The 56,004-nt window shown below is 59.2% G+C and carries 53 protein-coding genes, 3 tRNA genes, 3 rRNA genes and 1 pseudogene (1 of these 60 only partly in view); 14 read left to right on the top strand and 46 right to left on the bottom strand.

Features of this window, described 5'->3' with window-relative positions; translation table 11 throughout:
* Nucleotides 1–27 precede the first annotated feature (27 nt).
* Nucleotides 28–1,212, top strand: coding sequence for a cyanate transporter (locus QMK50_RS20855; protein WP_095171698.1), 1,185 nt, complete (start codon nt 28–30; stop codon nt 1,210–1,212).
* A 102-nt stretch (nt 1,213–1,314) separates the two neighbouring features.
* Nucleotides 1,315–2,250: a LysR family transcriptional regulator gene (locus tag QMK50_RS20850; protein ID WP_320333857.1), complete on the top strand. Its 936-nt coding sequence runs from the start codon at nt 1,315–1,317 to the stop codon at nt 2,248–2,250.
* Nucleotides 2,251–2,265: 15 nt separating this feature from the next.
* On the opposite strand, the gene QMK50_RS20845 is transcribed toward QMK50_RS20850, so the two are convergent.
* The 9 genes from QMK50_RS20845 to QMK50_RS20805 form a co-directional block, all read right to left on the bottom strand.
* A complete protein-coding gene (locus tag QMK50_RS20845) occupies nt 2,266–2,631 on the bottom strand; it encodes a 5-carboxymethyl-2-hydroxymuconate Delta-isomerase (protein ID WP_095171702.1) in 366 nt (121 codons plus the stop codon).
* Nucleotides 2,632–2,708: 77 nt separating this feature from the next.
* Complete coding sequence (locus tag QMK50_RS20840) at nt 2,709–3,629, bottom strand: LysR substrate-binding domain-containing protein (RefSeq protein WP_095171704.1); 921 nt, start codon at nt 3,627–3,629, stop codon at nt 2,709–2,711.
* A gap of 157 nt (nt 3,630–3,786) precedes the next feature.
* Complete coding sequence (locus QMK50_RS20835) at nt 3,787–4,968, bottom strand: pyridoxal phosphate-dependent aminotransferase (RefSeq protein WP_095171706.1); 1,182 nt, start codon at nt 4,966–4,968, stop codon at nt 3,787–3,789.
* A gap of 49 nt (nt 4,969–5,017) precedes the next feature.
* Nucleotides 5,018–5,707, bottom strand: coding sequence for an ABC transporter permease (locus QMK50_RS20830; protein WP_095171708.1), 690 nt, complete (start codon nt 5,705–5,707; stop codon nt 5,018–5,020).
* Nucleotides 5,708–5,719: 12 nt separating this feature from the next.
* Nucleotides 5,720–6,433, bottom strand: coding sequence for an ABC transporter permease (locus QMK50_RS20825; protein WP_095171710.1), 714 nt, complete (start codon nt 6,431–6,433; stop codon nt 5,720–5,722).
* Nucleotides 6,434–6,469: 36 nt separating this feature from the next.
* Complete coding sequence (locus QMK50_RS20820; protein ID WP_095171712.1) at nt 6,470–7,246, bottom strand: transporter substrate-binding domain-containing protein; 777 nt, start codon at nt 7,244–7,246, stop codon at nt 6,470–6,472.
* A gap of 52 nt (nt 7,247–7,298) precedes the next feature.
* Nucleotides 7,299–8,114, bottom strand: coding sequence for an ABC transporter ATP-binding protein (locus tag QMK50_RS20815; protein ID WP_269467580.1), 816 nt, complete (start codon nt 8,112–8,114; stop codon nt 7,299–7,301).
* Between the two features lie 49 nt (nt 8,115–8,163).
* Complete coding sequence (locus tag QMK50_RS20810) at nt 8,164–9,747, bottom strand: amidohydrolase (RefSeq protein ID WP_159994271.1); 1,584 nt, start codon at nt 9,745–9,747, stop codon at nt 8,164–8,166.
* A gap of 34 nt (nt 9,748–9,781) precedes the next feature.
* The gene (locus tag QMK50_RS20805) at nt 9,782–11,383 is read right to left on the bottom strand and encodes a 5-guanidino-2-oxopentanoate decarboxylase (RefSeq protein WP_159994269.1); all 1,602 of its coding nucleotides are present in this window, start codon (nt 11,381–11,383) and stop codon (nt 9,782–9,784) included.
* A 249-nt stretch (nt 11,384–11,632) separates the two neighbouring features.
* Between QMK50_RS20805 and QMK50_RS20800 the strand changes: the two genes are divergently transcribed.
* Nucleotides 11,633–12,751, top strand: coding sequence for a M14 family metallopeptidase (locus tag QMK50_RS20800; RefSeq protein WP_320333856.1), 1,119 nt, complete (start codon nt 11,633–11,635; stop codon nt 12,749–12,751).
* Between the two features lie 200 nt (nt 12,752–12,951).
* Here QMK50_RS20800 and QMK50_RS20795 read toward each other — a convergent pair whose 3' ends face one another.
* From QMK50_RS20795 to QMK50_RS20750, 10 genes and pseudogenes are all read right to left on the bottom strand, one after another.
* A complete protein-coding gene (locus QMK50_RS20795; RefSeq protein WP_320333855.1) occupies nt 12,952–13,959 on the bottom strand; it encodes a serine/threonine-protein kinase in 1,008 nt (335 codons plus the stop codon).
* Nucleotides 13,956–14,681, bottom strand: coding sequence for a PP2C family protein-serine/threonine phosphatase (locus tag QMK50_RS20790; protein ID WP_159998746.1), 726 nt, complete (start codon nt 14,679–14,681; stop codon nt 13,956–13,958). The genes QMK50_RS20795 and QMK50_RS20790 overlap by 4 nt, the downstream gene beginning before the upstream one ends.
* A gap of 2 nt (nt 14,682–14,683) precedes the next feature.
* A complete protein-coding gene (gene tssM, locus QMK50_RS20785) occupies nt 14,684–18,211 on the bottom strand; it encodes a type VI secretion system membrane subunit TssM (protein WP_320333854.1) in 3,528 nt (1,175 codons plus the stop codon).
* Between the two features lie 13 nt (nt 18,212–18,224).
* The gene (icmH, locus tag QMK50_RS20780; RefSeq protein ID WP_095171722.1) at nt 18,225–19,100 is read right to left on the bottom strand and encodes a type IVB secretion system protein IcmH/DotU; all 876 of its coding nucleotides are present in this window, start codon (nt 19,098–19,100) and stop codon (nt 18,225–18,227) included.
* 5 nt (nt 19,101–19,105) lie between these two features.
* Complete coding sequence (gene tssK, locus QMK50_RS20775; protein ID WP_320333853.1) at nt 19,106–20,437, bottom strand: type VI secretion system baseplate subunit TssK; 1,332 nt, start codon at nt 20,435–20,437, stop codon at nt 19,106–19,108.
* A 2-nt stretch (nt 20,438–20,439) separates the two neighbouring features.
* Nucleotides 20,440–20,940 (bottom strand): type VI secretion system lipoprotein TssJ, encoded by a 501-nt coding sequence (tssJ, locus tag QMK50_RS20770; RefSeq protein ID WP_320333852.1) that lies wholly within the window; start codon nt 20,938–20,940, stop codon nt 20,440–20,442.
* Nucleotides 20,941–20,945: 5 nt separating this feature from the next.
* Nucleotides 20,946–22,142 (bottom strand): type VI secretion system-associated FHA domain protein TagH, encoded by a 1,197-nt coding sequence (gene tagH, locus QMK50_RS20765; RefSeq protein WP_320333851.1) that lies wholly within the window; start codon nt 22,140–22,142, stop codon nt 20,946–20,948.
* Between the two features lie 17 nt (nt 22,143–22,159).
* A complete protein-coding gene (locus QMK50_RS20760; RefSeq protein ID WP_159994257.1) occupies nt 22,160–22,300 on the bottom strand; it encodes a type VI secretion protein in 141 nt (46 codons plus the stop codon).
* Nucleotides 22,301–22,387: 87 nt separating this feature from the next.
* Entirely contained in the window at nt 22,388–22,585 is a 198-nt protein-coding gene (locus QMK50_RS20755; RefSeq protein ID WP_320334534.1) for a helix-turn-helix domain-containing protein, read from the bottom strand.
* A gap of 201 nt (nt 22,586–22,786) precedes the next feature.
* Nucleotides 22,787–23,515: pseudogene (locus tag QMK50_RS20750) on the bottom strand (AAA family ATPase); the annotation flags it as partial.
* A gap of 3 nt (nt 23,516–23,518) precedes the next feature.
* On the opposite strand from QMK50_RS20750, the gene QMK50_RS20745 reads away from it, so the two are divergent.
* Nucleotides 23,519–24,526, top strand: coding sequence for a hypothetical protein (locus QMK50_RS20745; protein ID WP_320333850.1), 1,008 nt, complete (start codon nt 23,519–23,521; stop codon nt 24,524–24,526).
* A 54-nt stretch (nt 24,527–24,580) separates the two neighbouring features.
* On the opposite strand, the gene QMK50_RS20740 is transcribed toward QMK50_RS20745, so the two are convergent.
* The gene (locus tag QMK50_RS20740; RefSeq protein ID WP_320333849.1) at nt 24,581–25,573 is read right to left on the bottom strand and encodes a formylglycine-generating enzyme family protein; all 993 of its coding nucleotides are present in this window, start codon (nt 25,571–25,573) and stop codon (nt 24,581–24,583) included.
* Between the two features lie 337 nt (nt 25,574–25,910).
* On the opposite strand from QMK50_RS20740, the gene QMK50_RS20735 reads away from it, so the two are divergent.
* The gene (locus QMK50_RS20735) at nt 25,911–26,351 is read left to right on the top strand and encodes a hypothetical protein (RefSeq protein ID WP_320333848.1); all 441 of its coding nucleotides are present in this window, start codon (nt 25,911–25,913) and stop codon (nt 26,349–26,351) included.
* 92 nt (nt 26,352–26,443) lie between these two features.
* On the opposite strand, the gene QMK50_RS20730 is transcribed toward QMK50_RS20735, so the two are convergent.
* Nucleotides 26,444–27,445 carry a formylglycine-generating enzyme family protein gene (locus QMK50_RS20730; RefSeq protein WP_320333847.1) on the bottom strand — a complete coding sequence of 334 codons (1,002 nt, stop codon included), beginning with the start codon at nt 27,443–27,445 and terminating at the stop codon, nt 26,444–26,446.
* Between the two features lie 116 nt (nt 27,446–27,561).
* Here QMK50_RS20730 and QMK50_RS20725 point away from each other — a divergent pair, with 116 nt between their 5' ends.
* Together QMK50_RS20725 and QMK50_RS20720 are read left to right on the top strand one after the other, a co-directional pair.
* Nucleotides 27,562–27,717 carry a hypothetical protein gene (locus tag QMK50_RS20725; RefSeq protein ID WP_320333846.1) on the top strand — a complete coding sequence of 52 codons (156 nt, stop codon included), beginning with the start codon at nt 27,562–27,564 and terminating at the stop codon, nt 27,715–27,717.
* A gap of 350 nt (nt 27,718–28,067) precedes the next feature.
* Entirely contained in the window at nt 28,068–28,265 is a 198-nt protein-coding gene (locus QMK50_RS20720; protein ID WP_320333845.1) for a hypothetical protein, read from the top strand.
* A gap of 52 nt (nt 28,266–28,317) precedes the next feature.
* On the opposite strand, the gene QMK50_RS20715 is transcribed toward QMK50_RS20720, so the two are convergent.
* From QMK50_RS20715 to dapA, 8 genes are all read right to left on the bottom strand, one after another.
* Nucleotides 28,318–28,683, bottom strand: coding sequence for a formylglycine-generating enzyme family protein (locus QMK50_RS20715; RefSeq protein ID WP_320333844.1), 366 nt, complete (start codon nt 28,681–28,683; stop codon nt 28,318–28,320).
* Complete coding sequence (locus QMK50_RS20710) at nt 28,683–29,318, bottom strand: formylglycine-generating enzyme family protein (RefSeq protein WP_320333843.1); 636 nt, start codon at nt 29,316–29,318, stop codon at nt 28,683–28,685. The genes QMK50_RS20715 and QMK50_RS20710 overlap by 1 nt, the downstream gene beginning before the upstream one ends.
* Before the next feature lie 582 nt (nt 29,319–29,900).
* Nucleotides 29,901–30,254, bottom strand: a complete 354-nt coding sequence (locus tag QMK50_RS20705; protein WP_320333842.1) for an inovirus-type Gp2 protein — start codon at nt 30,252–30,254, stop codon at nt 29,901–29,903.
* A gap of 405 nt (nt 30,255–30,659) precedes the next feature.
* Nucleotides 30,660–30,749: transfer RNA gene (locus QMK50_RS20700), tRNA-Ser, on the bottom strand.
* Between the two features lie 83 nt (nt 30,750–30,832).
* Entirely contained in the window at nt 30,833–31,546 is a 714-nt protein-coding gene (gene purC / locus QMK50_RS20695) for a phosphoribosylaminoimidazolesuccinocarboxamide synthase (RefSeq protein WP_095171833.1), read from the bottom strand.
* 28 nt (nt 31,547–31,574) lie between these two features.
* The gene (locus tag QMK50_RS20690) at nt 31,575–32,333 is read right to left on the bottom strand and encodes an MBL fold metallo-hydrolase (protein ID WP_320333841.1); all 759 of its coding nucleotides are present in this window, start codon (nt 32,331–32,333) and stop codon (nt 31,575–31,577) included.
* A 4-nt stretch (nt 32,334–32,337) separates the two neighbouring features.
* Complete coding sequence (gene bamC / locus QMK50_RS20685) at nt 32,338–33,453, bottom strand: outer membrane protein assembly factor BamC (RefSeq protein ID WP_095171830.1); 1,116 nt, start codon at nt 33,451–33,453, stop codon at nt 32,338–32,340.
* A 17-nt stretch (nt 33,454–33,470) separates the two neighbouring features.
* Nucleotides 33,471–34,349 (bottom strand): 4-hydroxy-tetrahydrodipicolinate synthase, encoded by an 879-nt coding sequence (gene dapA, locus QMK50_RS20680; RefSeq protein ID WP_095171828.1) that lies wholly within the window; start codon nt 34,347–34,349, stop codon nt 33,471–33,473.
* A gap of 328 nt (nt 34,350–34,677) precedes the next feature.
* On the opposite strand from dapA, the gene QMK50_RS20675 reads away from it, so the two are divergent.
* Both QMK50_RS20675 and QMK50_RS20670 read left to right on the top strand, forming a co-directional pair.
* A complete protein-coding gene (locus QMK50_RS20675) occupies nt 34,678–35,238 on the top strand; it encodes a glycine cleavage system protein R (protein WP_095080353.1) in 561 nt (186 codons plus the stop codon).
* A gap of 11 nt (nt 35,239–35,249) precedes the next feature.
* A complete protein-coding gene (locus tag QMK50_RS20670; protein WP_159994233.1) occupies nt 35,250–35,723 on the top strand; it encodes a peroxiredoxin in 474 nt (157 codons plus the stop codon).
* 83 nt (nt 35,724–35,806) lie between these two features.
* Here QMK50_RS20670 and QMK50_RS20665 read toward each other — a convergent pair whose 3' ends face one another.
* Nucleotides 35,807–36,877 (bottom strand): AI-2E family transporter, encoded by a 1,071-nt coding sequence (locus tag QMK50_RS20665; RefSeq protein WP_095171823.1) that lies wholly within the window; start codon nt 36,875–36,877, stop codon nt 35,807–35,809.
* 27 nt (nt 36,878–36,904) lie between these two features.
* Nucleotides 36,905–37,144 (bottom strand): sulfurtransferase TusA family protein, encoded by a 240-nt coding sequence (locus QMK50_RS20660; protein ID WP_320333840.1) that lies wholly within the window; start codon nt 37,142–37,144, stop codon nt 36,905–36,907.
* A 97-nt stretch (nt 37,145–37,241) separates the two neighbouring features.
* On the opposite strand from QMK50_RS20660, the gene QMK50_RS20655 reads away from it, so the two are divergent.
* Nucleotides 37,242–38,675, top strand: coding sequence for a M48 family metalloprotease (locus QMK50_RS20655; RefSeq protein ID WP_095171820.1), 1,434 nt, complete (start codon nt 37,242–37,244; stop codon nt 38,673–38,675).
* A 71-nt stretch (nt 38,676–38,746) separates the two neighbouring features.
* Here the strand turns inward: QMK50_RS20655 and flgE are convergent, their stop codons facing one another.
* The 6 genes from flgE to QMK50_RS20625 form a co-directional block, all read right to left on the bottom strand.
* Complete coding sequence (gene flgE / locus QMK50_RS20650; protein ID WP_095171818.1) at nt 38,747–40,096, bottom strand: flagellar hook protein FlgE; 1,350 nt, start codon at nt 40,094–40,096, stop codon at nt 38,747–38,749.
* A gap of 31 nt (nt 40,097–40,127) precedes the next feature.
* The gene (flgD, locus tag QMK50_RS20645; RefSeq protein ID WP_320333839.1) at nt 40,128–40,853 is read right to left on the bottom strand and encodes a flagellar hook assembly protein FlgD; all 726 of its coding nucleotides are present in this window, start codon (nt 40,851–40,853) and stop codon (nt 40,128–40,130) included.
* Between the two features lie 15 nt (nt 40,854–40,868).
* The gene (flgC, locus tag QMK50_RS20640; RefSeq protein WP_095171815.1) at nt 40,869–41,312 is read right to left on the bottom strand and encodes a flagellar basal body rod protein FlgC; all 444 of its coding nucleotides are present in this window, start codon (nt 41,310–41,312) and stop codon (nt 40,869–40,871) included.
* Nucleotides 41,313–41,315: 3 nt separating this feature from the next.
* Nucleotides 41,316–41,723, bottom strand: coding sequence for a flagellar basal body rod protein FlgB (gene flgB / locus QMK50_RS20635; protein WP_095171814.1), 408 nt, complete (start codon nt 41,721–41,723; stop codon nt 41,316–41,318).
* A 253-nt stretch (nt 41,724–41,976) separates the two neighbouring features.
* Complete coding sequence (cheR, locus tag QMK50_RS20630; RefSeq protein ID WP_320333838.1) at nt 41,977–42,804, bottom strand: protein-glutamate O-methyltransferase CheR; 828 nt, start codon at nt 42,802–42,804, stop codon at nt 41,977–41,979.
* Between the two features lie 46 nt (nt 42,805–42,850).
* Nucleotides 42,851–43,783, bottom strand: a complete 933-nt coding sequence (locus tag QMK50_RS20625) for a chemotaxis protein CheV (RefSeq protein ID WP_095171810.1) — start codon at nt 43,781–43,783, stop codon at nt 42,851–42,853.
* A gap of 81 nt (nt 43,784–43,864) precedes the next feature.
* Here QMK50_RS20625 and flgA point away from each other — a divergent pair, with 81 nt between their 5' ends.
* The 4 genes from flgA (at nt 43,865) to QMK50_RS20605 (ending at nt 46,462) form a co-directional block, all read left to right on the top strand.
* Nucleotides 43,865–44,626, top strand: coding sequence for a flagellar basal body P-ring formation chaperone FlgA (flgA, locus tag QMK50_RS20620; protein WP_095171808.1), 762 nt, complete (start codon nt 43,865–43,867; stop codon nt 44,624–44,626).
* 152 nt (nt 44,627–44,778) lie between these two features.
* The gene (flgM, locus tag QMK50_RS20615; protein ID WP_159994227.1) at nt 44,779–45,102 is read left to right on the top strand and encodes a flagellar biosynthesis anti-sigma factor FlgM; all 324 of its coding nucleotides are present in this window, start codon (nt 44,779–44,781) and stop codon (nt 45,100–45,102) included.
* 50 nt (nt 45,103–45,152) lie between these two features.
* Nucleotides 45,153–45,620 (top strand): flagella synthesis protein FlgN, encoded by a 468-nt coding sequence (locus QMK50_RS20610; protein ID WP_095171806.1) that lies wholly within the window; start codon nt 45,153–45,155, stop codon nt 45,618–45,620.
* 95 nt (nt 45,621–45,715) lie between these two features.
* Nucleotides 45,716–46,462 (top strand): flagellar brake protein, encoded by a 747-nt coding sequence (locus QMK50_RS20605; RefSeq protein ID WP_159994225.1) that lies wholly within the window; start codon nt 45,716–45,718, stop codon nt 46,460–46,462.
* Between the two features lie 62 nt (nt 46,463–46,524).
* On the opposite strand, the gene QMK50_RS20600 is transcribed toward QMK50_RS20605, so the two are convergent.
* The 9 genes from QMK50_RS20600 to QMK50_RS20560 form a co-directional block, all read right to left on the bottom strand.
* On the bottom strand, nt 46,525–47,907 hold the full coding sequence (locus QMK50_RS20600) for an MFS transporter (RefSeq protein WP_095171803.1): 1,383 nt from the start codon (nt 47,905–47,907) through the stop codon (nt 46,525–46,527).
* Nucleotides 47,908–47,978: 71 nt separating this feature from the next.
* The gene (locus tag QMK50_RS20595; RefSeq protein ID WP_320334533.1) at nt 47,979–49,220 is read right to left on the bottom strand and encodes a glutamine synthetase family protein; all 1,242 of its coding nucleotides are present in this window, start codon (nt 49,218–49,220) and stop codon (nt 47,979–47,981) included.
* A 231-nt stretch (nt 49,221–49,451) separates the two neighbouring features.
* The gene (locus QMK50_RS20590; protein WP_095171800.1) at nt 49,452–50,144 is read right to left on the bottom strand and encodes a sensor histidine kinase; all 693 of its coding nucleotides are present in this window, start codon (nt 50,142–50,144) and stop codon (nt 49,452–49,454) included.
* A complete protein-coding gene (locus tag QMK50_RS20585) occupies nt 50,141–51,745 on the bottom strand; it encodes a tetratricopeptide repeat-containing response regulator (protein ID WP_095171798.1) in 1,605 nt (534 codons plus the stop codon). Before QMK50_RS20585 ends, QMK50_RS20590 begins: the two co-directional genes overlap by 4 nt.
* 241 nt (nt 51,746–51,986) lie before the next feature.
* A 5S ribosomal RNA gene (gene rrf / locus QMK50_RS20580) occupies nt 51,987–52,102 on the bottom strand.
* Nucleotides 52,103–52,285: 183 nt separating this feature from the next.
* A 23S ribosomal RNA gene (locus tag QMK50_RS20575) occupies nt 52,286–55,176 on the bottom strand.
* Between the two features lie 246 nt (nt 55,177–55,422).
* A tRNA-Ala gene (locus tag QMK50_RS20570) sits at nt 55,423–55,498 on the bottom strand.
* Nucleotides 55,499–55,528: 30 nt separating this feature from the next.
* Nucleotides 55,529–55,605: transfer RNA gene (locus tag QMK50_RS20565), tRNA-Ile, on the bottom strand.
* A gap of 82 nt (nt 55,606–55,687) precedes the next feature.
* A 16S ribosomal RNA gene (locus QMK50_RS20560) occupies nt 55,688–56,004 on the bottom strand (it continues 1,220 nt past the right edge of the window).
* The 16S, 23S and 5S rRNA genes sit together here with 2 tRNA genes alongside, the layout of an rRNA operon.

Below are 56,004 nucleotides of genomic sequence, written 5' to 3'. Positions count from 1 at the left end.
CCAGCCCTAGCCCCCCAAGGTCCGATTATGCAAACCGTACGCGCCACCTCCCGCCCCGCCATCTGGCTGATGCTAGCCGTCGTTCTCGTCGCCCTGAACCTACGCCCGTCCATGGCCGCCATCGGCCCGCTACTGACCGGCATCCGCAGCGACATCCCCCTGAGCTTCAGCCTCGCCGCCCTGCTCACCATGCTGCCGGTCATGGCCATGGGGCTGGCGATGTTCTTCGGCATGCGCATCAGCCGCCACCTGGGCGAACACCGCACCGTGGTCCTGTCGCTGCTGATCATCGGCCTGGCCACCGCCTCCCGGTTATTCCTCGACTCGGCCGCCGAACTGATCTTCAGCGCCGTCCTGGCCGGCATCGGCATCGCCCTGATCCAGGCACTGCTGCCGGCCCTGATCAAATCCCGCTTCAGCGATAACGTCTCGCTGTTCATGGGCCTGTATGTCACCTCGATCATGGCCGGCGCTGCCATTGCCGCCTCATTCGCGCCTCTGGTGATGATCAACACCGGCAGTTGGCGCATCGGCCTGGCGATCTGGGCGGCACTGGCGGTTGTCGCCTTGCTGTTCTGGTACGCCCAACGTTCGGCCATCGCTCCCCAGGCCAACCCAACCGTCAACAACACGTCCTTTGCCGGTAATCCCCGCGCCTGGTTGCTGGCCATCTTCTTTGGCCTGGGCACGGCGTCCTATACCTGCGTGCTGGCATGGCTGGCGCCCTACTACGTGGAGAAAGGCTGGAGTGAACAGAGTGCCGGCCTGGTGCTGGGGTTTCTCACTGCCATGGAAGTGATCTCCGGCCTGCTGACCCCGGCCCTGGCCAACCGCAGCCGCGACAAACGCCTGGTGCTGATGGTGTTGCTGGGCCTGATCGTCGCCGGTTTCTGCGGGCTGATCCTCAGCCCAGAGTCCCTGAGCCTGCTCTGGCCTTGCCTGTTGGGGTTGGGCATCGGCGGGTTGTTTCCAATGAGCCTGATCGTCTCGCTGGACCACCTCGACCACCCGCAGCGCGCCGGCGGCCTGACGGCCTTCGTGCAAGGCATCGGCTACCTGATTGCCGGGGTTTCGCCGCTGATTGCCGGGATGATCCGCGATCAACTAGGCAGTTTCGAATGGGCCTGGTGGGCCCTGACCGCGGTGGTGCTGGTGATGATGCTGATGGTCCTGCGCTTCGACCCACGCCACTATGCCAGGCACATCGACTGAGCAGCCGAGTCTGCGGCGCATGGTCCTGAGCCGCGCCTTCCGTTAGCATCCCTGGTCCAGGCGTGTGCGCAACCTGCACACGCCGCTGAACGGACGTTATGGATGCTCAACAGTAACTTGCTGCGCAAGCTCGATATGCAGGACCTGATGGTGTTCATCGCGGTGTATGAACAGTGCAATGTCAGCGGCGTATCCGACGCCTTGTGCGTCAGCCAGTCCACCGTGAGTTATTGCCTGAAGAAACTGCGCACCAGTTTCGAGGACGAGTTGTTCATCAACACCCGGACCGGCATGCGCGCGACGGACAGGGCCAGCAGCATGTACCCCCATGTGCTGCAGATCATCGAGAGCATCAACCTGTGCCATGCCGGGGTCCAGGCGTTCGACCCGACTCGGCGGGCCGTGACCTTCAACCTCTGCGCCCCGGAGTACTTCGAACAGTTGGTCCTGCCGCGCCTGCTGCGACGCTTCGCCCAGGTCGACCTGCCGGTGACCATCAATGTGCACAAACTCGAAAGTGAGATTCCCGCCGAAGAACTGCGCGACGGCCGCATCGATCTGGTGATCGGCTTCGGCCCTAATTTTCATCAGCACCACAGTGACTTCAAGTCCCAGGTTTTGCTCACCGATGACCTGGTGTGCGTGGTCGACCAGCACGCCCCGCACCCTACGCCGCGCTTCAGCCTGCAGGATTTCGCCCAGCGCCGGCATGTCTTTCCCACGCCCTGGACTTCCAGCACCAACATGGTCGATGGTTGGCTTGCTCAGCAGGCCCACAAACGGCAGGTTGTCGCCCGCGCCAACAGCTACAGTGCGGCGCTGAAGTTGATTGTCGGCACCGATTACCTGCTGGCCATGCCGCGGCGTATCCAGCAGTTGCTGGCCAGCGAACCCGGGTTCAGCCATTACGAGGCGCCCCAGGGTCTGCCGAGGTTCAGCCTGGACATGCTGTGGAGCGAGGCCAGCGACCTGGACAGCGCCAACACCTGGCTGCGCGAGCAGGTGATCGAGGCCTGTGTCGCGCAACCGCTGGAGTGAAGGGTGCGGCGGGTCTCAGCGACCGATGGCGGTCTTGGTGTAGGACTCGCGGTCAATGTCCAGGACTTCGACGGACAGTTGCACCTCGACCCCGGCCGGCCATTCGCACAGGTCCTGCAGGACCGCCAGCAGGCTATCGGACAATTGCTTCTTGATCGCCGGTGAACGGCCACTGAGTATCGCCAGGCGCAACGCCACGAAGCCCCGCTCGCCCATGCCGGTACCTACACGGAATGCGCCTACCTGCATGGCCCGACTCTTGATGTCGAACTCATCGGCAAACTGCCCGGAACCGGCCAGCGCGTGGTTGAAACGCAGCAGCGCCACGTCCGCGTTGAGCCCTGGCAGGTTGTCGGTGTATTCCATGTGCAGGTGAGGCATTGCAGTGCTCCTTGGGTTAACCATAAAAGTGCCTACGTATAGCACAGACCGCTCCTACCGCCCTCTGCGACATTGGCCTAGATCTGCGGCGCCCCGCGGTCGCTCATGAAGGCTTCCAGGCGCGAGCGCAACCAACGCTCGGCCGGGTCGGTGTCGACATGGCTGAGCCAGACCATGGACAGGTCCAGGGTCGGGGTGTGGAACGGGAACGGCTCCTTGAACAATTGCCCCGAGGCAGCCATGGCTGCGGCGGTGTAGTCCGGCAGGCTGGCGATCAAGTCGGTGCCCGCCAACAAGGCCGGCAAGGCACTGTATTGCGGCACCGATAACACCACCTGGCGGGTGCGGCCGATCTCGGCCAGCCACTCATCGGCAAAGCCGCTGACGTTGGCGGTGTGCGAGACCAGCACATGGGGCCGGGCGCAGTATTCGTCGAGGGTCAGCGGCGTGTCCGAGGCATCGGCACGCAGGATGCTGGGCTGGATGTGGCGCAACAACTTGCGCTTGGCATTGGCCGGCAGGCCACGGGTCTGGCTGATGCCGACGGTGATATCGCCTGACGCCAGCAAGTCGGGAATCCGCCAGTAGTCAACATGCTGCACCACGAACACCACCTGCGGCGCTTCCTGGCGCAAGGCGCGCAACAACGGTGGCAGCAGGCCGAACTCGACGTCATCGGACAGGCCGATGCGAAAGGTCATGGTGCTGCTGGCGGGATCGAACTCGCGGGTCAGGCTCAGGGCCGAAGACAAGGCGTCGAGCGCCGGAGACAGATGCTGGATCAGCTCTTCGGCCCGCGCCGTAGGCTCCATGCGATGACCGACCCGGATAAACAGCGGGTCGTTGAGCATGACTCGCAGGCGATTGAGTGCCGAGCTGATTGTGGGCTGGCCGAGAAACAGCTTTTCCGCCGCGCGTGTCACGTTGCGTTCGAGCATCAGCGTTTCAAACACCACCATCAGGTTGATGTCGGCCTTGCGCAGTTCATTGCGATTCATCTACCGCCCCCAGTCCCCAAGACTGGCGACAGTTTAGGAAGCCGTGGGGAGTGCCGTCCATCGACATCGACGATTGATTGCACACCCGTGGGCAAACATCCGCTAGCCAACACCCGGCGGCCCGCTCACTCGGGGCGCCGGGTGCCATGAGCCACAGTCAGTTGCGGGCTTGAAGCCCTTCGATAAAGCCGGCGATACGCCCACAGGCGTCGCTCAACGCGGCATCGGAGACGGTGAAGGAGATCCGCACGAAACCGGCGGTGCTGGCCCCAAAGGCGCTGGCATCGAGTACCGAGACACCCGTGGCGCGGAACAGCTGCCAGGCGAAGTCGGTGCTCGACAGGCCGGTATCCCGCACATCCACCAGCATGAACATGCCGGCCTCGGGCACCTTGCACTTGAGCAGCGGCACGTTGCGCAACCCGGCGACCACCAGATCACGCCGACGGCGATACAACTCGCGCGCCTGGCCGACCACCTGCTCATCCAGCTCCAGCGCCTTCAACGCGGCGGCCTGGATGAAGCCCGGCAAGCCATACAGCATGCACAACAGCAGGTTATCCAGATGGCCGATCAGTTCCTGTGGCCCGACCACCCAGCCGACCCGCCAACCGGTCATGGCATGGGACTTGGACAGGCTGTTGAGCACCACGGTGCGTTCGCCCATGCCTTCCAGGGTCGCCACGCTCTGGTGCGCACGATCGTAGGTGAGCTGGCCGTAGACCTCGTCACTGATCACCCACAGGTTGTGCCGCTGGGCCACCAGGGCCACCGCTTCCAGTTCCTCGCGGGTGTAGACGTTGCCGGTGGGGTTGTTGGGCGTGGCCAGGGCGATGCCGCGAGTCTTGTCGGTCACCACCGCCTCGATGGCGGCCAGGGTCAAGCGGAAATCGTTTTCCGCCGGTTGGGCAATCGGCACCAGGCGGGCACCGCTGGCCTGGATGCTGGCCTCGTAGGTCAGGTACATCGGCGCCGGCACTAGCACCTCATCGCCGGTTTCGAACAGGCACATGGCGGTGGCGTACAAACCATTCTGCGCTCCAGCCACCAGGGCCACGTTGGCGGCGGACACCGGCTGGCCGAGCAAGGCCGTCTGCTTGGCGGCAATCGCCTCGCGCAGGGCCGGGCGGCCGATCACGTGGCAGTAGTGGGTGTCGCCTTCGTTCAGGGCCTGGATCGCAGCCGCGCAGATCTCGTCGGCGGTGGCGAAGTCCGGATCGCCGATACTCAGGACGATGGCATCTTCACCCCGGGCCTGGGCATCACACGCGGCGTAGTGAATGTCCCAGGCGCTGACCGTCTCACCGCTGATGCGCTGGACCATGGACGAATATTTCATGAAAAACTCCTTGTGAGCCCTCGGGCCGACGTATCAACACAGCGTGAAGTCAGGCCTGTCGTTGGGGCGTTTTGCCGATACGGGCAAAGCCTTGTTCGATCAAGATCGCCAGAATGATGTAAATCACCGCCACCACCAGCAGCGGCTCATAGACTCGCAACGTTTGCGCACGCACCAGGTTGGCCGCACCGAGCAAGTCGGTGACCGCAACGGTTGAGGCCAGCGCCGTGGCCTTGAGCAGCATCACGCTCTCCCCTGCCAGGGTCGGGCGCAGCATCTGCAAGGCACGCGGCATCCATACTCGCCGCAGCACCAGCCAGGGCCGCATGCCATAGGCCCGCCCCGCTTCCAGCTCGCCACGCGGTACTGCGCGCAAACCACCGCGCAGCACTTCGCCGACATACGCCGAAACGCTCAGGGTCAGGGCAAACGCAACGTACCAGAAACCTTCACGCAAGTACGGCCAGAACATGCTGCCGCGAATCAACGGGAAGGTAGCGAACAGGCTACCCACGCCGTAGTAAAGCACGTAGATCTGCACCAGCAAGGGCGTGCCACGCAGGACGCTGGTGTAGAACCGCAGGCCGTTGGCCAGGAAACGGTTCTTCGATAGGCGCCCCAGGGCCACGCCAACCGCCATCAGGAACCCGAAGAAACCCGAGATCAGCAACAGCTGCAGGGTCAGCCCTGCACCCTTGACCAACTCGTTGTAAAAACTGCTCAACCACTGAAAGTCCATGCCTGCCCTTCCCTATGAGTGCCGTGGCATCCAGCGTTCGAAGCGAACTTCGACCTGCCGGAACACCGAACTGGAAACCAGCGTGATCAGGTAATAGAACGCCGCGACCGCGAGGTAAAACAGCAAGTAGTGTTTGGTCGAGGCCGCAGCCTGGCGCCCGGCAGTCAGCAGTTCGCTGTAGCCGACTACGCTGATCAGCGCGCTTTCCTTGACCAGCACCAGCCACAGGTTGGACAGGCCGGCGATGGCGAACGGCAGCATGCTCGGCAGGATTACCCGGCGCACCAGCATCAAGCGATTGATGCCATAGGAGCGCGCGGCTTCGATCTGGCCGTGTGGAATCGATTCGATCGCCCCGCGGATGATCTCCCCCGAGTACGCGCCCTGCACAATGCCCAGCACCACCACGGCGGCCATGAACCCGTTGATCTCGACACTCGGTTGACCGAGCGCCGCCATCGTCAGGTTGATCAGGTCGGCACCGGCGTAATACAGCAGCAGGATCAGCAACAGCTCCGGCACTGCGCGGTACAGCGTGGTGTAGCAATTGGCGCAGACCACCATCCAGCGTGGTCCCTTGAGTTTGACCATGGCCACGATCAGACCGATAGACAGACCCAGGACAAAGGCGCCCAGGGAAATACCCAGGGTTTTCACCATGCCCTGCGCCAGGGCCTGGAGCCAACCGTCGGCAAAAAACAGCCGGGAAATTTCAGAAACAGTCATGAGCACACCTTCGCTGGGTTTGCTTGAGGTACCGGCTTACTCGAGGGCCGAGATGTCGGTCTTGAAATAGCGCTCACGGATTTTTTCGTAGCTGCCGTCGGTTCGCAGCGATTGCAGGGCCACGTTCAGACGCTCACGCAGGGCATCGTTGCCCTTGCGCACGCCCGCACCCACGCCGTCACCGAACAAGGGGTCGAGCGGAGCCACGCCCTTGCTCGCGAGCATGGCGTTGTCTGGCAGTTCGAGCAGCGGCTCGACCACCAACTGGTCGGCCAGCATGATGTCGACACGTCCGCTGCGCAGGTCGGCGAGGAGGTCGTCCTGGTCGTTGTAGTAACGGATGGTCGAGTCCTCGGCGTAGTACTTCTTGACGAAGGCGGCGTGGGTGGTGGAACCCTGCACGCCGATGATCTTGCCCTTGAGGCCGGCCGGGGTCGGGTCCAGTTCCAGGTTGCGCTCGCCGATCCACAGGGCGCGGGTGAAGAAGTACGGCTGGGTGAAGTCGATCACCTGTTGACGCTCGGGGGTGATCGACAGGGAGTTGAGCACCACGTCGACCTGCTGCGATTTGAGCGCCGGGATCAGACCGTCCCAGGACATTTCATTGAGGCTGCATTCGGCCTGCATGCGGGCGCAGACGGCGGTGATCATCTCCGGCTCGAAGCCGCTCCAATCGCCCTTGCCGCTCTTGAACGAGAACGGCGGATAGGGTTCCAGGGCGATGCCGAACACCAGTTTGTCCGCGGCCATCGCGCTGCTCGCGATGCCGGCCAGCAAGCAGGCTTGCAGGGTAACCAACAGAGTTTTTTTCATGCAGGGTGCCTCTTTCAGGTTGTTGTTATCGAGGTTGAAAAAACCGACGCGATTACCCGCGGTTGTCCTGGGCCATGACAAATTGCCGGCAGCGTTCGCTGCGCGGATCCAGCAGTACCTGTTGGGGCGGACCTTCTTCCTCGACCCGGCCCTGGTGCAGATAAATCACCTTGCTCGACACATCCCGGGCAAAGGCCATTTCGTGGGTCACCAGAATCATCGTGCGGCCTTCCTCGGCGATGCCCTGGATCACCCGCAACACTTCGCCCACCAGCTCCGGGTCGAGGGCCGAGGTCGGCTCATCGAACAGCATCACTTGCGGGCGCATGGCCAAGGCCCGGGCGATGGCCACGCGCTGTTGCTGGCCGCCCGACAGAAACGCCGGGTAGGCATTGCGCTTGTCGATCAAGCCGACTTTTTCCAGCAGTTGCTCGGCGTGGGCGGTGGCTTCCTTGCGGTCCTCTCCGAGCACATAGACCGGGGCTTCGATGACGTTCTCCAGCACTGTGCGGTGCGGCCACAGGTTGAAGCTCTGGAACACCATGCTCAGGCGGGTGCGCAGGCGCTCGACCTGACGCGGATCAGCGACCTGCGCGACCCCATGGCGTCCAGTCTTCAGGCGTACTTCTTCGCCATTGATGCGCAGGCTGCCGCTGCAGGGAATTTCCAGCAGGTTGATGCAGCGCAGCAGCGTGCTCTTGCCCGAGCCGCTGGAGCCGATCAGCGAGACCACTTCGCCCTCCTTGGCGCGCATCGAAATGCCCTTGAGGACGTGGTGGTCGGCGTAGCTTTTGTGCAGGTCGTCGATGGCGACGACCGAGGTGTCCGCTGCCGGCTGCGGGATGTTCACGTTGGTGAGTGCTTGCACGTCTGGCTCCTCGAATACGGGGGGTTGCGGTACGCAGGGCTGCGGGGCATTACTCGTCCTCGCGCGCCGGAATCCACCACTCCTCACCGCGTACGGTGGTGATGTACTCCGGCCAGCGGAAACGGTGCGGCGCCTGGAAGTCGGCGGGCAACAGGGGCGCCTGCCAATGCTCGCCACCGATGCCACCGCCGGTGCGCTGGTTGAACTCGGCCTTGGCCGCCGCCAGCAGGTCGTCGTTGCAGAACAGGTCGAGCAAGGTGCTGGCGATGGTTTTGGCCGCCACGTCGATCATCGGGTCGATGGTCTGCGGGATGCCGCCCAGGGCGTTGGAGACCCAGTCCGGGTAGACATGGCCGGCGGGCGCAGAGAGCATCGGCCGCGCGACGAGCAGGCGCACGGTCGGGCAATGCCAGGTGTATTCGGGGTAGTCGTCGGAGGTCAGGTACTTCTGCCAGGCCGGCATTTGCAGGCGCATCTGGCGTTCGCACTCCTGCGGCTCGATCAATTGTTCGATGGCTGGCAGGAAGGGTTCGGCCATCGGTTCCAGGCCCAGGTTGCGCTGGATGTCGCGGGCGATCTCGCAGGCTTCCAGGCCCCATTGCGGCGCACCGATGGCGGCCAGGTTGTCGTAGGTGGCCTGGGCCAGCACATGGTTGGCCAGGCCGCCACGGGACTTGCACACCCAGGTCTTTTTCCATTGGCAACCGGTGGCCATCGCCGCGGCGGCAGCGTTGTTGTCCATCACCGAGGAAATGGTTTCGGCCTGCTCGATCGAGTCGCAACGCAGCAGGTACTGGATCTGCGACAGGTGCGGCGGCAGGTTGTCGGCGGTGGCCTGGCCGGCAGTGAGGATGGCTTCGTTGTAGCTCCACAGGCCAGTGAACGGCAGGGTCGAACGGCGCAGGCTTTCATTGAGGTTGTAGAAGTGCATCAGCGCATCGTTGGCCCCCGGCGCGCGGGCTGCCAGGTGGTTCTGCGGGATGGGGCTGTAGCGGTCGGCGGCGATCCAGTTCTGCGGGTCTTCGCAGGTGAAGCTGTAGATGTAGGCGTAGGCGATTCCGCAATGGGTATCCCAGGTGGTGGTGTTGTTCAGCGGCAGCATGTAGGTGGGGTGAAAACTGATGGCCGCATCCAGGTTGTCGTAGTAACCCTTGGCGGCATGCACCGGCTTGGAGGCGCGCAGCTTTTCTGCCGGCTCGCCGAAGAAGCGGATGGTGCCCTGGATGCCAAACTCGAGCATCGCCGCCTTGGCCGCCAGCACCCCACCCAGGGCACTGATGCCGAGTGCCGAATGCGGGTCGGTGTGCCCGGGGGCAAACCGCGACAGGCCGTCACGCGGCATCTTGCGGGTGGTCGCGGCCTGGCAATTGCCAGGGACCGCGTCGTATTCGGCATAGGTCGCCAACACTGGGCCATTGCCGTTGCTGAAGGTGGCGCAGAAGGCGGTCGGCATGCCGCCACTGCCCTCCTCCACGGTGAAACCTTCCTTGCGCAGCAGCTCTACATACCAGGCGCAGGACTTGTACTCGCGAAACGCCGGTTCCGCGTAGTGCCAGATGATCTGGTGCCAATCGGACAACTGCTGGCGGTGCTGGTCGATCCATTTACGGGCAAATCTTTTCTGCAATTCCATGCGGCTCTCTCCCACAGATTCGGCGAATTGATGCTCAGGCAGACAGGAAGGCTGCGGCGTCCAGTTCCAGCAGGACCGGCTGGCGGGTGTCGGCCAGGCGGATCAGCGCTTCGCGCAACTGCTCGCGGCTACTAACGGACTGGTGCTGGACGTGGCAGGACTTGGCCAGCGCGGCGAAGTCCGGCGGCAGGATGTCGACGCCCAGTGGCGGGATCTCGCGGGCGGTCATGTAGTCGCGGATCTCGGCGTAGCAGTGGTTGTTCCACAGCACCACGATCACCCCTGCCTCGGCCTCACGCGCGGCGATCAACTCGGCGCTGGAGAACTGCACCCCGCCATCCCCCACCACTGCCAGTACCGGGCGCTCGGGCATCGCCAGCTTGGCGCCGATCGCCGCCGGCAAGCCGTAGCCCAAGGTGCCGAAACCGGTGCCGGCGTTGAACCAGCTGTTGGCTTGCGGCGCCCGGTAGCCGAGCGCGCCCTGATACACCGGCTGGGTCGAATCGCCGACCACAATCGGCGCTGGCAGGCTGTCGCGCAGGGTGTCGAGCATCTGCTGCATGACGTTTTGCTTGGGGCTCCAGCTCGCCCGCTCGGCGGCATTGACCCGCGCCACGCCAAGGCCGGCCCAGTCACTGGCGGGGCGCTCGGGCACGGCGCTCAAGAGTGCCTGCAGACCTTGCCCGGCGTCCCCCAGCAAACCGACATCGGCACGGGCTGCGCCGAGAATCTGCAGTGGGTCGATGTCGAGGCGAATCAGCGGTGCATTCAAGACCAGCGGCCCGAGGCCAAAGAAGTCGTAGTCGGTCTCGCCCAGTTCGGTGCCGACCGCCAGGACCACGTCGGCCTCGGCAAACAGCGCCCGGCCATGGGCCGACGACTGCACGCCATCGAGCAGCAACGGATGTTCCGGCGCCAGCAGGCCACGGGCATTGGTGGTCAGGGCCACGGGGGCCTGCAGCCGCTCGGCCAGCGCTTGCAGCAACGGGCCGGCACGCCGGGCGCCGCCACCCGCGAGGATCAACGGCTTACGCGCGGCGGCCAGCAGTTGCACCGCTGCGTCGATATTCACTGCGGCCGGGGCCGGGGCTTGCGGCAAGGTGCGCGGGCGCAGGTCGAGGCCATCGGCCGGCATCTCCAGCACGTCGAGGGGGATTTCGATATGCACCGGCCGTGGCCGCGCGCAACTGAACAGCGCAAAGGCACGGGCCAGCACTTCCGGCAATTCCTGTGGGCGCTGCAGGGTATGGCTGAAGGCGCAGACCCCGGAGACGACGGCGCGCTGGTCGGGCATTTCATGCAGATAGCCATGGCCCAGGCGCTGGTGTTCGCGGCGGCTGGTGGTGGAGATCACCAGCATCGGCACTGAGTCGGCGTAGGCCTGGCCCATGGCGGTGAGGATGTTGGTCATGCCGGGGCCGGTGATGATGAAGCACACCCCGGGCTTGCCGCTGGCGCGGGCATAACCGTCGGCCATGAACCCGGCGCCCTGCTCGTGCCGTGGGCTGATGTGGCGCAGCGAACTGCCGTGCAATCCGCGATACAGCTCGACCGTGTGCACGCCGGGAATGCCGAACACCGACTCCACGCCGTAGCCTTCGAGTAACTGGACGAGCGCCTGGGCACAACTGGTCATGCGAGCACCTCTGTATTGTTATGGTTATGTCAGGCATGCGCGGCCTGATTCGAGGGCTCTAGTATTGGTGACAAAACAATTACATCAATCGAAATAAATTTGCGTCTTTGTCCAATTTAATTGAACAGATCGACCGTCGATGAGGGGGCGAAAGGATCATATTGCTCACCAGTGATGGGCAAATTATTCGATTGTGGGGGTTGGGCATTTTCATAAAGATGCTGCGACGGCCTCCATAAGGAAGACAACATGCACGTCCGGCACCAGCCCCTCTTGACCCGCAATCCCTGCACCCAGCGCCAGCTGATCAGCCTGCATTACGGTCAGCCCGGGGGCGCCGGCAAGGTGTACCTGCAAGCCAGCCTGCACGCCGACGAGTTGCCCGGCATGCTCGCGCTGCATCATTTGCGTTTGCTGCTGGACGAGGCCGAGGCCCGTGGCGAGATCCTCGGGGAAATCGTGCTGGTGCCGATCGCCAACCCGATCGGCCTGGAACAGACGCTGATGCACGATGCCATGGGCCGTTTTGACTTCAACAGTGGCGAGAACTTCAACCGGCGTTACCCGGATCTGGCGCAGATGATCCAGGCGCAGCTTGGTGATGAGCTCAACGACGATCCGCAACACAACCTGCAACTGATTCGCCGCGCCATGGCCGCGGCCTTGCACGGGATGCTGCCGGGCAGCGAGCTCGACTCCCTGCGCCAGGCGCAATTGCTGCTGGCCCACGACGCCGACTTCGTCCTCGACCTGCATTGCGACGCCCAGGCGGTGGTCCACCTGTACGGCGAAACGCCTTATCAGGCCCAACTCGAACCCCTGGCCCGCTACATTGGTGCCCAGGCCACCCTGCTGGCCAGCGGCACCGGTGCCGGCTCGTTCGACGAAGCCTGCGGCCAACCCTGGTGGCGCCTGGCGCAACAGTTCGCCGACCGCTTCCCGATTCCCTCCGGTTGCGTCGCCGCCACCGTCGAGCTGCGGGGCGAAGCGCAAGTCGAGCACCCACTGGCCAGCCAGGACGCCGCCGCGCTCTACGCCTTCCTGCAACACCGCGGCCTGCTCGCCGGCACCGCGCCGCCGCTACCCGCCCTGCTCCAGCCCATCACCCCTTTCGACGGCTCCCTGACCCTACGCGCCCCGTGCGCCGGGCTGGTGGTGTTCCTGCACAGCCCGGGAGCCTGGATCGAGCGCGAGCAACCGGTGGTCCACATCATTGACCCCATCAGCGGCACGACCCAGGTGGTGTGCAGCACCACAAGCGGAGTGATGTACATGCGCAGCGCCATCCGCTTTGCCGCGGCGGGAGTGGAGCTGTGCAAGGTGGCGGGAGCGGTGCCGTTGGCGGGTGGGGTGGTGGTTTCGGCGTGATGAGGTGCGTGGTGTGTTTGAGATCGTTGCTCGGTCCTACAATGCGTTGGCAGGCTGTGCCAGGAGGCTTCGCGGTCGGGTCAGGCGGGCCAGGGGTTTGAATCGCCCCGTGAAGTCTTGGAGTTCTACCGAGACCTGACGGAACGCTCGGGTTATGAGCTGGAAACCGAAGCTCGACAAGGAAGTAATGCATCACGTAGTCATCCGTTACGCCAATGCATCAAGCGTTGCAGCCAAGACGAAGTGACAGCGAAAGCGTCACGCAATTGTTTGGCAGTGATCGTTCGGTCCGCCACATCGAAAGCCAATGCCGTTCGCAGGGCTGGCCAGCAGTGTTTCGGTAAGTGATGAGGTGTACGCAACTCGCGCTCCAGATGCTCATTGCGTGCCCGGGTCGAGGGCAAACGACGGAACGGGGGCTTGCCTTCCGCCAATTCGTAGATCACACAAGCCACGCCGTACACGTCGGCACTGGCCGACAGCGCTTGGCCGTCGAGCAATTCTGGCGCGGCGTAGCCCGGCGTCCAGCCATTGAAGCGCTCGCGACTCAAGTGCGGCAGGCCGGGCAGGATGCCCTTCTCCGCTTGACCGAGACCGAAGTCAAACAGGCGAACGCCTTCTTCGCTGAGCATCACGTTGCTTGGCTTCATATCACCATGCAACACGCCGCGAGCATGGGAGTAGGCCAGTGCATCGAGCAGCGGCAGCACGATGTCGCGTAATTCCTCCCACGGCAGGCCTTGGGGGCGCTCGCAGAGTAAGTTATCCAGGGTCAATCCACGCATGAACTCCATGGTGACGAAGGCACGCTGGCAGTCAGTGTCCACCTCAAAAGTGTGCAAACGCAGCACGTTGTCGTGCCGCAGGCGCCGGGTCAGGGCGAACTCGTTGTAGAGCAACGCACTGGCGTCCGGCGACTCGGAAAATTCTTCGCTGAGAACTTTCAGCGCGACGTAAGGGTCGGGTTCGCCGAACTGTTCGCTCAGCAAGTCTCGTGCACGGTAAACCGCGCCCATGCCACCGGCACCGAGCAAGCGCTCGATGCGGTAACGGCCTGCCAGCACATCGGGTATTTCACCAATGGTAGCCCTGGTTGGCGCTAGCACGGCTTCAGCCTTGTACGACTTGGCGAACGCAAAGTAGGTCAGGTTGCTGTCCTGCGCCTCGCTCTCCAGCAGGTCGTCGATCGGTCGCATGTGTTCAGTCATTGCCGGATCACTACAGCTGTCAGGTTGTCTCGGGCCGAGCCACGCAGTGCGCCGTTAAACAAACGATCCAGCGCAACCTGCGGCGCGGTCAGGCTCAAGGCGTCGCCGAGTGCATCGCTGCCGAGTCCTTGGTACAGGCCATCGCTGCAGAGCAAGAACGCATCGCCGGGACAGATCTCAAGCTCCAGCACATCCAGGGTCAATTGCTCCGCAGCCCCGACCGCTCGGGTCAAGGCATATGCGGCAGGATGGGCCTTGGCCTGTTCGACGCTCATTTGCTGTTCGTCGATCAGTTGTTGTTGCAGTGAATGGTCCTTGGAGAGCTGATACAAACGCTGGCCGCGCCACAGGTAGCAACGGCTATCGCCGGCCCAGATACAGGCCGCACGATTGCCTTCCACCAGCAACGCCACCACGGTGCTGCCTATGATGCTGTCGTGGCGCCCGGCGGTGACGGTCAACTCCTGACCCAAACGACGGTTGAGCCAGTGCAGGCACTGGCGAATGCCTTTGAGTCGTTCGTCGAAATCATCCTGCACTGGCAGTTCCGCCAGGCTGGCGACGATCAACTGGCTGGCGATATCGCCCCGCTGATGACCGCCCATGCCGTCCGCAACCACCCACAACCCCTGCTGTGGGGCGTCCAGAAAAGCATCTTCGTTGCGCGCCCGAACCTTGCCGGCATCGGTGCGTGCTGCGCTGCGCCAGGGGCCGGCCACCAGCGTCAAAGCTGCACCGGCATGCGGAAGGTACGCAGCACGCCCATGTCGAACGGATTTGGCGTGCGCTGGCTGGTCAGCAAGTAGTTGGCGCGCAGGCCTCCTACGTCAGCCTTGAGCACCAGTACGTCACGGCCGGTCAGGTATTCGGTCTGCATCAAATCAAACAGACGGAACAACGACCAAGGGCCGGTGTTCTTCTCGATACCCAGCGGGCGGCCGACCATTTTGTCGAGCACCAGGCTGGTACGCCCGTCTTCAGCGTCGGTTGGCCATTTGAACGACACCGGTACTATCGGGCCATGACGGTATTCGATGGTCTTGTCGCCAAACTTGAACTCGGAACGGCTGACAGCCGGGTCGAGGGTGTAAGGCTCCAGTTTGAACTGCACCTGAGGTTCGGCTGGGTTATCGGCGAAGAAGCTCTGGCGGATCACGAGCGCGGCGGCCATCTGATCAAGGTAGACCTTGGAGATCGGTAGACTGTGACCATCGACACTGCGCATGCGGTAGTTACCCGGATCACCGCTGACAAACGGACGCAGGTAGCTGTCGAAGAAGCGGTCGACAATCCCCCGGGCCTTGAAAAACTCGCGGAAATCGCTGATCGCTACGTCGCTGGCGCTGTGGGCGCTGAACGGATAGCGCTTGCTGATCGCCTTGCCGTAGAAGCTATACAGTTCACTCTGATAGCGCTGATTCAGATATCGATAAGAATCGCTGAGTACCAGACGCCAGGTGTCTTCAGCCAATACGTTGAACCACACACTCACCGGGCGCGGCAGACGGCCCGACGCATTGCGCAAGTTGCTCAGCGCATCACGCTGGCCACCCATACGGGTCTTGGCCATTTCGAACGCGGCTTGCTCTGGTGAACTGGCACGAGCCAGGCTGGCCATCTGCATTTGCAGGTCATTGAGGGCGGTCAGGGCCGGGATCAGGTCAGCGGTTGGGCCGTTGTTGTCATCCAGCAAGCGGTGCAGCGACTCAAAGCGACTTTGCAGGGACTTCTTCGCGGTGTCCGGCAATTTTTTCACCAAGGTGTCAGCCGCCTTGCCGGCCGCGGTGACCGCTAGTTTTCCGAGCTTACCGCCCTTATCTGCCAGTTTCCCTGCCGCATCGGCGGCGTCATCTACCGTGTCAGCGACCACTGGGAATCGGGTGTTTTCACGCACTTCCACTAGCAGTTGCAGGATCGGCGAGTTGGCAGATGTCAGGCCCGCCAATTGCTCGGCGCCGTCACTAAAGTCGTTGATGGCCGGCAGCGCGATCCGGCCCACCGCCTCACCCCAGTAGTTGGCGTAGTCACGAAAATAAAGCTGCTCGAGTTCGACCATCAGGCGACGTAAGTCCATACCACTGATACTCGAGCCTTCACCCAGTACCCAGTTGTCACTCAGGATATCGGTAACCAGCATCGAGCCCTTAACCGAAAAATACTGCTGATAGCCCTGTTGGGTGTAGAACCCCGGGATCACGTAATCGGTGCCAACAAACAGCGGCCCCTGTGGGCCAAGATGTTGGCTCAAACGGTATTCCGGCAGGTTACGGGCCTGCTCGCGCAGCATCCGATATACCACGTTAGCCAGGGACTCACTGCGTAAAACCTGACGCGCCTGAGCCACCAACTGATCATTAAGCGGATAGATAAACGGCTGTTGTAGCAAGCGCTCGAAGTGGCTGTTCAAGCCGTTTTGCACAGTGGTGTTGCCGGTGTATCGCTGGGACCATTCGGTGGCAACCCAGTCCTTGAGCCATGGCCCGTCGCGGCGATCCTTCATATTCAACATCAGGTACGCACGCAGGCTATTGAGCAGGCGTTCGCGGTCCTTCATATTGGCGCGAATCTGCCCTTCTAGCAGGGTCGCGACCCGTGGTAATAGCTGTCCTTCAAGCTCACGTTCATAGGCAGTCTTAACCATCGGATTAACGTCTTCACCTTGATACAGACCTCCACGCTCGTAGTAACCCACATCGCCTTTTTTTGGGAACACCTGAGTAGCCGCGTAGCGGGTGTCGAGGGTCTTGAGCACCGCCATGGAGTCATCACGGGTGGTGAGGGTCGAGCTCTGTTGGCTCCAGGTTTGTGCCAGGTTACGCAGGCTTTCCAGGCGCTCGTAGTTCGCGGAGAAACCGCCCGCCCAGAGCATGCCCAATAGCGTCAGTGCGGCCAGTGCGCCCACGTACAGTGCACGCTGGCCCCAGTGGATGCGGCTGCGTTCGCGTTTGTCCAGGCCTGCAAGATCGGCCTCAGGGAAAATTACCCGACTGAGTAAATGGTGGATGAAGCGCGAATGGCCACTGCGCAGCGTCGGCAAAACGCCGGCGTTCATGCCCAGGTTGGCACCGATACCTGCGGTGGTTGCGTCCATTTCCTCAGTCAGATGCGGTGCGCTGGTCAAGTAGAAACCGCGCAACTGGCTTACACGCTGGTAGCGGTTTCCGGTGAACGCCATATCGACGAACAGGCACAGACGCTCGCCGATTTTCCCCAGTCGATGCGGGAAGTCGAGGATGCGGCCACGGCGCTGGGTATCACGCTCCTGGTACATGCGCATGATCACCTGGCTGTTGAGGCGATGCAGCAACGCTTCGAACTCAGTGCGCAGCACCGTCACATCAGTGCCGCTCTGATCCTTGCGGAAACTGGTACCGAGCACCTGATCGCTTTCTTCGCGAGTCAATTGGTCGAAGAACTCATCGAAACCAAGCAGGCGATCAGCCTTGCTCAATACAAGGTAAATCGGCACATCGACGTGCAATTTCTGATGCACATCTTGCAAGCGCGCACGCACTTGGCGGGCCAGGGTTTCAAGCTCCCGTTCACTGCCGCCCAACAGGGTTTCCACCGGGATGGTCACCAGTACACCGTTCAGCGGACGATTGCGGCGACGCTTGCGCAGCAGGTCGAGCAACGTGCTCCAGGCACTGCCATCGACGTCGGCATCTGGCTGGGTCAAGTAACGGCCAGCGGTGTCGATCAGCACGCCGTGATCGGCAAAATACCAGTCACAGTGACGGGTGCCGAGGGTATCGCGGGTCAGTTTTCGATCAATCTTGTTGATCGGAAACTCAAGCCCCGAGAAGTCCAGCAAGCTGGTTTTTCCACTGCCTTGCGGACCAATCAGCACGTACCTCGGCAAATCACTGCGCCAGCGTTCGCTGCGACCACGATACAGGCTCGACGTCTTCAGGGTTTTCAGCGCGTCTTTGAAACGCGTCCTTAACTCTTTCTGGTCTTCGTCGATCTGTTCTTCGCGGCGGATACGATCCTGGCCGTACTCCGTGTCTTCTATGGCTTTTTTGCGAACACCCGCGCGCCAACTGACAAAGACCATGGTCAGGCCCCAGAACAGGAACAGCACACTGATGGTCAGCAAGCGGGAGGTCGAGCCTTCCAAAAACTTGTAGTCATCAACCGCCAGCAGCGGCCCGGCGAACCACACCAACAGCGCGACAAACAGCACCAGCAGCAGCGTCCAGACCCAGGTCTTGCGCAAGAATTCACCGACTTTCTTGAAAAGCTTTTTCATCACGCGTCCCTGTTTACGGCTGCGACTGCGGCTGGGCCGCTGCCGGATCAAACGACTGATAAGGCTGCAGAACGGTATCGCGTTGCTCGCCCAGTACCCAGGCGAAGCCCGAATACATCACCACTAGGCAAACAAAGGTGAACAGCACCACCATCCACGCCGGCACGATACGTACCAGGCTGCGGCGCTGATCGCTCAGGCCTTCCCAGTGCGGTGATAACTCGCGTGGTACATCACCGCGCAACTGGCGGATCTGGCGATACAAGGCGTCGCGGATGCCGTCGAGTTCGAGCATGCCGCGGGCCTGTACGCGGTACTTGCCCTCGAAGCCCAAAGACAGGCACAGGTACATCAACTCCAGCATCGGCAGGTGCTTGACCGGATTTTTCGACAGCCGATCAAGCAACTGGAAAAATTTCTCACCACCGAAGGTTTCGTTGTGAAAGCTGCTGAGCAGGCTCATTTGCGACCACTCGCTTTCGTTACCCCACGGCGTGGTGACGACAGCTTCGTCAGCCACGGTGCAGAGCACGTAACGGGCAGCCATCACCTGGCTGCTTTCTACGCCATTGTGCAAGGCGCTGACTTCAAATAATTTCAGCCCGGTGGTCAGTCGCTCGTTGAGAACAAGCAAGTCTTCGCGGGTGCTGCTGTGCTTGAGCCGCACTACTTCAGACAATAATTCTGAGGCAGCAGCCACCAGCGAGTTCAGACTGATATTGAACGCTTCGGCCGGGCGCAAGCGCGCAGCGTAGATCATGCGTTTTTCAAGCTGCTCGAAGCGTGGAGGCGCAGCAAAGTCCGTCATCGGACTCGACGCCGGGCCGTGGCCCTGACGGTCGAGCAGGACGGTTCTATCGTCCTGGCTGTATTCCGTATTCTTGATCATGTCGGTCAGTTCCTGATGGCCCAGAATTTCAGTTCAAGCTCGGCGAATTCGCCGGACACGTGGAACGCGAAACCGCCGGAGCGTTCGAGTTGCGCCAAGTCTTCGGAGCTGAGTTCGAGAATGAAGTAGGTTTTGTTGGAGTGGAACGCAATCTGCCGCGGGGCCACAGGCAACGGTTTGACCTTGATGCCTGGCAGGTGCAGGTTGACCAGTTGACGGATACGCTCCACCGGGCCGACCTTGAGGTGCGCCGGTAAGCGATGGCGCAGTTCTTCGGAATCGCAGTTGGCACTCGCCGCCAGTACAAACGAGGCAGAACCTAGTAGTTTGTGGTCGTGCAATGGCGAGACGATGATCCCGTATTGACGTGCTTGCAACTCCAACTCAATGGCGTGCTGTTCCAGCACCATCGACAACACCTGACGGATCGCGTCCATCAATTTACGGAAGCTTGCACCCTGATCGCTGTGCTGGTAACGACTGTCCAGACGAGGACGTTTGCTTTCGCTGGAGAATGTCGCCAGATCGCCGAGCATGGTCAGCAGCGTGCGGTACAACTCTTCCGGATGCACCTGTTCCAGGCTGAGGTAGTGACGCAGCAGTAGTTCGGTACGGTTGATCAGTTGAAGCATCATAAAGTCGCCGACTTCTGCGCCACCCACCTTGCCATTGGAACGGATCCGGTCAGCAATGGCGTCCCCGCGGTTGCCGAGCATGCTAATTACTTCCTTAAGGCACGACAGCAAGTAGCTGGAGGCGTGCGCCTGGATGTAGGTGGGTACGAATTCCGGGTCGAGGCTGATTACGCCGTCCGGCGTGGTATCGAGTACTTCGCAGATTTTCAGCTTCACGTACGCCTGATCGCTTTGCTGCTCGCCAAGCAATAGCTTGAAGTCCGGGCGGGCGCAACTGACCTGGCTGGCGGAGTCGTCGCCTGCGTTGGAGTCGGCTACTTCCGCTTCGTACGCGGTATAGCGCGCCAGCACGTCGGACTGCTCCGGCCGACGGGACTCGATGTGGTTGCCGGTGACCAGCGGCAACGCCAGATAGATTGGCGTGTTGCCGGTGTTCGGTGGCACGTCCAGGGCCAACGGCTCGGTGTTACCACCCAACTCGAACAGGCTACCGTCCGGCAGAATCCCCGATGCCTGACTAATCACCAGTTTGCCCATGTTGAGGAACTGCAAGTCGATGTCCAGGTTGAGGAAGCCCCAGATGTAGCTGCCCAGCAATTGGGTGCGGGTCTTCATCTGGTGGTCGTAGTAGCGATCGTTGTGCTGGAAGTGCTGCGGACGCAGCAACATGCCTTCCTGCCAAATGACTTTATGGGAGTTCATGGTCAGTCAGCCGCCTTGACTAGCAATTCATGGGTGTTGCGAATGCCGCTCTGGTCGAGCGTCAGGTCGGCGTCGGTGACTTCCTCCGGGGCGACTTGCAGGGTGTAGCGCCATTTGGTATCCGGCAGGTCCCGGTAGGCGGCGAGGACACCGACATAGCGGCTACCCTCCTCGACATTGAGCTTGAATTCGACGGTTTCTCCCGGACGCAACTCAAGCTCCTCGGTCGCAACCATATCGGGAGCCAGGGATTCCTTGGCGCGCTCGTACAGGCTGAAAAAATCCGCGTTCTCGAACGCCACCGGGTGCTTGAGTTCAAACAGGCGTACGACAATCGGCGACGGGCGACCGTTGAGATCCGGGTTCAACTGGTCGCTGGCCGTCAACTTCAGGTTGAGTTTGGTGACGTGCGAATACGGCGATAGCGTTGAGCAACCGCCCAGCAGTACCAAGGTGGTCAGCGCAGTCAGCGCCTTAAAAAAAACAATCGGGCGGCGAGACATGCGCATCATCCTTGGTGGTCGGTGTGAAGGGTGGAAATCAGGCGGATCTGTTCTTCGTAGGCCTGGGCGAAGTCACGGGCCAACAAGCGCTCGCTCCAGTCATCGTCCTGACGCAGGGCCTGGTGATAACGACCGTAAGCCCTCCAGCGACTGCCGGAGGTGGCGAGCAACGGTTTGTTGTCTCGCTCGAAACGCAGGGTGAGCTGTTGCGGCGAGAAGTGCTCCAAGGTGCTGCGAACGGCGGCGCGGCTGGCCGTCAGCAAGGCCACCTGATGCGCCTGTAAATCGCGAAACGCACGAGATATAGCCTGTTCAGGCGGTAACTGCCCTGGCCTGTTCGGCTGCAACAGAATGCCCAGCGCTTCACCGGCATCAACGGCAAATTTCAGCGGATTCTTGTGGGGGCCTTGCACGGTGGTCTGGGCCAGGCGCAATTCGTTTTTCAGTTCGCTGCGGGTGCGTAGGCTCTGCTGCAAACCGCCGATGCTCTGCTTGAGCAGGCGCGCGGCGTTCAGCGCCAGGGCTTCGCGAGCGTCGTGGTCGAGGCCTTTGAGGTCCACGCCCAACGCCGCGCCGAAGTGCTCCCAGAACCCTTCGCTCTGACGTTCGACCGCTTTCGGCGGCGGGGCTGGCGCAGGCTCTGCCGGGGCGGCGATCAGCTCCGGCACCATCAGGCTTTCCATGTCGATGCGCGCGTAGTCGGCGCGTTGACGTGTGTCGTGTGATGCGTTGTTTGGCGAAATGAGTTCGTCGATTTCCGAATACACACGCTCTTGCTGATCGAGTGCGTTCAGCGGGTCGAGGTCGAGGAACGCATCATCAGGAATGATACTGCCAGCGGCTTGCGGACGACCGACCTCCACATCGCAAGTCGCCAGGGCGTGAACTAGCCGTGCACGGATCTCGAAATCACCCAGCACGTATACGCTGCCGTGCTCGATACGTACCGTATCGCCCTTGTGCAAGCGTGCGCCGCTGGTACTATTCTGGATTCCGTTGCTGCTGGTATCGGTCAGGAAAAACGTGCCCTCGCGGTAGCTGATCAACGCGTGATAGTTGGACAGGTGACGCTTGCGGTCCGGAATTATCCAGTCGCAATCTTCCCCCCGACCAATCACGCCGCCGGCCTGTTTGAAGGTCTTCTGGCACAGCTGCGTAGGTACGAACTGCTTGGTGTTCAGCATTTCGAAAACCAGTTCCATGGTGATGCTCCTTGCGGTCACTTGCCGCGATTGACCGACTGCGGATCACCCAAGGGGCGATAGGTGTTGTCGTTGTATTTGTAATTGCCGCTGCAGCCACCGAGGCCACATAGAACGACAACTGTCAGAAGGACGGCTTGCCAGTGACGAATAGACATCAGAGGGTCTCCAGGGACGGCACAAAGCACCAGCCCTTACGGTTGAGGCTGTTAAAAAAGGACGGATTGAAATCGAGCGTGTTTGGCCTACACATCGACATTTCCCACATTGATGTTCAGGCGCCTTAGGCGGTAGAGGAATGTGCGCCGTGGCAGGCCGAGTTCGCGAGCGGAGAGGGTCTGATTACCGTCGTTTTTACGCAGGCAATCGATCAGCAAGTTGCGCTCAATTCGTTCCAGCCGTTCGCGCAAGTTCAGATTTTCGAGTTCAGGTATGGCGTCCATACGCAGGGAGAAGTGCTCCTCCAGCAACTCATTGCCCTCGCAGAGCAGCACCGCACGCTCGACCAAACCCTTGAGTTCACGCACGTTGCCGGGGAATGCGTAACGGCCCAAAAGATCCAGCACTTCGTTGGACCAACTCACCTCATCACGCTGCAAGAACGTACAGGCCTTGTTGGCGAAGTGTCGTGCCAAGTCGAGAATGTCGTCTTGGGTGCAGCGCTCGGCCAGGTGGTCGACGAGGTGCTGTGAATAAGTGAAGTCGAGTTGACGACGGTTCAGGCGCTCGCCCAAACGATCGAGTTTGATTTCGATCAGTTCGCGTAGCACCTGCCCCCCGACCGGGTAATAGGGCACCACACGCATCCGCGCCAACAGTGCCGGTTTGAAGTGCTTGCTCAGCACCGGGCGAATGGTTTGTTCGAGGACTTCAGCCGATGGCCGTGCGCCGTTTTCGCAGAGTTCGCTGATGTGGTCGCTGCCCAGGTTAGAGGTCATCAAAATCAGCGTATTGCGAAAATCGATCTCGCGCCCTTCGCCGTCGTTGGCTACGCCCTTGTCAAAGATTTGGTAAAAGAGGTTGAGCACGTCCGGGTCGGCCTTCTCGACTTCATCGAGCAGCACGACGGAATACGGTTTCTGGCGCACCGCTTCGGTGAGCATGCCGCCCTCGCCATAGCCGACGTAGCCTGGTGGCGCACCGATCAGGCGCGAAACGGTATGTTTCTCCTGGAATTCGGACATGTTGATGGTGGTGATGAAACGATCACCGCCGTACAACAAATCAGCGAGGGCCAATGCCGTTTCGGTCTTGCCGACGCCACTTGGGCCAACCAGCAGGAACACCCCCACGGGCGCATCGGGCTTGTTCAGGCCGGCGGCGGTAGCGCGCATCGAGCGATCAAGGGCGTGAACGGCTTGTTCCTGACTCCGACAATGGAAGTCGGTCGTAGTGGCAATATCGGCGTCAAGTGCGAGGCCTTTGCTGGTGCTCAAGCCGGTGGCGCCCTGAGCGGTGCCTTTGAGTGGGTTGAGCCGGATAAACAAGGGACGGGGAAATCCGTCGTCGGCCAGGCAAACGCCAATAGCAATTGGGCCAAGCTGGCCGAAGTCAAGGTTGAGGGTAATGCTGCGGTGGGTATTGGTGCCGCCGGTGAATTTGGTATCAGTATCGCGAATAACCGGCTGGCATTTAGCTGCAAAGGCTCGCTGGTATTTGGTCCTGGTGCCGGTGGTGGGTTTGGTACGGTGGTGGACCTTGAGCAGGTGGGAAAGCTGACGTTGCTGTTTTGTAATGTCTTAGCGGATATAGACTACAGGCACCTGTCGGGGGTGACGAAGGAAGCTTTTAGCTATATGGCATCAGGGCTGTATCAGGTGGCGACCTCTCCGGTGAAAAAGACCATTGAGGGGTTTGAGTTAGGGCGCGGAGAAATGCTTGCTTGGTGGGAAGATCGACAAGCCACGAAGATAGAAGCTGAAGCACTAGCCGATTATCTCATTCATCATAAGACAGATAAGATCATGCGGATTCGGGACCAAGACGTTCCACTGAGCGTGTTGCCGCCTGAAACCATTGGTCCCATGGTCTACCTGCTAACAGAAGGAGTTATCGCCAGAGGGATTGGTAGCTTCAACGAAAAGCAGGAAAAGGCCTTGGTCATTCTTCTGTCCGAAGTTCGTCGCTGGCGGCAATTTATTGAAGTGCTGGAGCATTGTTCACTCGACGCGACAAAGGTCAATGCCACGGAGAGTTTGGAGCGAATTAACGCCTTGCTTAACGGCCATGAACAAGACCAATTCAATCGTTTCATTGACAGTTTGGCGATTAACCAGACCTCCGATACTACAGTCCGATTGGCCTGGAACCCCAGCAATGCTTGGCGTAAGGAGAATGTGCTGGTGGCCGCACAGCGCAGTGGCCGGTTTGATGGTTTGGGATGATGTTGAAGGACCACAAGGGCGCTTGAGAGCGCCTTTGTTGTCTTATGGAGTGCTTCAAAGTGGTTGATTGGATTGGATTGCGCAGCGGAAACTTGTACCGGGTAAATGCCGGCTTCTTGTAGGCTCATTAGGGAATCGTCGAACAGTACTGGCCGTGAGCAAAGGATCTTCGCCTGCATTAGTGCCTCGACGGATTCGTTCCGTTCCGGTAGCCGGGCCCTGAGGGTTTTCCAATGGCGAGTGGCGGTAATAGTCTTTATCGTACCAGTCGTTTACCCAGTCGGTAGCGTTGCCTGACATGTTATAGAGTCCTAGCGGATTAGGAACGAAACTGTCTACAGCAAATGTGCGTCCCTTTCCTTGGAGAGGAAAATTGCGTCCGTAGTTTAAACTGCCATTGTCAGTAGGAAATACCACATGCTGGCCTCGGCTGCGGGCGGCATACTCCCACTGGGCTTCCGTAGGCAAATCCACAGGGTAACCACTCAGTTTTCCTACCCAGACGCAATAATCCTTGGCTTCTTGCCAGCTTTGAGTAGCAGCTGGTAAGTCAGGTTGATAGCGGAACTGTAAATTCTCTCGCTTACGTAGCTCCGCATCAAACAACGGTTTGCCCTGAACAATAAAGAACAAATCGAAATCGGCCAGTGTTGTTTGAAATTTTGACAGGGAGTAACTGCTCAGCTTAACGGGATGAACGAATTTATTATCAACGCCCATACTGATCGGTCCCATTCGGTCCGGGTCTACGCCGCATGGCCAGTCGCACATATTTGCCGGGTCGTCGTCATGCGGCCAACCAAAATCCCCCATCTGGAACTCGCCACCTTCGACAAACACCATATTGTCCAGTGATTGCACCACGGTATTCAGCAACTTGCCGCGAACCTCTGTGGAAAGCTTTGGGTATTTTTGCTCAATGGTCGCAGCGATCTGGGCGACTTTATCCGGCGAGAGCTTCTGGCTTTTCGGCAGTGAGGAGGATTGCGCTTGGCAGCCTGTTAGCAGCAGTAAAGTGCAAAGGGGTAGTAAAACGCGCCCGACCATTGAAATATCCTTATACGTGCTAACTGAAAGTTCAAATCTTATCATTATTCATGCAAGGTAAAAACTTGAAATACCCGCACCCTATCTACCAAAATACCTTACCCTAAAAAATACAGATGTACGAACAACCCTTTATACAGCACCAAAAATAAACAGATTTATTTAGCTGATTTTTCTGAGAACACCCTGCCCGTTTACGATGCGCCCACCGACCAAAACCAAACCGCCACTATGCGCAAGAAGTTGCACAATCAGCTGCTGATAACTCTGTGAACAAACATTACAGTGCGCGCACTTAAAAACTCACAAAGAAGTGCGCAAGTAGCCGCACAGCACTGTGCAACTTGTTGAGGCGGAAGCGCCGGCCAATTATCTAATCGTTCATGAGAAAGATAGAATCATCCGGGTTCGAAAGCAGGATGTACCTCTGAGCGTGTTGCCGCCGGAAACCATTGGTCCCATGGTCTACCTGCTGACAGAGGGTGTTATCGCCAGGGAGATTGGTAGCCTCAACGAAAGACAGGAGAAGGCCCTCTTCATTCTGCTGTCCGAGGTACGTCGCTGGCGGCAGTTTATCGAAGTGTTGGAACATTGTTCCCTTGACGGGACAAAGGTCAAGGCCATGGCGAGTTTGGAGCGGATTAACGCCTTGCTATTGGACACGAACAAGACCAGTTCAATCGTTTTATTGACAATTTGGCAATTAATCAGACTTCCGATAGTACATTCCGATTGGCCTGGACCCCCAGCAATGCCTGGCGCAAGGAGAAAGTGCTGATGGCCGCCCAGTACAGCGGCCGGTTTGATGGTTTGGCCTAAACGCTGAGCAAATAATGATGACGCATTGATAGCGCCCTCATTGTTTCTACTCTATAGCGACTGATCGGATTGAATAGCACAGCGGAAGCTAAAGCCAGGAGCATGCCGTTTTCTTACAGGTTCGTATGCCCACCGCCTTACTGTACTCGCGCTGAGCAATGGGTCTTCTGGATAATTCGAACCCCTTAGAACCCGAAGTGTGCCTTTCTCGGGGCCGGTCGGATTCTCAAGCGGTGAGTGGCGATAATAGTCTTTGTCATACCAGTCATTGACCCAGTCGGTGGCATTCCCGGACAGGTTGTAAATCCCCAAGGGGTTGGGGACAAAGCTATCAACTGCAAAGGTGAGGCGCTCACCTTTACCCGATGCAGGAAAATTGCGTCCGTAGTTTAAACTGCCATTGTCGGTGGAGAACGCCACATGTTGCCCGCGATTGCGTGCTGCATATTCCCACTGAGCCTCTGTGGGCAGATCCACTGGAAAACCACTGAGCGTCCCCAACCAACCGCAGTAATCTTTGGCTTCTTGCCAGCTTTGGACAGGCGCTGGCAGCTTGGGCGCGTAGAGTTTGATCTTTAAATTTTCTCGCTCACGATATTCCGCATCAAACAACGGCTTGCCCTGAGCGATAAAAAACAAATCGAAATCGCCCAGTGTTGTCTGGAATTTTGACAGGGAGTAACTGCTCAGCTTGACTGGATGGACGAAGTCGTCATCACCGTCCATGCTGATATGCCCCATCCGTTCCGGGTCCACACCGCATGGCCAGTCGCACATATTTGTAGGGTCATCGTCATAAGGCCAGCCAAAATCTCCCATCTGGAATTCACCACCCTCGACAAACACCATGTTATCCAATGACTGCACTACGGTGCTCAGTAGCTTGCCACGAACCTCGGTGGAGAGTTTTGGATATTTCTGCTCAATGGTCGCAGCGATCTGGGCGACTTTATCCGGCGAGAGCTTCTGGCTTTCTGGCAATGGGGAAGTTTGCGCTTGACAGCCTGTAAGTAGCAGCAAAGTGCAAAGAGGTAGTAAAACGCGCCCAACCATTGAAATATCCTTATCCGTGCTAACTGAAAGTTCAAATCTTAACATTATTCATGCAAGGTAAAAACTTGAAATACCCGCACCCTATCTACCAAAATACCTTACCCTAAAAAATACAGATGTACGAACAATCCTTTATACAGCACCAAAAACAAACAGATTATTTAGCTGATTTTTCTGAGAACACCCTGCCCGCTTACGATGCGCCCACCGACCAAAACCAAACCGCCACTATGCGCAAGAAGCTGCACAATCAGCTGCTGATAACTCTGTGAACAAACATTACAGTGCGCGCACTTAAAAACTCACAAAGAAGTGCGCAAGTAGCCGCACAGCACTGTGCAACTTGTTGAGGCGGAAGCGCCGGCCAATTATCTAATCGTTCATGAGAAAGATAGAATCATCCGGGTTCGAAAGCAGGATGTACCTCTGAGCGTGTTGCCGCCAGAAACCATTGCTCCCATGGTCTACCTGCTGACAGAGGGTGTTATCGCCAGGGGCGATTGGTAGCTTCAACGAAAGACAGGAGAAGGCTCTCGTCATTCTTCTGTCCGAGGTACGTCGCTGGCGGCAATTTATCGAAGTGTTGGAGCATTGCTCCCTCGACGGGACAAAGGTCAAGGCCATGGCGAGTTTGGAGCGGATTAACGCCTTGCTTAATGGACATGAACAAGACCAGTTCAATCGTTTTATTGACAGTTTAGCGATTAATCAGACTTCCGATACTACAGGCCGATTGGCCTGGAGCCCCAGCAATGCTTGGCGTAAGGAGAATGTGCTGATGGCCGCACAAAACAGTGGCAGGTTTAATGGTTTGGCATAAGCGATGAGCGAATAATGAGGGCGCAGCTATAGCTGCCCTCATTATTTTTTATCTATATCGGATGATCGGATTGAATAGCACAGCGGAAGCTATAGCCTGGGACATGTTGTTTTCTTACAGGTTCCTCTGCCCACCGTCGTACGGTACTCGCGCTGAGCAATGGGTCTTCACCATACCCAGAACCTCTAAGAACCCGAAGTGCGCCTTTCTCGGGGCCGATAGGGTTTATCAGTGGTGAAACTCGGTAATAGTCTTTGTCGTACCAATCATTGACCCAGTCGGTGGCATTTCCGGATAGGTTGTAAATCCCCAAAGGGTTTGGGACAAAGCTATCAACCGCAAAGGTAAGGCGTTTACCTTTACCTGACGCGGGAAAGTTACGCCCGTAGTTCAAGTTCCCATTGTCGGTGGAGAACATTACATGCTGGCCACGATGCGGGCGGCATATTCCCACTGGGCCTCCGTGGGCAGATCCACGGGGAAACCGCTTAGTTCCCCTAACCAACCGCAATAGTCTTTCGCTTCTTGCCAGCTTTGGACCGGCGCTGGCAGCTTGGGCGCGTAAAGCTTTTCCTTTAACTCTTCTCGCTTGCGATATTCTGCATCAAACAACGGTTTGCCCTGAGCAATAAAGAACAGATCGAAATCTCCGAGTGTCGTCTGGAATTTTGACAGGGAATAGCTGGTCAGCTTAACGGGATGAACAAAGTCATCATCACCGTGCATGCTGATGCGCCCCATCCGCTCCGGTTCCACACCGCATGGCCAGTCGCACATATTTGCCGGGTCATCGTCATACGGCCAACCAAAATCCCCCATCTGGAACTCGCCACCTTCGACAAACACCATGTTATCCATTGACTGCACTACGGTATTCAGTATCTTGCCACGAACCTCGGTGGAGAGTTTTGGGTATTTCTGCTCAATGGTCGCAGCGATCTGGGCGACTTTATCCGGCGAGAGCTTCTGGCTTTTTGGCAGTGAGGAGGATTGCGCTTGGCAGCCTGTTAGCAGCAGTAAAGTGCAAAGGGGTAGTAAAACGCGCTCGACCATTGAAATGTCCTTATACGTGCTAACTGAAAGTTCAAATCTTATCATTATTCATGCAAGGTAAAAACTTGAAATACCCGCACCCTATCTACCAGAATACCTTACCCTAAAAAATACAGATGTACGAACAACCCTTTATACAGCACCAAAAATAAACAGATTTATTTAGCTGATTTTTCTGAGAACACCCTGCCCGCTTACGATGCGCCCACCGACCAAAACCAAACCGTCACTATGCGCAAGAAGTTGCACAATCAGCTGCTGATAACTCTGTGAACAAACATTACAGTACACGCACTTAAAAACTCACAGACTAGTGCGCAATAAGTTGCGCAGCATCGCGTAACTTATTGCGCGCCTTTATTGATAATTGCGGCGACGATGACCGAGCGATAGCAGCCATTACGGGGGGGCATACCGCAGATGCTCCCTTCCACTTAGATATTTATTCGATTCGATTGCCTAGCCTTATGCCCACAAACAGAGTGTCTCTCACGTTGCTGCAGATGGAAAAAAAGCATTCAGTATCACGATTGAGGAACACAATGCAGTGGTAATGAGGACGACAAGCCCGCCCCACTTCTCTCACCCAAAAGACCTCACGCAAGTGTCATGGGATGATCTATTGCGTATCCGCGCTCGCTCACGATCATGACTGATCTGTGCATCCAGTGACGCCTTGAAGCGTTGTATCATCTGATTGGTCATCGCATCATCAGACAACGGCTTCCCACAGGGCAGCCTGAAGTCAAATCTGAAGGCAAATACACGGGCGTAGTCAGGCAGAGCGTATTGCAGGGTCTGGCATAGCTTTTCCAAGTACTGCCCAATGAAGGGGCCCTTGTCCACCATGAGCGGGTAGCCATCGTAGGTGCCCTCATGCCAGTAGCGCAGGTTCGTATTATCAGGGATGCGTTTGGGTTTGAATGAGAGGGTCATGACGGTATGTCCTGTTTGTTAGGTCATACCTCAAGCTGGTTGTTTTTAACTGGAGAGATTCAGATTCCAGGGGTCCCTCTCCGCCGGCGGGTACCTGTAGATTGATGGATGCTGGTTACCCTGTGCTGCAGGGAGCGACACAGGAGCCGACGGGCATGCACCTGGAATACCCCCCTCCTTATGGCCTTATGGACTCAACATGCGCTAGAGAGCGCTATGGCAGTGCCAATGCGACACAAACGACGACCCTGGGGCCTGACGCACTCGCCAGCACGGCAAAGTACTAGATCCCGAGCCATCTAACGACACGGATATCTTTCCAAAATCCACATGGGGGGAAAAATGAGGGAACAGAAACCACAGAATGCAAAAAGGCCCCGTAAACGGGGCCTTTAGGCTAAATAATGGCGGAGAGATAGGGATTCGAACCCTAGGTACCGGTGAAGGTACAACGGATTTCGAATCCGTCCCATTCGGCCACTCTGGCATCTCTCCAACGGCGCGCATCATAACAGCAGGTTCACCGAATGCAAACCCTAAAGTGAATTTTTTTCCGTGCTATCAGATGCTTGCGTCGATTACAGCGGTACGCCAAGGCGGTTGGCGACTTCTTCGTAGGCTTCGATGACGTCGCCCAGACCCTGGCGGAAGCGGTCCTTGTCCATTTTCTTGCCGGTGGCCTTGTCCCACAGGCGGCAGCCGTCCGGGCTGAATTCGTCGCCCAGGACGATGCTGCCGTCATGGAACACGCCGAATTCGAGCTTGAAGTCGACCAGCAGCAGGCCGGCGTCGTCGAACAGCTTGCTCAACACTTCGTTGACCTTGAGCGACAGTTCTTTCATGCGCACCAGTTGCTCGGCGGTGCCCCAACCGAATGCCACGACGTGGGATTCGTTGATGAACGGGTCGCCCTTGGCGTCGTCCTTGAGGAACAGTTCGAAGGTGTAAGGGTTGAGCTTCATGCCCTCCTCCACACCCAGGCGCTTGACCAGGCTGCCGGCGGCGTAGTTACGCACGACGCATTCAACCGGGATCATGTCCAGCTTCTTCACCAGGCACTCGTTGTCGCCCAGCAGCTTGTCGAATTGGGTCGGCACGCCGGCTGCTTCGAGTTTCTGCATGATGAAGGCGTTGAACTTGTTGTTCACCATGCCTTTGCGGTCGAGCTGTTCGATGCGCTTGCCGTCGAACGCCGAGGTGTCGTTGCGAAACAGCAGGATCAAGCGGTTAGCGTCGTCGGTCTGGTAAACCGACTTGGCTTTGCCGCGGTAGAGTTCTTCACGTTTTTCCATGATGGGCTCCGCTTGCTAAGTAGATGGGCTAGGCGATATGTCGCCAGTCGAGCCCTGAATCTTGATCGGCCAGTTGCAGCCAGTCCGGGTCGCACCCAAGGGTGTCGACAAAACATTGCCGGGCCAGCTGCGGCAGGTTGTTCTTGCTGCTCAGATGGGCCAGTACCAGGTGTTGCAGGTCTTTCCAGCCCAACTCGGACACCAGGAATGCCGCCTGGTGGTTGTTCAAATGTCCCAGCTCGCCACCCACCCGCTGCTTGAGAACGGTCGGGTAGTGACCCCGAGCCAAGCGGTCGCGGCAGTGGTTGGACTCGATCATCAACGCATCGAGGTCCTTGTAGCCGTCCAGCACGGTGGCACAGTACGAACCCAGGTCGGTCAGTAGGCCAAAGCGCCGGGTGCCGTCACTGAAGACGTACTGCGTCGGTTCCTGCGCATCGTGGGCCACGGCGATCACGCCAATCTCCAGCCCACCGATCCGCAGCTGGTCGCCCCCGGCCACGAACCCTGCCGGATCAACCGGCTTGCGCATCCCGCGCAAGGTGCCACGACTGAGGTAAACCGGAATATTGTAGCGCCGAGACAGCAAACCCACGCCATGCACGTGGTCGGCATGTTCGTGGGTCACCAGTATCGCGCTCAGTTGCGCCGGGGTTATCCCCAGGCGCAGCAGGCGTTTTTCGGTTTCTCGCAGGGAGAAACCACAATCGACCAGCACGACGGTGTCGTCACTGGCTATCAGCGTGCCGTTCCCTTGGCTACCGCTGCCGAGAACGGCAAAACGCATCAGATCAGCCCAGGTTGTCCTGAATCACGCCCAACACTTTGCGCGCCACTTCAGCCGGCGCAACGGTGTTGATATCTTTTTCGACGGTCACCTGGACGTTCTCGCCAACCTTGCTCAGGCGCACCTGGTAACGCTCGGCGCGCGCCTCGACTTCTTCCTTGACCGGAGAGCTGCCGAACAGGCTGGCGAAGAAGCCTGGCTTCTCGTCCTTGCGCTCGGCTTTTTCGGCCAGGTTGATGTAGTACAGGCCCAGGCTGCGGTTGATGTCTTCCACGCGCCATTCGCCCTGCTCCAGCGCACGACCCACGCTCGACCAGGCACGGTCGAGGTCGTTGCCGACGTTGAGCACCGGGTTGCCGCTGCCGTCTTCGATCAGGCTGACTCGGCTTGGGGCATCGAAATCACGGGAAGCGAGCATCGACACCGAACCGCCCTTCTCGGAGATGCGGCTCATGCTGACCAGCATGTCGTCGACCAGCGCAGCGTCCAGGCCAGTGTTGACCGAACGGTTGGTGAAGGCCACGTCGTCGCTGCTGCCAGCAGGACGCTCGGCGCTGACCACGTAGACTTCACTGGTGTTGCGCTGCACGCCTGGCTCGATGCGCACCCGTACCCGGGTTTCGGCATCGGCGGCCACGCCGGCGCTGGCCAGGCGTTTGGTCATGGTTGCCGACAGTTCGTCGGAACGCTGCCAGGTGGTGGTGAATTCGCCGGTTTGCGGACGCTGCTGGTCCAGGCGAAAACCGTTGTCCTGGAAGAACTGCACCGCCACTGGCCAGACTTCGGCCGGAGGACGCTGCGCCATTACCCAGCGCGAGTCGCCGCTTTTCTGCAGGCTGTAGTCGCTGGCCTCGGCAATCGCCGTCAACGGCTGCGGACGTGGCACCACGTACTCGCCCTTGACGGTGTCGTCGGCCACGTTGCGCGGGATTGGCAGCAGTGGGTCCAGACGCTTGGCGGTCTGGACGTCCGGCGGCAGTTGCATCGGGGCAGTCTGTTGCGCTTCGAGGTAATCGCTACCACGGTCACGGAAATAACCTTCCGGGCCCCAGACCCATCCACAGCCACTGGTGCTGGAGATAATCAAGGCAAGTGCGGAAAGTCCGGCCAGTCGCTTCATGCGTATTACTTCCTCAATTAAACCAATACGCCGGACTGGCGCAGGGCCTGTCGCAGCGGTTCGTGACAGGCTTCGCTGAGCCAGGTGAGCGGCAGACGGATACCGTCCGGCATCAAGCCCATCTCATGCAGCGCCCATTTCACGGGGATAGGGTTGGACTCGATAAACAGGGTTTTATTGAGTGGCATCAGTTTTTCGTGGATCGCCCGTGCGGTCACGGCGTCACCCTTGAGGGCGGCGTTGCACAGGTCGGCCATGTCGCGCGGGGCAACGTTGGCGGTCACCGAGATGTTGCCTTTGCCGCCCAGCAGGATCAGCTCCACGGCAGTCGCGTCGTCACCGGAGAACACCAGGAAGTCCTCGCTCACGCCATCGAGGATGGCCTGGGCGCGGGACAGGTCGCCGGTGGCTTCCTTGATCCCGATGATGTTGTTCACGGTCGACAGGCGGATCACGGTCTCGGCCTGCATGTCGCACGCCGTGCGGCCCGGCACGTTGTAGAGGATCTGCGGGATGTCGACGGCTTCGGCGATAGCCTTGAAGTGCTGGTACAGGCCTTCTTGCGTCGGCTTGTTGTAGTACGGAGTCACCAGCAGGCAGGCATCGGCGCCGGCGGTCTTGGCATTGGAGGTCAGCTCGATCGCTTCACGCGTCGAGTTGGCGCCGGTACCGGCGATCACCGGGATACGCCCGGCTACCTGCTTGACCACATAACGAATCACTTCGATGTGTTCGTTTACGTCGAGGGTTGCCGACTCACCAGTAGTACCGACGGCCACGATGGCGTGGGTGCCGTTTTGCAGGTGAAAGTCTACCAGTTTGCTGAGGCTGTCCCAGTCCAGACGACCCTGTGCATCCATGGGTGTGACCAGTGCCACCATACTGCCCGCAATCATGCAACCGCTCCTGCCGGAAAAAGAGAGCGGTAATGGTACTGGCGCCAAGATGCTTGCACAAGCGAAGTACTGCGCTCATGCCATTCCCCTTGGCGCCGCTTTTCGCTACCCTTCAGACTTTGATCAGTACCGACAGGCTCATGTGCCGGGTTCAAGCCTCCATTTTCGGCTCCACAAGCCCCGCCCCTGCGTTGCCATCTACCCGAACTCACCTTGTTTGAGCTCGCAGCAACCCTCTGGCTCGGGCTTTGTTGATAACGCATCCGGACCCACACCCGACGAATCAGCCTATAAACGTACCGACCGCTCATCGCTTTAGGAATGCTGCATGTCCACCCCCACAGTTCGCGAACAATTCCTTGTCATCAGTGCCCTCGGCGCCAACCCCATGGAGCTGACTAACGTCCTGTGCCGCGCCAGCCATGAAAATCGCTGCGCCGTGGTCACCTCCCGCCTGACTCGCCATGGCGAGTGCAGTGCACTCATCCTGGAGATTTCCGGTTCCTGGGACGCCCTGGCGCGCCTGGAAGCCGGTCTGCCGAGCCTGGCCAAGAAACACGCCTTCACCGTCAACGTGGTACGCAGCGCGGCGCTGGAAAATCGCCCGCAAGCCCTGCCGTATGTGGCGTACGTCAGTTCTGCGTACCGCTCGGACATCGTCAATGAGCTGTGCCAGTTCTTCATCGACCATAACGTCGAGCTGGAAAACCTGACCTGCGACACTTATCAGGCCCCCCAGACTGGCGGCACCATGCTCAACGCCACCTTTACCGTGACCCTGCCGGCCGGTGTGCAGATCAGTTGGCTGCGCGATCAGTTCCTCGATTTCGCCGACGCGCTGAACCTCGACGCGCTGATCGAACCGTGGCGCCCACAGAACCCAATGTAAGGAAGCTTTCCATGGCCGTCGCTATCGACCAACCAGTCGCCGACTTCGAAGTCCCCGCCACCAGCGGGCAGACCGTCAGCCTGGCCGCCCTCAAGGGCAAGCAGGTGGTGATCTACTTCTATCCCAAGGACAGCACCCCGGGCTGCACCACCGAGGGCCAGGGTTTTCGTGACCAGTACCCACAGTTTCTCGCGGCCAACACCCAAGTGTTTGGCGTTTCCCGCGATAGCCTGAAGTCCCACGAGAACTTCAAGTGCAAGCAGCAATTCCCCTTCGAGCTGATCAGCGACAAGGACGAAGCCCTGTGCCAACTGTTCGACGTGATCAAGCTGAAGAAGCTGTATGGCAAGGAATACATGGGGGTTGATCGCAGCACCTTCCTGATCGACCAGCACGGCGTGCTGCGTCAGGAATGGCGCGGGGTGAAAGTGCCGGGGCATGTGGATGCGGTGTTGGCCGCGGCGCAGGCGCTGGCCAAGGGCTGATTTATTCGGCGTCTGCGATGACGCCATCGCGAGCAGGCCGCAAGCGAGCGCCCGCTTGCGGCTTGCTCGCGATGAGGCCCGCGCTACAACAACGGCGCCACCACCGGTTCCTTGCGCGGCCAGGCATCCAGCACGGCCTTGAACAGGGTCGCCAGGGGAATCGCGAAGAACACGCCCCAGAACCCCCACAGCCCACCGAAGAGCAGCACCGCGCAGATGATTGCCACCGGGTGCAGGTTGACCGCTTCGGAGAACAGCAACGGCACCAGCACGTTGCCATCCAGGGTCTGGATGATCCCGTAGACCGCCATCAGGTAGATGAACTGATCGCTCCAGCCCCACTGGAACAAGGCAATCAGCATCACCGGCACCGTCACCACCACCGCGCCGACATAGGGCACCACCACGGACACCCCGACCAACAGCGCCAGCAGCGCCGAGTAGTTGAGGCCCATGGCGACAAAACCGATGTAGGTCACCCCGCCGCAGATCGCCATTTCCATGACCTTGCCACGAATGTAGTTGGCGATCTGGCGGTTCATTTCCTGGCCGACCCGGGTAATCAGCGCCCGCTCACGCGGCAGGTAGCCGCGCACCCAGCGGCCGATCATGGCCCGGTCCTTGAGGAAGAAGAACACCAGGATCGGCACCAGCACCAGGTAAATCATGATGTTGACCAGCAGTGGCAGGCTCGACAGCGAGAAGGTCAGCGCCCACTGGCCAAACTTGCCGATTTCGCTGCGCGCCACCTCGATGGCCTGCAGCACTTGCTCGTCCGACACCAGGTGCGGATATCGCTCGGGCAGCAACAGCAGCAGCGACTGCCATTTGGCGAGCATCCCGGGCAGTTCGTTGAACAGAGTGATGAACTGGTGCCAGAGCAAGGGCAGCACCACCACGATAAACACCAGCAACACGCCCATGAACAACGCGAACACCAGCCCCACCGCGACCCCGCCGGGCAGGCGCAGGCGCTCCAGGGTGCTGACCAGGCCCTGCATCAGGTACGCCAGGACCATCCCCGCCAGCACCGGTGCGAGCATCCCGCCCAGGGTCAGCACGGCAGTGAAGGCCAGGACCAGGAGGACGGCCAGCACCACCGCTTCTTCGTCGGAGAAGTAGCGCTGAATCCAGTCGCGTAGCACTTTGAACATCAATGATCCTTATGGGTAGGCGGCCAGTCAGGCTTTTTTCAGCCAGTAGCGATAGACACCGGCTGCGTTTTCTTCGCGCAGCAGGGTATGACCGGCCAAACGGGCAAAGGTGCGAAAGTCGCGCTGCGAGCCGGCATCGGTGGCGATCACCTTGAGCACGGCGCCACTGGGCAGGCCATTGAGCGCCATCTTGGCCTTGAGCAGCGGCAATGGGCAATTGAGCCCACTGGCGTCCAGTTCGGCATCATGGGCTACAGCGTCGGTCATTACTTCACTCCGCACAGGTGATTGAGCCGCCTAGAATATCTGGTCCCGAGGCAAGTGTCCGGCTACAGTAAGCTCTTTGTCGACTAAGGCTTTGTGCATGACTTTTCTGCGCCCCACGCTGCTGACGCTCGCTTGCCTGCTTGCCTCACCAGGCTTCGCCGACGACTTGCCGTCACTTGGCGACGCCAGTTCTGCCATCGTCTCGCCCCAGCAGGAACATGACCTGGGGCGCGCCTGGCTGGCCATGTTGCGCAGCCAGGTGTCACAACTCAATGACCCACAACTGAAAAACTACGTGGAAACCAGTGTCTATCGCCTGGTGGAAACCAGCCAGCTGAACGACCGGCGCCTTGAGTTCATCCTGATCAACAGCCCGCAGCTCAACGCCTTCGCCGCGCCAGGCGGGATTGTCGGGGTCAACGGTGGCCTGTTCCTCAATGCCCAGACCGAAGGCGAATACGCCTCGGTCCTGGCCCACGAATTGGCGCACTTGTCGCAACGCCACTTCGCCCGCGGTGTAGAAGCCCAGCAACGCATGCAAGTGCCGATGATGGCCGCCCTGCTCGCCGGGATCATCGTGGCCGCGGCCGGCGCCGGTGACGCCGGGATCGCGGCCATCGCCGGGACCCAGGCCGCGGCAATCCAGGAGCAACGGCGCTTCTCCCGGCAGAACGAGCAGGAGGCCGACCGCATCGGCATCGTCAACCTGGAGAAAGCTGGCTACGACCCGCGCTCCATGCCGAGCATGTTCGAACGGTTGGGGCGCCAGTACCGCTTCGATGCCAAGCCGCCGGAATTCCTCCTGACGCACCCGGTGACCGAATCGCGGATCGCCGACACCCGTAACCGCGCCGAACAGGCACCCGTCGGCGGCAAGGAAGACACCCAGACCTACCAACTGATTCGCGCCCGCGTGCAGTTGTTCTACGAGGAAACCCCGGGGCTGGCCGCCAAGCGTTTTCGCGCGCAGTTGGACGACAACCCGAAAAACGACGTGGCGCGTTACGGCCTGGCCATTGCCCAGGTCAAGGCCGGCCAGCTCAGCGATGCCCGCGAGAGCCTCAAACCGCTACTGGCCAAGGCACCCAACGAAATCATCTACAACCTGGCCCAGATTGACCTGGACATGGCCAGCAACCGCCTGCCCGACGCGCAAAGCCGGGTCGACCGGATGCTCAGCCAGTTCCCGGGCAACTACCCGCTCAATCAGGTCCGGGTTGACCTGCTGCTCAAGCAGAATCGCCCGGCCGATGCCGAAAAAGCCCTGGAAGCCCTGCTCAAGACCCGCCCGGACGATCCGGATGTCTGGTACATGGTTGCCGAAACCCGTGGCCTGTCCGGCAACATCATTGGCCTGCACCAGGCGCGCGCCGAGTACTTCGCGCTGGTGGGCGACTATCGCCAGGCCATTCAGCAGCTGGACTTCGCCAAGCGACGCGCCGGCAGCAACTTCCCGCTGTCGTCACGGATCGATGCCCGGCAACGCGAGCTCATGGAACAGGAGCGGATGATCAAGGACATGATGGGCTGACCCCTCCCGCCCCCACGAAAAAGCCCCTCGACGAGGGGCTTTTTTTGTACCGCAGGCTTAACCCACCGGCATCAGGCCATCTGAATGATGGTCTGCATGATGGTGCTCTGGGTGGAGATGGTCTTGGCGTTGGCCTGGTAGTTGCTCTGGCCCTTGATCAGGTCCACCAGCTCATTGGTCAGGTTGACGTTGGAGTCTTCCAGCGAGTTGGACACCACCGAACCGAGGGTGCCGGTCTGGCCGGCGTCGTACGCGGCGAAACCGGACAGGTAGGTCTCCTTCCAACTGGTGCCACCGGCGGCCTGCAAGCCCTGCTCGTTGTTGAAGCTGGCCAGGGTGACCTGGCCGATCGCCTTGGACTTGCTGTTGCTGAAGTTGGCGAACAGCGTACCGGTACCGTCGATGGTCAGGTTGGTGATCTGGCCGGTGGCGTAGCCGTCCTGGGTCGGCAGGTTGCGGATGGTTGCCGAGTTGTACTGGGTGGTCAGGGCCAGGTCGTTGGTGACGCCGGTGGCATTGCCCACGGCACCGTTGGCCGTCCACACGCCATCCTTGACCGTACCCGGCGTCCAGACGCCCGCGCCCATGACAATCGAGTTGCCGCTGACGGTGTACGGGCTGCCGCTGGCCGGTGCGTCGATGTCCAGCAGCTTGCCGTCGGAACCGAAGTTCATGGTCATGGCAGTCTGGTTGCTCGGCGTTGCCGGCGAACCGAGGCCGGCCGGGACGAAGGCCGAGCCGTTCGGGTTGCGCCCCTCTACCAGGGTGTAGGTCTGCCAGGTGTTGGCACCGGTCTTGACCACGTACTGGTCCAGGTTGTGCTGGTTGCCCTGGCTGTCGTAGATCGGGGTGGTGAACATGTCGGTGTAGGTGTCGATCTTGGTCGGGTCGAACGGGGTGACCGCCGGATCGATGATCGGCTTGCTGGAGTTCAGGTTGATACTCGAGGAAATGTTGCCGGTGGTTTTCGGCTGCAGGTTCGCCTGGTCGATTTTCAGGTCGCCGATTACATCCTTGAGGATCTTGCCGTTCTCATCGACCGCATAACCCTGCAGGCGCGCGGTGCCGGCACTGTTGGTAATGAAACCATCCTTGTCGACGTTGAAGGTACCGGCGCGGGTGTAGGTCAGCGAACCGCCGTCGTTGAGCACGAAGAAGCCCGAACCACGGATGGCCATGTCCAGCACGTTGCCGGTGTTGGTCACATCACCCTGGCGAAATTGCTGGGAGACGTTGGCCAGGCTCACGCCACTGCCGATGGACTTGTTGCCGTTACCCAGCTTGCTTGCCGCGTACACGTCTTCGAATTCCACGCGGGAGGATTTGAAGCCGGTGGTGGCGACGTTGGCGATGTTGTTGCCGGTAACGTCGAGTTGTTTGTTGGCCGCATAGAGACCGCTAAGGCCGATATTGAAAGACATATTCCACTCCTTGTTGCCGCGCTAGCCGGCTCTATAGACCAATGGTCTGTACTTTGGACAGGGCGATGGAGCCCATGTTGGCGAGGTTCAACATCATCTCGCCGCCGGTCTGGCTCAGGGTCACGCTGTTGACGGTCGCCGGCAGGTAGGTGATCAGGTCAGTTGCCTTGCCGTCGATCTGCGCACTGGCCTTGAAGGTGTAGGTACCCGGGTCGACTTTCTCGCCCGCGGTGTTGGTGCCGTCCCAGACGAAACTGGCATTGCCCTGGGCCTGGCTGCCCAGCTCGATGGTTTTCACCGCCTTGCCGTCCTTGTCGCTGATGGTCACCGTGGTGCCAGCCACCGAGGCCGGGATAACCACCGAGCCGGTCATGCTCTTGGTGCTGTCGACATAGGCCGAGCCGGTTTGGACCACTACCGAACGGCCCACCAGCGACGACGCCTGCAGGGCCTGGGACGATTTGAACGAACTCGAGATGTTGTTCACCGAGGAGTTCAGGGTAGTGATGCCTTCCAGGCTGCTGAACTGCGCCAGCTGGGCGACGAACTCGCTGTTGTCCTGCGGGTCGAGGGGGTTCTGGTTCTTCAACTGAGTCACCAGCAGTTGCAGGAACGCGTCCTTGCCCAGCTCGTTCTTGCCGGTATTGCTGCCGGCAGCGGCCGCCAGGCCGTCATTGCTGGTGTTGGTGACGGTGGTCTTGGAGTTCGCAAGAATGTCGTTAAGACTCAGGCCACTGGTGGAATCGGTAACACTCATCGACGCTGCCCCTTATCACTGACCGAGGGTCAGGACCTTCTGCATCATGGTCTTGGCGGTGTTCATCATTTCCGCGTTGGTCTGGAACGAACGGCTGGCGGAAATCATGTCGGCCATCTCTTCAACCACGTTGACGTTGGGGTAGTAGACGTAGCCCTTGGCGTCAGCCGCCGGATGGTTCGGCAGGTAGCGCGCTTCCAGATTGCTCTGGTCCTCGACCACGCCCAGCACTTGCACGCCCTGGCCGGCCGCGTCCTGGTTCTGGAACAGCGAGTCACCGCCGCCCGACTGGCCACCCTGGAACATGGTGGCAAATACCGGGTGCCGGGCACGGTAGGTCTGGTCGATGCTCGACGAGACGGTCTCGGCGTTGGCGATGTTACTGGCCACGGTGTTGAGGCGCGTGGTCTGGGCACTCATGCCACTACCGGCAATATTAAAAACACTCGACAGGGACATGAATTATTCTCCGCGCAGGGCCGCTACCAGCCCTTTGAATTTGCTATTGAGCAAGGTGAAGCTGGCCTGGAAGTTCACCGAATTCTCGGCGTAGTTGGCCTGTTCCAGTTGGGCGTCCACGGTGTTCTGGTCGATCGACGGTTGCATCGGCGTGCGGTACAGCAGCGACTCGTCACCGCTGCTCAGGCCCTGGGCTTCGATATGGCGGCTGTTGGTCTTGTTCAACGCGAAGCTGCCGTTCTTGCTCTTGTCGGCCTGGGCGGCCAGGACCGCCGAGAAATCCAGGTCCCGCGCCTTGTAGTTCGGCGTGTCGGCATTAGTGATGTTGTTGGCCAGCACTTCGGCACGCTGGGCGCGGAAGCTGAGGGCTTGTTGGTGGATACCGAGCGCTTTATCGAAGCTGATGCTCATGGCGCAAACCTTTGGGTGACCTGATTTTTCGTAACAGGCACAAAGCAAGCCCCGTGCCAGCTCGCCAGCCCCCGCAAACAGGGGCCTTGGCCGAAAGCGGCAAGGTGGCAATGCCAGAAAAGCGGCAAGCGTCTTCCGGCACCTGCCGCTTTTCTGCCGCCTTGGGCTGCTCGACAGGCGCGCTACAAGGATTGTGCAGCACGATAAAAAACGGGAGCCCCTGAGGACTCCCGCTTTTCTTGCCACCTGACCATCACTTGGCCTGGTAGATGATCCCCGGACTGCACTGGACCATCTGATAGTGATCCGGCAAGCCGTTGAGGGCTTCGGACGCGCCGAGGAACAGGTACCCGCCCGGCTTGAGCGTACTGTGAATGCGCAACAGGATGTCCTTCTTCACTTCGGCAGAGAAGTAGATCAGCACGTTGCGGCAGAACACGATGTCGAACTTGCCCAGGCTGGCATAACTGTCCAGCAGGTTGAACGAGCGGAACTCCACCCGGCTCTTGATCGGCGCCTTGACCGCCCAACGTCCCGGCCCTTTCGGGTCGAAGAAACGCTGCAGGCGCTCTGGCGAAAGACCGCGACCAATCGCCAGGCTGTCGTACTCGCCGGACTTGCAGTTGGTCAGCATGGTCCCGGAAAGATCGGTGGCGACAATCTGCACCCCCATCCGCAACTGGCCCATGTTGGTCCGCTCGAACTCGTCGATCGACATCGACAACGAATAGGGTTCCTGCCCCGACGAACAGGCCGCCGACCAGATCCGCAGGCGCTGGCCGGGACTGGCCTTGATCGCTTCGGGCAAGACCTTGTTCTTCAACACTTCAAACGGATAGGTGTCACGAAACCAGAGGGTTTCGTTGGTGGTCATCGCGTCCACTACCATCTCGCGCAACCCACCGCGCGGCTGGACCTGAATGCGCTGGACCAGTTCACCCAACGACTTGATACCCTGCTGTTCCATCAGTTTGTTGAGACGGCTCGAGACCAGATACTGTTTGTTTTCACCGAGCAAAATGCCACAGGCTTTTTCCAGGAAGACCCGGAACTGTTCGAAATCCAAATTACCCGTAGACAATGATGCCGCCTCTAAAATCGTGTTGATCGCCAGGGGCAAAGGCCACCTAGCTGATATCTGCTGCTTTGATCCGGTCGACTACCCGGGATGCCAGGTCATCAGGGCGGAACTTGGCCAGGAAGTCATCGGCACCGACTTTCTTGACCATCGCCTGATTGAATACGCCTGACAACGAAGTATGCAGGATGATGTGCAGCTTTTGCATGCGCGGGTCGTTGCGGATCTCGGCGGTCAGGGTGTAGCCGTCCATTTCCGGCATCTCGATGTCGGAAATCATCATCAGGAATTCCTCTTCCGGCTTCTTGCCCTCCTCCACCAGCTTGCGCAGGTAGTCCAGCGCCTGCCGGCCGTCGTTCAACGCCACGACCTCGACCCCGACCGTCTGCAGGCAACGGGAAACCTGCTTGCGCGCCACCGACGAGTCATCGACCGTCAGCACCCGCAGCGACAGCGCCTTGTGTTGCGTCTCGTCATCCACCACCCCGGCGGAAATCGCTTCCGGTGCCGGCGCCACTTCGGCCAGGACCTTCTCGACGTCGATGATTTCCACCAACTGATTGTCGACCCGCGTCACCGCCGTCAGGTAGTGATCGTGGCCCGTGCCCTTGGGTGGCGGATGGATCTCCTCCCAGTTCATGTTGACGATCCGCTCGACCGAGCGCACCAGGAACCCTTGGGTCTTGGTGTTGTACTCGGTGATGATCACAAAGGGATTGCTCTGGTCCTGCAACCCGCCCGACCCCGTGGCCATTGCCAGGTCCATGATCGGAATGGTTGCGCCCCGAATACTTGCCACACCGCACACGACAGGATTGGATTTGGGCATCAGGGTCAGTTTCGGGCATTGCAGCACTTCCCGAACCTTGAACACATTGATGCCATAGAGCTGCGGACCGTCGAGACGGAACAACAACAGCTCCAGGCGATTCTGCCCCACCAGTTGTGTGCGCTGGTTTACCGAATCCATTACACCAGCCATGCCCAGCCCCCTACACCAACGCTAAGTGTGTTACGACGCACATTCATCACTAAACGGCACGGCGCTTGCTTTTTAACCGCTATGAACGTGAACACGACATTTTTCCGACGCCTGACCTCAACCTGCCGCCGATTGCTCGGCGCGGTTGCGGCGGCGTGCCTTTTCAACGCTGGCAGCCCTGCCCTTGCAGATCCGCTTACCTTGCCTGATCTACTTATCGGCGTCACTCAGGGCTTTCTTGAATTCACTGTTGAAGACTATCTGGCGTCCAGCCAAACCGAAGGCCGCTACGAGATCGAGGTCAAGCAACTCGATCCCCGTCTGCGCCTGCCGACCTGCGACAAGGAATTGACAGCGTCCCTGGAGAGCCCGGCCAAGCCAGTGGGCCGAGTCACGGTGAAGGTCCGTTGCGACGGCACCTCGCCCTGGACCGTGTTCGTGCCCGCGCAAGTCCGGCTGTTCCGCGAGGTGGTGACCAGCACCCGCCCGCTCAAACGCGCCGCAATCATCGAGCCGGCGGACGTTATCCTGCGTGAGCGCGACATCAGCCTGATCAACCAGGGTTACCTGACCAATGTCGACCAGGCGATCGGGCAAAAAATTGTCCGACCAATGGTCAATGACCAGGTCATTACCCTGGTCCACCTGGAGCAGGCCGAAGTGGTACGCAAGGGCGATCAGGTGGTGATCACCGCCCGCAGTGGCACGCTCAGCGTACGAATGCCCGGGGAGGCGCTGGCCAATGGCGGCATGAACCAACAGATCCGGGTCAAGAACCTGAACTCCCAGCGGGTGATCAAGGCTCAGGTGATCGCCCCCGGCCAGGTTGAAGTGGCCATGTAGATAACTGGCGAAGGTGCCAGCCATTCCCTAAACTGTGCCTCACGCAGGGCAAATGCCGACGCGCCCGTGCTCATCGAGAAATGAGCCTAAAGTTTTTCGCGATTTTGCCGAAAACATGGCAAGCGTCCAAATTCCCAGAGGTTTTTCGCATCATGGTTATCGATTTCAGCCGTTTGAACAGCTCCCCCACGCTCACCAGCACGCGCACCAGTGCCAGCCAGGAATCTGCTGACGCCGCTCAAAACGCGCCGCTGTCGACCGAGACCCAACAGGTCGCGGCCAAACAGAGCGGGGAATCGGTCCACTTCAGCAACGAGGCCCAGCAGTTGCAGAAGATCAGCGACACGCTGCGCGATCAGCCCGCAGTCGACAAAGCCCGTGTGGCCGAGTTGAAAGCCGCGATTGCCGATGGCAGCTATAAAGTCGACAGCAACCGCGTCGCCAGCAAACTGCTCAACTTCGAAGCCCAGCGCTAGCCCACCAGGCTTGCGCCAGGCTTTTGGACGCTTAAAACCCAAGGCCAGCCATGCACGATAACAATTTACTGCAACTGATCACCGACGACCTTGAGCCAGCTCAACAGTTGCTCGATTTGCTGGGGCAAGAATCCCTGGCACTGCACGGTCGCGACATGCAACGGCTGGAGCAGATCCTTGCCAGCAAGCAAGGCCTGATCGTCCTGCTCGATCAGCATGGTCGTCGGCGCAGCGAAATACTCGCCAGCCTCAACCTGCCAACCGACACCAGCGGCCTGCAACAACTGGCCGCCCAGTCCAGCCTCGGCGAGCAACTGCTAGCCCAGAGCGAGGCGCTCAATCATCTGCTTAACGAGTGCCAGAGCGCCAACGCGCACAACGGCCGCTCGATCCAGGTGCAACAAGCCTCCACTGCCCATCAATTGAGAATCCTCAATGGCGGCGAGTCTCCGACCCTTTATGACGCACGCGGCTCAACCGCCATGCTCGTGAAGCCGCGCCCACTCAGCCAGGCTTGACCTCGCCTCTGAGCGCGCTCTATCAAGGCGCGAAACATGCTGGCAGAATGCTGGCTCTTGCGTGTGACCGTATTCTGTCTGGAGAGTGATAAACCGTGTTCAATGCCTCAAACGCGGAAGATGCTCCGCAGCCACCGAAAGTGCTCACGACACCTCTGGAAATCGCCAGCACCCTGCGCATGCTGCAAGAGAGCCATGATCCCCTGATCATCACGTTCCACGAGCGCAGCCAGCGCTTCCAGAGCTACCTGGTGGACGTCGATCGCGAAAGCGCCATGATTGCCCTCGACGAAATGATCCCGCGCGATGGCGAGCGTTTCCTGCTGGCGGGTGAACCGTTCCGGATCGAAGGCTTTCATGAAGGCGTGCGCATCGCCTGGGAGAGCAACGGCACCCTGGCCATCGACGAAGCCAACGGTGGCCGCTGCTACCGCGGCACGCTGCCCGACGAGGTGGTCTACCACCAGCGCCGCAATGCTTTTCGCGCGGCCTTGAAGCTGGCGCAACTGGTCAATATTGAACTGGCTGGCGAGAAGCTCAAGGTGCCCCTGAGCGGCAAGTTGCTGGACATCTCCGCCACCGGCTGCAAGCTGCGTTTTGACGGCGACATCACCAGCGGGCTGCAATTGGGCCAGGTCTACGACCGCTTCCTGGCCGCCCTGCCCTTCGGCAGCATGACCACCTCGGTGGAGCTGCGTTACCTGCATCACGAAGAGCGGATCGACACCACCTTCGCCGGCGTGCGCTTTCACAACATGAGCGGCCTGGTGCAGCGCCAGGTCGAGCGTTTTGTCTATCAGTTGCAGCGTGAAGCCCGGCGTTTCGATAAAGACGATTTCTGATTCGCCAGGCAAAAAAAACGGGCAGCCCCTTGCGGTGACTGCCCGTTTTTTTTGCCTTCAGATCAAGGCCTGGCCCCAGTGAAGGTGTGGGGATGTTCATCGTCCGGCGGCGGATCGGTATTCGTCTGCTCGGCCTCGGTCCCCGCTTCGGTCTCCGGCTCAGGCTCGGGGTCAGGACTGGCACCGTTCTGCATCTGGTCCTGCACCACCTGCTCGTCGACCCGGGGATCGAGTGCAGCCACCAGTGGCGAACTGGACATGCTGTCCGGCATCGCCACGTGGTGCAGCGGCGCGTCATCGACCTGATGCAGGTTGGTCACCGCTTTGGGCCGGATGCGCCAGACCAGGACCAGGGCGAAGAAGCTGAAAAACGCGTAGAGCATCTGGCTGCCGAAAAACTTCATCAGCACCCCCGCCACCAACGGCCCGATACTCGCCCCGACCCCGTATGTCACCAGCAACATCGCGGTCAGCGACACCCGCCGATCGCCCTCGACGTGGTCGTTGGAGAACGCCACCGCCAGCGGATACAGGCAGAACTGCACCAGCGAGCAGGCAAACCCGGCGATGAACAATACTTCCAGCGGCACCTTGGGCATGATCGCCAGGGGCAACGCAGCCAACGCCAGGCAAATGGCGAAGCTACGAATCAGCACCGCCCGATCGTAGCGATCCGACAGCCAGCCCAGCGGCCATTGCACCACCAGGCCGGCAAAGATGCAGCTACCCATGAACAGGCCGACCTGCTCGGTGGAGAGCCCTTGCTGAGAGGCATACAGCGGCGCCAGGCCATAGAACGAGCCGACGATCAGCCCCGCCCCGAGCACCGTGCTGAGGGACTGTGGCACCCGCTTCATGAAGAAGCGCGGCTCCATCGGCGCCGGATGCAAGGGCGCCGGGTGAATGCGTCGGGTCAGGGTCACGGGGACCAGGCACAGGGCAAAACACAAGGCGACCAGCATCAGCAACTCCAGGCCCAGGGACGGGTGCATGACCAGAATCAACTGGCCCAGCACCAAGCCCAGGTAGGAGGCGATCATGTAGCCGCTGAACACCATGCCCCGCTGCTTGGCGTCGGCCTGCTCATTGAGCCAGCTCTCGATGACCATGTACTGGCACATCATGCCCAGGCCAACCACCATCCGCAGAATCAGCCAGGCCGGTAGCCAGTCCACCAGGCCATGTCCGAGCACGGCGGCCCCGACTATCCCGGCACACGCAGAATAGGCCCGGATGTGTCCGACCCGGGCAATCAACCGGTGGCCGATCTTGCCGCCCAGGACCAGGCCGAAATAGTTGGCCGCCATCAATGCGCCGATCCACAGGCCGTCGACCTGGTCGGCGGCCAGGCGCAGGGCCAGGTAGGTGCTAAGCAAGCCCGAGCCGATCAACATCATCAGCGAGGCGAAATACAGCGCTCGAAAGGATTTCCAGATTTGGCGCATCGGCGTTCCGAGCGGCTCCTTGCAGTGAGGATCAGGCTACCTTCTACGATAGCCCGACAGCGGCGGGTCGGTTAGGCCTGGGCAGCTAAAACGCGCCGTTCCCAGGGAGTGATCTCATCAAAGAAGCTGGTCAACTCCATGGTCTTCGAGGCGATGTAGCCTTCGATGAACTCCATGCCGAACAGTTCCTTCGCCAATTGGCTACGTTTCAGACGTTCAAGAGCCGCATGCAAGGTACATGGCAGAGACAAACTTTCCGGCACGCTGAATTCGCCCTGGATTGCCGGGGTCGGTTCCAGTTGCTGCTCGATACCGTGCAGCCCCGCGGCCAGGCTGGCGGCGATCGCCAGGTAAGGGTTGGCGTCGGCGCCCGGCAGGCGGTTTTCGACCCGGCGCGCGGCTGGCGAACTGGCGGGAATACGTAATCCGGCGGCGCGGTTGTCGTGGGACCAGCAGGCGTTGTTGGGTGATGCGTAGGGATGGCACAGGCGCTGGTAGGAATTGACGTTCGGTGCGAACAGCGCTGTGAAGTCAGCCATGCCGGCCTGCTGGCCGCCGATGAAGTGACGGAACATCGCCGTTGGCTCGCCGGACTCGTCACTGAACACGTTGCGATCGGTGCCGAGCTCGACCACGCTCTGGTGAATGTGCATCGAGCTGCCGGCCGTGTGGGCCAGGGGCTTGGCCATGCAGACCACGGTCAAGCCATGCTTGAGCGCCACTTCCTTGAGCAGGTGCTTGAACAGGAACGTCTGGTCGGCCAGCAACAGGGGATCGCCGTGCAGCAGGTTGATCTCGAACTGGCTGACGCCCATTTCGTGCATGAAGGTGGCCCGCGGCAACCCCAACGCCGCCATGCTGGCGTAGACCTCATTGAAGAACGGACGCAAACCATTGTTGGAACTGATGCTGAACGCCGAAAGGCCGTCTTCGCGACGCCCGTCCAGGCCAATGGGCGGCTGGAACGGTTGGGTCGGGTCGGTATTGGGAGCGAACACAAAAAATTCCATCTCGGTCGCCACCACGGGCGCCAGGCCCAGCGCGGCATAACGAGCAACCACGGCCTTGAGCTGGCCACGGGTGGACAGCCGGGAGCTTGCGCCGCTCAACTCGTCGGCGTCACAGATCGCCAGCGCGCGCGGTTGGGCACTCCAGGGCAAACGATGGATCTGTTGCGGATCGGCATTGAGCGCGAGGTCACCGTCGTCGCTGCCGTAAAAACGTGGGGCGGGATAACCGCCCATGATGCATTGCAGCAGCACCCCCCGTGCCATCTGCAACCGTCGCCCCTCGAGAAATCCTGCGGCAGTCATCACCTTGCCGCGCGGCACCCCATTGAGGTCCGGGGTGACACATTCAACTTCATCAATGCCGGTCAATCGCTGTGCGAGAGAACCCTGGCCATCGGTCGTCATGACGCTATCCTTGGTATTGTGCAGGCCGTTAATGGCGATCCGCACAAAATAGGCATCAGCCGTTCGGAATATCAAGCACAACCGCTGAAAAGCTCAATCAGACTCTGTTGGCACAGGTTCTGTCACGCCTCAAGGCAGATAGAGACTGAACAAGCCGCCGCCCAAAGGCCCGCCATTACTGATTTCGGTACGCCCCGGCACGCCGTTGCGCTGGTGCAACTGGGCAATGCGCGCGGCAAAGTACAGGCCCAGGCCGGTGCTGCCGCTGGCCGGGTTAATGCCCTGTACGTACTGCTCCTGGCGCTCGATCATCTGTGCCGGATAGCCTTCGCCATCGTCATTGATGGTCAGCACCAACTGCCCGGTTTCTTCACCGACGCTGATCAGCAGTGACTGCCGGGCAAAACGGATCGCGTTGTTGATGGCATTGGCCAGCACCGTACCGATCAATTCGCGGTCGAAAAAACCCAGCGGACTCAAGGGATCGACTTCGTAGGTGACGAGAATGCCTCGACTCTTGAACACCTCTTGATGCGCGGCCAATTGGGCCTCGATGAAATCGTCCAACTCATGGTAGTCCGGGCGTACGGGCAACTGATTGACGCCGAGCTTGTACAGACCGAGCAACTGCACCAGCATGCCGTTCAGATGAGCGAATTCGAAGTCGATCACGCCCTGCTCATCGGTTTGCTGTTGGGCACTGGGCAGCCGGGCGAGCCACTGGCCGTGCGCTTGCATTAGCACCGTCAGGGAATTCTTCATGTCGTGTACGGTGGAGGCAATCACCGTGGAAAAATCCAGCCCCTGATCAATCTCACTCATTGCTCAAACGCCTTGTTCTGCAGCTTCTGATAACGCGGATAACGCGAGTCGCTCTCAGGCATCAAACCGACCATCTTCAAACACTTGCGACACTCCTCGAGCAATCCCGGATCGAGATCGGCCGTGACCCCATGCAACAACGCCTGCGCCATGTTGAGGGCAATGCTGATGTTCTTCGGCTGCAGCAACAAGGCACCGCGAAACAGCTCGCGGGCTTCGGTGAGGGCGCCGGCCTTGTAGCTGCGCACGCCTTGGCGGTTGAGGTCTGCGGCGGCCGTACCCGAGTTGAGAATCGCCGGATCATCGGTCTGCCTGGCGATACCGCGCATCACCGCGGGGTCATCGCCGTAGATTTCCGCACAGTTCTTGAGCATCGAGTCGCTGGCCTGTGCCTGCCCCAACATCTTCAACTGCTTGGCCACCAGCAAGGCCGCATCGGCGCTCATGAACTGCTCCATGCCGTCGAGGCGAGTCAGGGCCTGCTCGGTGAGCTTGTCGGCCGTTTCCGCATCGTTGATCAGCAAACTGGTGGCTTTCATCAGCCGCGCGCGAATCTGTAACCCGGGATCACTGGGGTTTTCCTTGGCGACCGCGCTCAAGGTCTGGTTGATCTCCAGGCGGGCACGGGTGTCCAGGCCCCTTTCACTGCCCTTGCTGATCAACGCATGGGCCAGGCCGAGGTTGCTCTCTGGATCCTTGAAGCGCGACTGCGCGCCTTGCGAGACCGCCTGGCGATAGGCTTTGGCTGCGGTATCGAAGTCTTCGTTGCTCATGGCCAGCTTGCCTAGCAACGATTGCCGACGGACCGCCAGCGGGGAAAGACGCACAGCCTCCTCGAGCACCCGTTGTGCCGACTTGCTGTTGCCTTGCGCCACCAGGACATCGGCCAGCCCATCGTACAGACCGGGCATCATCGGGAAGACCTTCAACGCCTTTTCGTACAACGCTTTGGCTTGGGCGACCTGGCCGCGCTTGAACAGCAGGCGTCCCAACCCCACGTAGGCCCAGGGCAACGGACGGTCGGCAAGGATGCTGTTGTACAAACGTTCGAGCACTTCGTTCTGGTTCATGTCGCGCAATGCGTCGGCGCGATAACGCAGGCACAGCGGCGAGTAACGTGGGTCCTGTCTGCACAGGGCGATGCAGGCGTTGAGAACCTCGACCGGTTTGCCGCGATCAAGCGCTTGCATGATCGGCTTGAGCAGGGTCTTGCGCTGCTGCAACCGCTCCAGGCGCTGGGCCAGGCCGGCGCGGTTGAACGGCTTGGTCAGGTAGGCATCCGGCTCGTGCTCGAGGGCACTGAGCACCATGGCCTGGCTGCTCTCGGCAGTGACCATGACGAAGATACTTTCGTGGCTGATCAGTTTTTCGATCATCAGGTCTTCGAGTACCTGCTGGCCGTTCTTCTTGCCGTCGCCCAGATGGTAATCCTGCAGGATGAAGTCGTAGCGCTTCTGCGAGCACATGCGCAGCGCGACCTCGCCGGTGTCGGCCGTGTCGACATCTTTCACACCCAACTCGCGCAACATCGATCGGACTGAACTGCGGAAATCCGAGAAATCATCGACGATCAAAAAGCTCTTTTGGTGGTACGCCAGCATCGAAGATTCCAGGCAATTAAAAAGATGAACCACAAGGACGTGCTCAACTTCGCTGCCCGGTTTGGCATCGGATGAGACTACCGTCCATCGGGTTATCGGCCGGACAGGGCAATCCCTTGAAGGTATCGGTGAAGATTCTTGGATTTACCTGAACAAAGATCGCGTGGGAAGGACGCTGAGTTTTTCGCGGGCAAAAACAAAACCCCTACCTGCATACGCAGATAGGGGTTTCGGAATTTAATCTTGACGATGACCTACTCTCACATGGGGAAACCCCACACTACCATCGGCGATGCATCGTTTCACTGCTGAGTTCGGGATGGGATCAGGTGGTTCCAATGCTCTATGGTCGTCAAGAAATTCGGGTACTGAGTCGTGGCCAGATGGCCTCGCTTCAGCAAATTGGGTATGTGATAGCTTTCGGTGTTGTGTGCTGCTTTGAGCAGATTCGAACTTTCGGTTCGTTTCGTCTTCACACACCGCAATCTGATGCTCCTCTTTGTTTCAAAATCAGGAGTAGTCAAATTGCTTGGGTGTTATATGGTCAAGCCTCACGGGCAATTAGTATTGGTTAGCTCAACGCCTCACAGCGCTTACACACCCAACCTATCAACGTCGTAGTCTTCGACGGCCCTTCAGGGGACTCAAGGTCCCAGTGAGATCTCATCTTGAGGCTAGTTTCCCGCTTAGATGCTTTCAGCGGTTATCTATTCCGAACATAGCTACCCGGCAATGCCACTGGCGTGACAACCGGAACACCAGAGGTTCGTCCACTCCGGTCCTCTCGTACTAGGAGCAGCCCCTCTCAAATCTCAAACGTCCACGGCAGATAGGGACCGAACTGTCTCACGACGTTCTAAACCCAGCTCGCGTACCACTTTAAATGGCGAACAGCCATACCCTTGGGACCGGCTTCAGCCCCAGGATGTGATGAGCCGACATCGAGGTGCCAAACACCGCCGTCGATATGAACTCTTGGGCGGTATCAGCCTGTTATCCCCGGAGTACCTTTTATCCGTTGAGCGATGGCCCTTCCATACAGAACCACCGGATCACTAAGACCTACTTTCGTACCTGCTCGACGTGTCTGTCTCGCAGTCAAGCGCGCTTTTGCCTTTATACTCTACGACCGATTTCCGACCGGTCTGAGCGCACCTTCGTACTCCTCCGTTACTCTTTAGGAGGAGACCGCCCCAGTCAAACTACCCACCATACACTGTCCTCGATCCGGATAACGGACCTGAGTTAGAACCTCAAAGTTGCCAGGGTGGTATTTCAAGGTTGGCTCCACGCAGACTGGCGTCCACGCTTCAAAGCCTCCCACCTATCCTACACAAGCAAATTCAAAGTCCAGTGCAAAGCTATAGTAAAGGTTCACGGGGTCTTTCCGTCTAGCCGCGGATACACTGCATCTTCACAGCGATTTCAATTTCACTGAGTCTCGGGTGGAGACAGCGCCGCCATCGTTACGCCATTCGTGCAGGTCGGAACTTACCCGACAAGGAATTTCGCTACCTTAGGACCGTTATAGTTACGGCCGCCGTTTACCGGGGCTTCGATCAAGAGCTTCGCGTTAGCTAACCCCATCAATTAACCTTCCGGCACCGGGCAGGCGTCACACCCTATACGTCCACTTTCGTGTTTGCAGAGTGCTGTGTTTTTAATAAACAGTCGCAGCGGCCTGGTATCTTCGACCGGCGTGGGCTTACGGAGCAAGTCCTTCACCCTCACCGGCGCACCTTCTCCCGAAGTTACGGTGCCATTTTGCCTAGTTCCTTCACCCGAGTTCTCTCAAGCGCCTTGGTATTCTCTACCCAACCACCTGTGTCGGTTTGGGGTACGGTTCCTGGTTACCTGAAGCTTAGAAGCTTTTCTTGGAAGCATGGCATCAACCACTTCGTGTTCTAAAAGAACACTCGTCATCAGCTCTCGGCCTTAGAATCCCGGATTTACCTAAGATTCCAGCCTACCACCTTAAACTTGGACAACCAACGCCAAGCTGGCCTAGCCTTCTCCGTCCCTCCATCGCAATAACCAGAAGTACAGGAATATTAACCTGTTTTCCATCGACTACGCTTTTCAGCCTCGCCTTAGGGACCGACTAACCCTGCGTCGATTAACGTTGCGCAGGAAACCTTGGTCTTTCGGCGTGGGTGTTTTTCACACCCATTGTCGTTACTCATGTCAGCATTCGCACTTCTGATACCTCCAGCAAGCTTCTCAACTCACCTTCACAGGCTTACAGAACGCTCCTCTACCGCATCACCTAAGTGATACCCGTAGCTTCGGTGTATGGTTTGAGCCCCGTTACATCTTCCGCGCAGGCCGACTCGACTAGTGAGCTATTACGCTTTCTTTAAAGGGTGGCTGCTTCTAAGCCAACCTCCTAGCTGTCTAAGCCTTCCCACATCGTTTCCCACTTAACCATAACTTTGGGACCTTAGCTGACGGTCTGGGTTGTTTCCCTTTTCACGACGGACGTTAGCACCCGCCGTGTGTCTCCCATGCTCGGCACTTGTAGGTATTCGGAGTTTGCATCGGTTTGGTAAGTCGGGATGACCCCCTAGCCGAAACAGTGCTCTACCCCCTACAGTGATACATGAGGCGCTACCTAAATAGCTTTCGAGGAGAACCAGCTATCTCCGAGCTTGATTAGCCTTTCACTCCGATCCACAGGTCATCCGCTAACTTTTCAACGGTAGTCGGTTCGGTCCTCCAGTTAGTGTTACCCAACCTTCAACCTGCCCATGGATAGATCGCCCGGTTTCGGGTCTATTCCCAGCGACTAGACGCCCTATTAAGACTCGCTTTCGCTACGCCTCCCCTATTCGGTTAAGCTCGCCACTGAAAATAAGTCGCTGACCCATTATACAAAAGGTACGCAGTCACAGAACAAGTCTGCTCCCACTGCTTGTACGCATACGGTTTCAGGATCTATTTCACTCCCCTCTCCGGGGTTCTTTTCGCCTTTCCCTCACGGTACTAGTTCACTATCGGTCAGTCAGTAGTATTTAGCCTTGGAGGATGGTCCCCCCATATTCAGACAAAGTTTCTCGTGCTCCGTCCTACTCGATTTCATGACTAAGAGATTTTCGCGTACAGGGCTATCACCCACTATGGCCGCACTTTCCAGAGCGTTCCGCTAATCTCAAAGCCACTTAAGGGCTAGTCCCCGTTCGCTCGCCACTACTAAGGGAATCTCGGTTGATTTCTTTTCCTCAGGGTACTTAGATGTTTCAGTTCCCCTGGTTCGCCTCTTAAGCCTATGTATTCAGCTTAAGATAACCATCTTATGATGGCTGGGTTCCCCCATTCAGACATCTCCGGATCAAAGTCTGTTTGCCGACTCCCCGAAGCTTTTCGCAGGCTACCACGTCTTTCATCGCCTCTGACTGCCAAGGCATCCACCGTATGCGCTTCTTCACTTGACCATATAACCCCAAGCAATCTGGTTATACTATGAAGACGACATTCGCCGAAAATTCGCACTTGCTCATAGAGCAACTCACAAATTTCACCTTAGCCTGATCCGTTACCAGTGAAAGTAACGTTCAGTCTATCTTTCTATCACATACCCAAATTTTTAAAGAACGATCTAATCAAAGACTAGAAATCAACATTCACCATCATAATGATGGAATGCTCATTTCTAAGCTTTCAACAAACAGAAGCAGTAGTGGTGGAGCCAAACGGGATCGAACCGTTGACCTCCTGCGTGCAAGGCAGGCGCTCTCCCAGCTGAGCTATGGCCCCGTATTTCTACAGGTTCTTCCCACACAAAATTGGTGGGTCTGGGCAGATTCGAACTGCCGACCTCACCCTTATCAGGGGTGCGCTCTAACCAACTGAGCTACAGACCCAATTTATGGCTGCTTCTTATCGTCTTCTTCAATGAATCAAGCAATTCGTGTGGGAGCTTATGCAGCAGCTGATGTCGTCGATTAAGGAGGTGATCCAGCCGCAGGTTCCCCTACGGCTACCTTGTTACGACTTCACCCCAGTCATGAATCACACCGTGGTAACCGTCCTCCCGAAGGTTAGACTAGCTACTTCTGGTGCAACCCACTCCCATGGTGTGACGGGCGGTGTGTACAAGGCCCGGGAACGTATTCACCGCGACATTCTGATTCGCGATTACTAGCGATTCCGACTTCACGCAGTCGAGTTGCAGACTGCGATCCGGACTACGATCGGTTTTGTGGGATTAGCTCCACCTCGCGGCTTGGCAACCCTCTGTACCGACCATTGTAGCACGTGTG

The organism is Pseudomonas sp. P5_152, assembly GCF_033989915.1.
Taxonomy (GTDB): domain Bacteria; phylum Pseudomonadota; class Gammaproteobacteria; order Pseudomonadales; family Pseudomonadaceae; genus Aquipseudomonas.
This window is presented reverse-complemented; position numbering and strand designations above follow the sequence as displayed.

Coding starts and splice junctions, on each gene's coding strand:
- QMK50_RS20855 (WP_095171698.1), top strand. CDS start 28: ATGCAAACCGTACGCGCCACCTCCCGCCCCGCCATCTGGCTGATGCTA.
- QMK50_RS20850 (WP_320333857.1), top strand. CDS start 1,315: ATGCTCAACAGTAACTTGCTGCGCAAGCTCGATATGCAGGACCTGATG.
- QMK50_RS20845 (WP_095171702.1), bottom strand. CDS start 2,631: ATGCCTCACCTGCACATGGAATACACCGACAACCTGCCAGGGCTCAAC.
- QMK50_RS20840 (WP_095171704.1), bottom strand. CDS start 3,629: ATGAATCGCAATGAACTGCGCAAGGCCGACATCAACCTGATGGTGGTG.
- QMK50_RS20835 (WP_095171706.1), bottom strand. CDS start 4,968: ATGAAATATTCGTCCATGGTCCAGCGCATCAGCGGTGAGACGGTCAGC.
- QMK50_RS20830 (WP_095171708.1), bottom strand. CDS start 5,707: ATGGACTTTCAGTGGTTGAGCAGTTTTTACAACGAGTTGGTCAAGGGT.
- QMK50_RS20825 (WP_095171710.1), bottom strand. CDS start 6,433: ATGACTGTTTCTGAAATTTCCCGGCTGTTTTTTGCCGACGGTTGGCTC.
- QMK50_RS20820 (WP_095171712.1), bottom strand. CDS start 7,246: ATGAAAAAAACTCTGTTGGTTACCCTGCAAGCCTGCTTGCTGGCCGGC.
- QMK50_RS20810 (WP_159994271.1), bottom strand. CDS start 9,747: ATGGAATTGCAGAAAAGATTTGCCCGTAAATGGATCGACCAGCACCGC.
- QMK50_RS20805 (WP_159994269.1), bottom strand. CDS start 11,383: ATGACCAGTTGTGCCCAGGCGCTCGTCCAGTTACTCGAAGGCTACGGC.
- QMK50_RS20800 (WP_320333856.1), top strand. CDS start 11,633: ATGCACGTCCGGCACCAGCCCCTCTTGACCCGCAATCCCTGCACCCAG.
- QMK50_RS20795 (WP_320333855.1), bottom strand. CDS start 13,959: ATGACTGAACACATGCGACCGATCGACGACCTGCTGGAGAGCGAGGCG.
- tssM (WP_320333854.1), bottom strand. CDS start 18,211: ATGAAAAAGCTTTTCAAGAAAGTCGGTGAATTCTTGCGCAAGACCTGG.
- icmH (WP_095171722.1), bottom strand. CDS start 19,100: ATGATCAAGAATACGGAATACAGCCAGGACGATAGAACCGTCCTGCTC.
- tssK (WP_320333853.1), bottom strand. CDS start 20,437: ATGAACTCCCATAAAGTCATTTGGCAGGAAGGCATGTTGCTGCGTCCG.
- tssJ (WP_320333852.1), bottom strand. CDS start 20,940: ATGTCTCGCCGCCCGATTGTTTTTTTTAAGGCGCTGACTGCGCTGACC.
- tagH (WP_320333851.1), bottom strand. CDS start 22,142: ATGGAACTGGTTTTCGAAATGCTGAACACCAAGCAGTTCGTACCTACG.
- QMK50_RS20760 (WP_159994257.1), bottom strand. CDS start 22,300: ATGTCTATTCGTCACTGGCAAGCCGTCCTTCTGACAGTTGTCGTTCTA.
- QMK50_RS20755 (WP_320334534.1), bottom strand. CDS start 22,585: ATGGACGCCATACCTGAACTCGAAAATCTGAACTTGCGCGAACGGCTG.
- QMK50_RS20745 (WP_320333850.1), top strand. CDS start 23,519: ATGGAAGTCGGTCGTAGTGGCAATATCGGCGTCAAGTGCGAGGCCTTT.
- QMK50_RS20740 (WP_320333849.1), bottom strand. CDS start 25,573: ATGGTCGGGCGCGTTTTACTACCCCTTTGCACTTTACTGCTGCTAACA.
- QMK50_RS20730 (WP_320333847.1), bottom strand. CDS start 27,445: ATGGTTGGGCGCGTTTTACTACCTCTTTGCACTTTGCTGCTACTTACA.
- QMK50_RS20725 (WP_320333846.1), top strand. CDS start 27,562: ATGTACGAACAATCCTTTATACAGCACCAAAAACAAACAGATTATTTA.
- QMK50_RS20720 (WP_320333845.1), top strand. CDS start 28,068: ATGGCGAGTTTGGAGCGGATTAACGCCTTGCTTAATGGACATGAACAA.
- QMK50_RS20715 (WP_320333844.1), bottom strand. CDS start 28,683: ATGTTCTCCACCGACAATGGGAACTTGAACTACGGGCGTAACTTTCCC.
- QMK50_RS20710 (WP_320333843.1), bottom strand. CDS start 29,318: ATGGTCGAGCGCGTTTTACTACCCCTTTGCACTTTACTGCTGCTAACA.
- QMK50_RS20705 (WP_320333842.1), bottom strand. CDS start 30,254: ATGACCCTCTCATTCAAACCCAAACGCATCCCTGATAATACGAACCTG.
- purC (WP_095171833.1), bottom strand. CDS start 31,546: ATGGAAAAACGTGAAGAACTCTACCGCGGCAAAGCCAAGTCGGTTTAC.
- QMK50_RS20690 (WP_320333841.1), bottom strand. CDS start 32,333: ATGCGTTTTGCCGTTCTCGGCAGCGGTAGCCAAGGGAACGGCACGCTG.
- bamC (WP_095171830.1), bottom strand. CDS start 33,453: ATGAAGCGACTGGCCGGACTTTCCGCACTTGCCTTGATTATCTCCAGC.
- dapA (WP_095171828.1), bottom strand. CDS start 34,349: ATGATTGCGGGCAGTATGGTGGCACTGGTCACACCCATGGATGCACAG.
- QMK50_RS20675 (WP_095080353.1), top strand. CDS start 34,678: ATGTCCACCCCCACAGTTCGCGAACAATTCCTTGTCATCAGTGCCCTC.
- QMK50_RS20670 (WP_159994233.1), top strand. CDS start 35,250: ATGGCCGTCGCTATCGACCAACCAGTCGCCGACTTCGAAGTCCCCGCC.
- QMK50_RS20665 (WP_095171823.1), bottom strand. CDS start 36,877: ATGTTCAAAGTGCTACGCGACTGGATTCAGCGCTACTTCTCCGACGAA.
- QMK50_RS20660 (WP_320333840.1), bottom strand. CDS start 37,144: ATGACCGACGCTGTAGCCCATGATGCCGAACTGGACGCCAGTGGGCTC.
- QMK50_RS20655 (WP_095171820.1), top strand. CDS start 37,242: ATGACTTTTCTGCGCCCCACGCTGCTGACGCTCGCTTGCCTGCTTGCC.
- flgE (WP_095171818.1), bottom strand. CDS start 40,096: ATGTCTTTCAATATCGGCCTTAGCGGTCTCTATGCGGCCAACAAACAA.
- flgD (WP_320333839.1), bottom strand. CDS start 40,853: ATGAGTGTTACCGATTCCACCAGTGGCCTGAGTCTTAACGACATTCTT.
- flgC (WP_095171815.1), bottom strand. CDS start 41,312: ATGTCCCTGTCGAGTGTTTTTAATATTGCCGGTAGTGGCATGAGTGCC.
- flgB (WP_095171814.1), bottom strand. CDS start 41,723: ATGAGCATCAGCTTCGATAAAGCGCTCGGTATCCACCAACAAGCCCTC.
- QMK50_RS20625 (WP_095171810.1), bottom strand. CDS start 43,783: ATGGCTGGTGTAATGGATTCGGTAAACCAGCGCACACAACTGGTGGGG.
- flgA (WP_095171808.1), top strand. CDS start 43,865: ATGAACGTGAACACGACATTTTTCCGACGCCTGACCTCAACCTGCCGC.
- flgM (WP_159994227.1), top strand. CDS start 44,779: ATGGTTATCGATTTCAGCCGTTTGAACAGCTCCCCCACGCTCACCAGC.
- QMK50_RS20610 (WP_095171806.1), top strand. CDS start 45,153: ATGCACGATAACAATTTACTGCAACTGATCACCGACGACCTTGAGCCA.
- QMK50_RS20600 (WP_095171803.1), bottom strand. CDS start 47,907: ATGCGCCAAATCTGGAAATCCTTTCGAGCGCTGTATTTCGCCTCGCTG.
- QMK50_RS20595 (WP_320334533.1), bottom strand. CDS start 49,220: ATGACTGCCGCAGGATTTCTCGAGGGGCGACGGTTGCAGATGGCACGG.
- QMK50_RS20590 (WP_095171800.1), bottom strand. CDS start 50,144: ATGAGTGAGATTGATCAGGGGCTGGATTTTTCCACGGTGATTGCCTCC.
- QMK50_RS20585 (WP_095171798.1), bottom strand. CDS start 51,745: ATGCTGGCGTACCACCAAAAGAGCTTTTTGATCGTCGATGATTTCTCG.